Origin of the sequence: Streptomyces tauricus, from assembly GCF_014650955.1 — a bacterium.
GTDB lineage: Bacteria > Actinomycetota > Actinomycetes > Streptomycetales > Streptomycetaceae > Streptomyces > Streptomyces tauricus.
On sequence record NZ_BMVY01000015.1, the window covers coordinates 114,582 to 171,809 of the forward strand.

Here is a 57,228-nt window from a genome sequence, read left to right on the forward strand (position 1 = left end):
GCGAGGTTCCAGTTGATGACGTAGTCGATCAGACCGGCCGAGAAGCTGAAACCGTCATGCACCCCGAGCCCCCACGTCACCGCCATGGAGACACCGGTGAGCACCGCGTGGATCACGTACAGCAGCGGCGCGATGAACACGAACGAGTACTCGATCGGCTCCGTGATGCCCGTGACGAACGAGGTCAGCGCGATCGACAGCATCAGACCGCCGATCTCCTTGCGGCGATGCGGTTTCGCGCAGTGCGTCATGGCCAGGCACGCGGCCGGCAGCGCGAACATCATGATGGGGAAGAACCCCGACGTGAACTGGCCCGCGTCCGGATCACCCGCCAGGAACATGTTGATGTCCCCGTGCACGACCGACCCGTCCGGCTTGGTGAAACTGCCGAACTGGAACCAGATGGGCACGTTCAGGAACTGGTGCAGCCCGATCACCAGCAGCGCGCGGTTGGCGATACCGAAGACACCCGCACCCCACGCCCCCAGACTCACCAGCCAGTCGCTGAAGTCCTCCAGGCCCCGGCCGATCGGCGGCCACACCCACAGGCAGAGCGCGGCGAACGCGATCGCCACGAACGCCATGATGATCGGCACCAGCCGGCGGCCGTTGAAGAAACCCAGCCAGTCGACGAGCCTCGTGCGGTGGTAGCGCTGCCAGAAGTAGGCCGCCATCAGCCCGATGGCGATACCGCCGAACACACCCGGATTCTGATACGTGAAGACCGCCACCGTGCCGTCCTGCGCCTGGCAGCCCGCCGCCACCACCTTCGCCTGGTCCGCGCAGTCCTCCGGGAACTGCCGCAGCACGCTGTAGTAGACGAGGAAACCGGCCGTGGCCGCCAACGCCGTCGAACCGTCCGCCTTCTTCGCCATCCCGATGGCCACACCGATGCAGAACAGCAGCGGCAGACCGAGCGAACCGTCGAGCAGTGCGCCGCCCGCGCCCGCCATCACCTTCGAGACGTTCGTCCAGCCGAGCCCGTCGGCCCCGAACACGTCCGGCTGCCCCAGCCGGTTGAGGATGCCCGCCGCGGGCAGTACCGCGATGGGCAGTTGAAGGCTGCGGCCCATCTTCTGCAGACCCTGGAACAGATCGCTCCACCGGGAGCGCGCGGGCACGGCCGCGCTGTCGGCACTCATGGGTGTCCTCCTGCGTCCCAGGTTTGGCGGCCGCTGAAAACTGGTGTAGACCAGTCAGCGAGCGATGTGTGAACGGTTTCCGCTGTCGTGATCGCCATCATTCGGCAGGGGCGACGTGGCCGCTCGCGAAGATGGGCCAACTGTGGGTTACTGCGACAAAGCGCTGCGACAAAGCGGTTCGGATCAGGGAGAAGGACATGGCCAGCAAGGCTGAGAAGATCGTCGCCGGGCTCGGTGGCATCGACAACATCGAAGAGGTCGAGGGCTGCATCACCCGGCTGCGCACCGAGGTCGTCGACCCGAGCAAGGTCGACGAGGCCGCCCTGAAGGCCGCGGGCGCCCACGGCGTCGTCAAGATGGGCACCGCGATCCAGGTCGTCATCGGCACCGACGCCGACCCGATCGCCGCCGACATCGAAGACATGATGTAACTGCCGACGCGGTTGTCGACGCAGCTGCCGACGTAGCTGCCGACGTAGCTGTCGGGGCAGGCTTTTGAGCCTCACCCCTGAGGGGCCGCTTCCGTATACCGGGGCGGCCCCTCACCCGTATACGACTAGGCTCTTCGCCATGTCTCGCATCGACGGCCGCACGCCCGAACAGCTCCGCCCGATCACCATCGAACGCGGCTGGAGCAAGCACGCCGAGGGCTCCGTCCTCGTCTCCTTCGGCGACACGAAGGTCTTCTGCACCGCCTCCGTCACCGAAGGTGTCCCGCGCTGGCGCAAGGGCAGCGGCGAAGGCTGGGTGACCGCCGAATACTCCATGCTTCCCCGCGCCACCAACTCCCGCGGCGACCGCGAGTCCGTCCGCGGCAAGATCGGCGGCCGCACCCACGAGATCAGCCGGCTCATCGGCCGCTCCCTGCGCGCGGTCATCGACTACAAGGCACTCGGCGAGAACACCATCGTCCTGGACTGCGACGTCCTCCAGGCCGACGGAGGCACCCGCACCGCCGCCATCACCGGCGCCTACGTCGCCCTCGCCGACGCCGTCACCTGGGCCCAGGGCAAGAAGCTCATCAAGGCCAACCGGCAGCCCCTCACCGGCACGGTCAGCGCCGTCTCCGTCGGCATCGTCGGTGGCATCCCCCTCCTCGACCTCTGCTACGAGGAGGACGTCCGCGCCGATACCGACATGAACGTCGTCTGCACCGGCGACGGCCGCTTCGTCGAGGTCCAAGGCACCGCCGAGGCCGAGCCGTTCGACCGCGACGAACTCAACTCCATCCTCGATCTGGCCGTCCTGGGCTGCACGGAACTCGCTGTCGCCCAGCGCACGGCGCTTGATACGGTCCTCGAAAAGTAAAGGACGTACCAAGACGGCCGGACGTCGCGGGCAACCACGGCACCGGCCGTCGCGTCCCTACAGGTGCGGGCGAACGGCACACCACCGTCTCGCCCGACCAGCACCAAACGGGGGCCCTGGGGCCTACGAAACGGGGCCCTCGGGGGCCTGAAAACGGGAGGACCGTTCCATGGCCGCGAGCCGCCGCCGACCACGCCGTATCACCGCCGTCGCCGCAGCAGTGGCAGCCGTCGCGCTGACGGCCGGGCTCACCACCGGCTGCGACGCCGTCAACAAGGCGCTCGACTGCGTCCAGACCGCCGACACGATCGCCGACAGCGTCACCGACCTCCAGCAGGCCGTGGAGAACGCGGCGAACGACCCCACGCAGGCGGACGAGGCACTCGACTCGATCGACAAGAACCTCGACACCATCGGCGACAAGACCGACGACACCGACATCAACAAGGCCGTGGACGACCTCCAGGCGGCCGTCGGCAACGTCCGGGACTCCATCAACAACGGTGACTCGACCCCCGACATCAGCCCCGTCACCGACGCGGCGGGCGAACTGACCAAGGTCTGCACCCCGTAGCGACACCGGCCGGCCCCCGCGGGCGGCGAACGATCACGGGCGGCACGCGAACGAATGCGTCCACCTGACTAGGGTGAGCACCATGACCCGCCTGATCCTCGCCACCCGCAACCCCGGAAAGATCACCGAGCTGAGGGCGATCCTCGCCGCGGCAGATCTGTCCCACGACCTCGTCGGCGCGGACGCCTACCCGGACATCCCCGACGTCAAGGAAACCGGCGTCACCTTCGCCGAGAACGCGCTCCTCAAGGCCCACGCCCTCGCCCGGGCCACCGGACTCCCCGCCGTCGCCGACGACTCCGGCCTGTGCGTCGACGTACTCGGCGGCGCCCCCGGCATCTTCTCCGCCCGCTGGTCCGGCACCCACGGCGACGACCGCGCCAACCTCGACCTCCTCCTCGCCCAGCTCGGCGACATCGCCGACGGACACCGGGCCGCCCACTTCGCCTGCGCCGCCGCACTCGCCCTGCCCGACGGCACCGAGCGAGTGGTCGAAGGGCAGTTGCGGGGCACCCTGCGCCACGAACCCGCCGGCACCCACGGCTTCGGCTACGACCCGATCCTCCAGCCCGACGGCGACACCCGCACCTGCGCCGAACTGACCCCCGACGAGAAGAACGCGATCAGCCACCGGGGCAAGGCGTTCCGAGGACTCGTACCGGTCGTCAAGGAACTGCTGGGCTGAGCTACACCTCCCCGTACGCACGCATCGCTACCCGGGCGTCCAGATCGATGCCGTTCACGCCGGCCGGGGACGGAAGGCGCAGCGCCCTGTCGAGCACGGGGCCCAGCGGGCCGCAGCCCGAAGTCCCCGGCACGGCGAAGCGGTTGTCCGCCACTCCGAAGGTGACGACCAGCGGGTCCGGCGTGACGACCTTCGGCGGATCCGTCTCCAGGAGCACCAGACGGACCGGGTCCGCCGCGCTGCCTATGGAGCAACCGGGCGGCACCCCGGGCCCGGCTATCCGGAACGTCAGATCCAGCTCGCCGCGCCGTTCGTCGTTCGACTCGAAGTCGGAGTAACCGCCGTACCGAGGCGTGATCGACAGCGGCGTACCCCGAACTCGCAGGGGAGTGGCGGCCATCGCGCCGAACACCTGACGGAACTCGCCGTCCACCGTGCCCTCCGCGAACGTGATCGCCAGCGGCCGGTCGGCCGGCACCTCGACGTCGACCCGGCCGAGCGTGAGACGCCCGACGGCCGTCATCGCCTCGCAGCGCCACCTCGCCGGATCGGCGCCGGGGGGCAGCTCGGAGGGGGCGGGGCAGTCTTCAAAGCCGCGGTCTCGTGTGCCGGAGGTGGAGGCGGGGCCGGAGCCGTAGCCCGGGCCTGAGTGCGGGTCCGCCTGAGTAGGCGTCGCTGCTGTCGCTGCCGCGCCCGCCCCCGCCCCAGCGCCCACGGTCGCGGTCGCCGCGAGGACCCCGGCGGACAGTGCCATCGCGAGACGTCGTCGGGCACGAAACATGCAGACCCCCAGGTGAGTGACCGGATGAGCGGAAGGCTGCCGCCTGCCGCGCTGTGTCTCAAGGATTGCAGCCATTTCTCTGCAATGGAAGGTCTGCAGAGAAAATTCTGCAGAAGTATCTCTGCAGAGCTTTGGCTGTGCGGAACGGTAGGCTGCCCCCATGAGCGACGAAGGTGGGTCCCAGCCCGCACCCGCCCCTGAATCCGCCCCCACCCCCAAGTCCGAGGCCCCCGATGCGCCCGACGCCGAGCGGCGTACCGTCAGCGACCCCGCGGCGCTCAAAGCGCTCGCCCACCCGCTGCGGCTGAAGCTCCTCCGGCACCTCGCCGTCTCGGGCCCGGCGACCTCCACGACCCTCGCCGCCGCGCTCGGGGAGAACACCGGCACGCTCAGCTACCACCTGCGCCGCCTGGAGAGCGGCGGCTTCATCGAGGACGTACCGGACCGGCCCAACAGCCGTGAGCGCTGGTGGCGGGCGGTGCGCGGACTCGACGTACGCAGGCCGGCGCAGGACGAGATGACCGACGGCGAGCGGGCGGTCGCGGGAACCCTGGACCGTATGCGGCTGGACGAGGACATCGAGCTGGCCCGGCGGTTCACGGAGGGGCAGGGGGAGTCGGAGGGCTGGATGCGCGGCTCCCGCAGCCTCAGCCACCTCACGAAGGACGAGGTGACCGCGTTCCACGACGCCTACCTGGACCTGCTGACCCGCTTCGCCCGGGGCCCGGAGGACGCCCCACCGGACGCGAAACCGGTACTGCTGCGATGGTTCGCGCTGCCGGCGGAGTGAGGCGCTGAACAGCGGCTCGATTGCTTGCGGCGGCACTCGGCGTGCCCGGGCAGGAAAAAGGGCACGAAAAACGGCCTGCGTATCGATTCTTCGATTCGCAGGCCGTCACTGTGCGGCGGAAGGGATTCGAACCCTCAAGCCGTTTCACGGGCCACAGATCCTAAGTCTGCTGCGTCAGCCGTTGCGCCACCGCCGCCAGCGCAGCCATCGTACCGGTCACGCAGGTGCCGCTGCGTGCGGGTTTATGCCGCCGGATTCGTACCGCGCCGCCCCCTGCACCACGTACGGGTGATCGCATGGCAGTTGGGGCACAGCAGTCGCAGGTTCGAGGGGCGGTCGTCCCTCCAGTCCCCGTCGATGTGATCGACTTCCAGAGTCATCGGTCTGCCGAGCCACTCCGGAGCGGTGCCGCACCGGGCGCATCGCTCGGGTACGTCGATCTCGACAAGGGCCCGTCGGAGGTACTTCGTCGCTGTCCGGCGTTCACCGCCGTGTCTGACCAGTACGGCATCCGCCGGCTTGGCGGGGGTCGTGCCCGGTTTCCCCCGGCCGTGCCCCTGGCCCAGGAAGTGCGAGGTCGTGAGCTGCTCCTCGGCGATCCACCGCTGCAGCATGCGACGTTGGCCGCCGTTCTGCGGTCGGCCGAGGCGGCGAAGCACTTCGGCGAATGAGATCGACCCCGTCACGGCGGTGCGCAGATCGTCGGATGTGGGCCGGGCCCCGATGTACCGGACGCGCTCGTGTCGAACGCCGTTGCTCACGAAGCCGGGCCCCGGTCGCGGGTTTTGCCCCGGCCGCGATAAGTGTCCGTTGTGGAGTGGCAGTTGGGGCAGAGGAGACGCAGGTTCTCGGCCCGGTTGTTCCGCCAGTTGCCGTCGACGTGGTCGACCTCGAGCGGTAGCGGTTCTCCCAGCCACACCGCCTCGAGCCCGCACGAGCTGCATCGCTCGTCGACGCCCAGTTCCCGCAGGGCTCGCTTGAGCCGGCTGCCGGGTGTGCGCCTCGCATGCGCCGAGGCGTCCTCGACCAGGATCTCTGCGGCTGTCCTGCGGCGCTGGTTGTCACGCGTCTTCTCGGTGCGGGCCACCGGTTCGAAGTGCGTGGTGTCCAGGCCGTACGCCTTGATGCGCCGGGTGATGTTGGTGTGGTGGCCGCCCACGGAGTCGAGCCCGAGCCGCCGGACCACCTCGTTGACGCTCTTCGACGAAGCGACGACCGGTTCGAGGGTCTCCTTCGTCCACCTGGTGCCCTCACGTCGGAAGTGCGAGGTGTCCACCGCCAGTTTCTTCAAGCGTCCCCGGATGTAGTCACGTCTCGAACTCCTCGGATCCACCCCCAGCTTCCCCAGCGCCTCCGACAGCGTCCGTGACGAGCTCGCCGCCTCCTCCAGGCGGTCCTTGGTGTACGGGCTGACCGGCATGACCCCCTCCGTTCCGGCCGCGTGTTCGCCGCCTCGTACGGAGTAACGAATCGTTTATCGGATGGTCACGTCCGGAATGTGGAACGGCCCGTACCGGAGGAGCCGGTACGGGCCGTTCAGGGTTTTCGGGCGCGGACCTCAGATCTCCAGGTCCTTGATGATCTTGGCGACATGGCCGGTCGCGCGGACGTTGTACAGGGCCCGTTCCACCTTGCCCTCCTCGTCCACCACGATCGTGGAGCGGATGACGCCCATGTAGGTCTTGCCGTAGTTCTTCTTCTCGCCGAAGGCGCCGTACGCGTCCAGGACCGTCTTGTCCGGGTCGGCGACCAGGGTGACCTTCAGGTTCTCCTGGTCGCGGAACTTGGCGAGTTTCTCCGGCTTGTCGGGGGAGACGCCGATGACGTCGTAGCCGGCGCCCGCGAGCAGGTCCAGGTTGTCGGTGAAGTCGCAGGCCTGCTTGGTGCAGCCTGGAGTGAGCGCGGACGGGTAGAAGTACACGATGACCTTGCGGCCCTTGTGGTCGGCAAGGGACACCTCGTTGCCGTCGGCGTCGGGCAGGGTGAAGGCTGGGGCGGTGTCGCCGGGCTGGAGTCGCTCGCTCATCTCGGTTCGGTCTCCTTGCGAGGTGGTGGATACGGAACCGAGCGTAATGGGGGTGCCGGGCGGTGCGCGGAGGGCGAAGCTGACAGACTGTCGATCAGGTGCAGGGCCGACAGGAACCGGCCATGGACCGGCCACGGGAAGAAACGACCACGATTACGGAGGCAGCGCGTGTCGGACACGTCGAGCACGCCGGACACCAGGACTCCGGCGCAGATCGAGGCGGACATCAAACGCCGTCGCGAAACCCTCGCCGAGACGCTCGACGAGATCGGGGTGCGGGTGCACCCGAAGACCATCGTCGGGGATGCCAAGGCCAAGGTGGCGTCCAGCGTCGACCACACCCTCGGACGCGCCTACGTCGGCGTCAACCGCGTCGTCGACGATGTGCGGGGCCAGTTCGTCACGGAGGACGGGGCGCCGCGGCTGGACCGCATCGTGCCCGTGGCCCTCGTGGTGGTCGGCGTCGTCGGACTGCTCACCCTGGGCCCCAGGCGCTCCGGACGCCCCAGGCGCCGCAGGCGCTGAACGGGGCCGGACCCTTCCGCACCCCACCTGCGCACGACTGGACCCCAGCTGCGCACGACTGGACCCCACCTGCGTTCGACTGGACCCCAGCTGCGTACGACTGGCGCGAAGGCAGGTAAATTCGGACCGTGAGTGCCAAGAGGACTGAGCCCAGCAGCCAGCACGACAAGCTGCCCATCCGGATGCTGCACGACCGTGTGCTCGTGCGGCAGGACGCCGCCGAGGGTGAACGCCGGTCCGGTGGCGGCATTCTGATCCCCGCGACCGCGGCGGTGGGCCGGCGGCTCGCCTGGGCCGAGGTCGTGGCGGTCGGGCAGAACGTACGGACGGTGGAGCCGGGTGACCGGGTGCTGTACGACCCGGAGGACCGTGCCGAGGTCGAGGTGCGCGGCACCGCGTACGTGCTGATGCGCGAGCGGGATCTGCACGCCGTGGCCGCGGACCGGTTCGAGGGGTCGGAGGACTCCACCGGCCTGTACCTGTAGAGGAGCCGGGCGTCGAAGGGGCTGGTGACCGTTGTCACCAGCCCCTTTCCGCTGCCGCGGCCCTCTTTTCCGCGGCCCTTGCTACCTTGGAAGGACCCCGACGAGACGCGCCGTACCGGGACAGGCAAAGACGACGCACCCCTGTTGATTCCTGCACGGAGGTGCCTCATGGCCTGGGTCCTGCTTGTCGTCGCCGGTCTGCTCGAAGTCGGCTGGTCGGTCGGGATGAAGTACACCGAGGGGTTCACGCGGCTCGTGCCGAGCGTGCTCACCGGTGCCGGGATCGTCGCCAGCATGCTGCTGCTGTCGTACGCGGCGAAGACGCTGCCCATCGGTACCGCGTACGGCGTCTGGGTGGGCATCGGCGCGGCCGGGGCGGCGGTGTACGGCATGGCGGTGCTCGGTGAACCGACGACCGCCGCCCGGATCTTCTTCGTCTGTCTGCTGCTGGTGGCCGTGGTCGGCCTGAAGGCGACCTCCGGCCACTAGAGCCTGCCGCTAGCACCAGTCACTAGCACCTGCCCGACAACCCCCGGTCCGGGGTTACGGGAAGCCCCCGAACGTCGTCCCGGTGCTCCCGTCCGCGCCGTCCGTGGTTGTACCGCCGCCGTCGGTCGTCGCGCCGCCGTCCCCGGTCGTGCCGTCCGTGCCGCCGTCCGTGGTGGTGCCCCCGCCGTCCGTCGTCGTGCCGCCCGTGCCGGTGGTACCGCCGTCCGTGGTGGTGCCGCCGCCGTCGGTCGTCGTGCCGCCGGTGTCGGTGGTGCCCCCGTCGGTGGTGGTGCCGCCGTTGTCCTGGCCCTGGGTGTCCGGGGTCTCCTCGCCGCCCGTGGTCGTGCCGCCGTCGGTGGTGGTGCCGCCCGTGGCGGTCGCGTCCTCGTCCGGGTCGGCCGGCGGGAGTTCCTGCTCCTCGGCGCCGTCCTGGAGGTTCAGGTCGAAGTCCTGGACCTTCACGCCCTTCAGCGCGGCCTTCGTGTACTGGGCGAAGATCTGCGCCGGGTAGCCGCCGCCGTTGATACGTGCCTGCCCGAGAGCCCCGTACAGCGCCTTGTGCTCGCCCGTGTCGGGGTCCTGGCCCATCACGGCGACGACCGTGGCGAGGTTCGGGGTGTAGCCCGCGAACCAGGCCGCCTTGTCGTCCTCCGCGGTGCCCGTCTTGCCCGCCACGGGACGCCCGGCGGCCTGCGCGGCCGTACCGGTGCCGCCCTCGACGACGCTCTGCAGGATCGAGGTCGTCGTGTCGGCGGCCTCCCGGCTGACGGCCTGCTCGGTCGCCTCGTCCGGCAGCTTCACGTCCTCCGAGCCGTCCTTGGTGACCTTCTCGATCATCGTGTACGTGCCGTGCTTGCCGTGGTTGGCGAGGGTCGCGTACGCCTCCGCCATGTCGAGGACACTCGCGGTGGCCGTGCCGAGCGCGATGGACGGGGACGCGTTCAGGTCGGGGGTGTCGGCCGGGATGCCGAGGTCGACCGCGGTCTGCTCGACCTTCGCGGAGCCGACGTCCACCGCCATCTGCGCGTACACGGAGTTCACGGACTTGTCGGTGGCGGTACGGACCGGGATCTGGCCGTACGAGACCTGGTCCTCGTTCTCCGGGGCGTACGTGCCGCCGTCCCAGCCCTGTACAGGCCGCTTGTTCGTGCCGTCGTAGACGGTGTTCGGGGTGATCGTCCGGCCGTCCTGGGTGACCGAGTCGTTCTGCACGGCCGAGGTGAACACGAACGGCTTGAAGATCGAGCCGACCTGGTAGTCCCGGCGCGTGGCGTTGTTGTAGTACTGCTTCGTGTAGTCGATGCCGCCGTACATCGCGAGGACCTTGCCGGTCTTCGGGTCGATGGAGGCGCCGCCCGCGCGGACGTAGTTGTCGACCTTGCGGTTCTTCTTGTCGAGTTCGTCCATCACCTGGTCGTCGACGGCCTTCACGAAGGCGTCCTGCTTGGGCTTCTGCAGGGTGGTCGTGATGCGGTAGCCGCCCGCGTTCAGCGCGTCCTCGTCGAGGATCTTGTGGTCGGCGAGATAGTCGTTGACGGCCTTGACGATGTAGCCGCGCTGCCCCGACATCCCGGCCGCGATCACCGTCTCCTTGGGCGCGGGGAACTTGACGCCGGCCCGCTCCGACTCGCTGAGCCAGTCCTTCTTGACCATGCCGTCGAGAACGTAGTTCCAGCGGGCCAGCGCGGCCGGCTTGTTCTCGGGGTGCGCGACCACGTCGTACTCGCTCGGCGCGTTCAGGAGCGCCGCCAGGTAGGCGCCCTGCGCTGCCGACAGGCCCTTGGCGTCGACTCCGTAGTAGGCCTGCGCCGCGGCCTGGATGCCGTACGCGTTGCGGCCGAAGTAGCTGGTGTTGAGGTAGCCCTCGAGGATGTCGTCCTTGCTCTTCTCCCGGTCCAGCTTGATGGAGATGAAGAACTCCTTCACCTTCCGTGTGACCGTCTGCTCCTGCGCCAGGTAGTAGTTCTTCACGTACTGCTGGGTGATCGTCGAACCGGACTGCTTGCCCTTGCCGGTGGCGGTGTTCCAGCCGGCGCGGATCATCGCCTTCGGGTCGACCGCCGACTCCGTGTAGAAGTCACGGTCCTCGGCGGCGAGCACCGCGTGCTGCGCGTCCTTGGAGATCAGCGACAGGTCCACGTTCTCGCGGTTCACCTCGCCGTCGCGGGCGAGCTGGCTGCCGTCCGCGTACAGGTAGACGTTGCTCTGCTTGATCGCGGTCGCGTTCGCCGACGGGATCTTCACCAGGTAGTAACCGAGCGCGAACGCGCCGACGAGCAGCAGGACCACGCCGACGAACGTGCCGAGCACCATCCGCCAGGTCGGGATCAGCCGCTTCCAGCCGGTGCGCTTGGGCCGCTTGGCCTTCTTGGGCTTCTTCGATTCCCCCGCCTGCTCCCCGGGGTGCTCACCCGCCTGCTTCCCGGGTGTGGCTTCCGCGTCGGCGGACACGGCCGTCAACGCGACGGTCGCGTCGTCCCGTACGCCCGGAGTGTCCCGTACGCCCGAGGTGTCTCGTACACCCGGGGTGTCCGGGCCGTCTGTGCCGTCATGGCCGTTCGGCGTCCCGCCCGTCCCGCCCGTCGCGCCCCTCCCGCCCGTCGGAGCCGGGGAGGCCGGTGCCGTGTCCCGCGCCTTGCCGGGTGTATCCGGCTTGCCCCGCGCGTCCGGCGTGCCCGGCGCCTCCGGCCGGTCGGGCTTGCCGGGCTCGCCGGGCTTACCCGGCTTGCCCGGTGTGTCCGACGCGCCCGCCGAGGCGCTGTCGGGGTCTCTCGGTGCCCAGCCCTCGCTCGGCTGCTGCGGCTGCGGCTGGTCGTTCATCTTGTGCCGTGCTCCCGTTTCACGTCGTACGTCTGGTACGCCCTCGTACGCCTGCTGCGCCCTCCCTTGAAGACTGTCCCACCCGGCGAATCGTTCCCGGTGCGTGGCACGCGTCCCAGGAGAAAATGCCTGGCACGCGGTACCGGCCCGGGACTAGGCTCCAGCGCTTTGGCTCAGAACGGCTGGAGAGGCTTCGTGGTGCGGGCATGGAGGTTGTACGCGGCCGTCGCGGCGGGCGGGTTCCGGCGGTACGCGACCTATCGGGTGGCCACCGCCGCGGGCGTGTTCACCAACACCGTCTTCGGGCTGATCCTGGCGTACACGTACATCGCGCTGTGGGACGAGAGACCGGGTCTCGGCGGCTACGACCAGGCCCAGGCGGTGACGTACGTGTGGGTGGGCCAGGGGCTGCTGTCGGTGGTCGCGGTGATGGGCGGCGGCTTCGAGGACGAGCTGATCGAGAGAATCCGTACGGGTGACATCGCGATCGACCTCTACCGGCCCGCGGACCTCCAGGCGTGGTGGCTGGCGGCGGACGCGGGACGGGCCGCGTTCCAGCTGCTGGGGCGCGGTGTGGTGCCGATGGTGTTCGGCGGGCTGGTGTTCCAGCTCGCGCTGCCCGGGGACGCCGGGACCTGGCTGGCGTTCCTCGTCGCCGTGGTGCTCGGGGTGCTGGTGAGTTTCGCGATCCGCTATCTCGTGGCGCTGGCGGCGTTCTGGTTCATGGACGGGGCGGGCGTGCAGCAACTGGCCGTCCTCGCGGGACTGTTCTTCTCCGGGATGACCCTGCCGCTGAACGTCTTCCCGGGCGCGCTCGGCGAACTGGCCCGCGTGCTGCCCTGGTCGGCGCTCGTGCAGGCCCCGGCGGACGTGCTGCTCGGGGAGCGCACGGGCCTCGCGCTGCTGCGGACGTACGCCTTCCAGGCCGCCTGGGCCGTCGGGTTGCTCGCGGTGGGCCGTCTCGTCCAGTCGGCGGCGACGCGCCGGGTGGTGGTCCAGGGTGGCTGACCTGCGGGAGAAGCCCCGTGAACCCGGTGAACCCCGTGAGCCCCGTGCCGGGTTCGAACCGGTGGCCGGGTCGCGGCTGGTGGACGGGCTGCGGGCCTACCGGCTGATCGCCTGGATGTGGATCCGCTCGACGATGGCGTACCGCGCGTCCTTCGCGATGACCCTCTTCGGCAACTTCGCGGGGACCGTCCTCGACTTCGTCGCGATCCTGCTGATGTTCTCGCGGGTCGACCAGCTCGGCGGCTACTCGCTCGGCGAGGTGGCGTTCCTGTACGGGCTGTCCAGCGCGGCGTTCGGCCTCGCCGATCTGACGCTCGGCTCGATGGACCGGCTCGGGCAGCGGGTACGGGACGGCACACTCGACACCCTGCTCGTCCGCCCCGCGCCGGTGCTCGCGCAGGTCGCCGCGGACCGGTTCGCGCTGCGGCGCCTCGGCCGGATCACCCAGGGGCTGCTGGTCCTCGGGTACGCGCTCGTCGTGGTCGACATCGAGTGGACCCCGGCGAAGGTGCTGCTGATGCCGGTGATGATGGTCAGCGGGGCCGCCATCTTCGCGTCGGTGTTCGTGGCGGGCGGGGCCTTCCAGTTCGTGGCGCAGGACGCTTCCCAGGTGCAGAACTCGTTCACGTACGGCGGTACCACCCTTCTGCAGTACCCGCCGACCGTCTTCGCGAAGGACCTGGTGCGCGGGGTGACCTTCGTGCTGCCGCTGGCCTTCGTCAACTGGCTGCCCGCGCTGTACGTGCTCGGGCTGCCGTATCCGCTCGACCTGCCGCGGTGGACCGCGTTCGTGTCGCCACTCGTGGCCGTCGTCTGCTGCGGGCTCTCGGGACTCGCGTGGCGGGCGGGCCTTCGTTCGTACCGGAGCACGGGGAGCTAGCCGCACATGGAACGCCCACACATGGGAGACCCGCACATGGGACACCCACACACGGATCGCCCACACATGGATCAACCGCACATGGATCATCCACACGCGGATCACCCGCACATGGACACCGACTTCATCCGTCTCGACGGTGTGGAGAAGGTCTTCGACGTACGCAAGAAGACCGGCTTTCTGCGCAGTGAGCGGCGACAGGTGCGGGCGGTCGACTCGATCTCCTTCACCGTGTCGCGCGGCGAGATGGTCGGCTACATCGGGCCGAACGGCGCGGGGAAGTCCACCACCATCAAGATGCTCACCGGCATCCTCACGCCCAGCGGCGGGCGCCTGCGCGTCGCGGGCATCGACCCGTCCCGGGAACGCACCCGGCTCGCGCAGCGCATCGGCGTGGTGTTCGGCCAGCGGACCACCCTGTGGTGGGACCTCCCGCTGATCGACTCGTACCGGCTGATGCACCGGATGTACCGGATCCCGGACGCGCGGTACGCGGAGAACCTTGACCGGTGCGTCGAACTCCTCGAACTGGGCGAACTGCTGGACGTGCCCGTACGGCAGCTCTCGCTCGGGCAGCGGATGCGCGGGGACATCGCGGCGGCGCTGCTGCACGACCCCGAGGTGCTGTACCTGGACGAGCCGACGATCGGGCTCGACGTGATCAGCAAGGCGCGGGTACGGGAGTTCCTGCGGGACCTCAACGCGGAGCGCGGCACGACCGTGCTCCTGACGACCCACGACCTCTCCGACATCGAGCAGCTGTGCCGGCGCGTGATGGTCATCGACCACGGGCGTCTGATGTACGACGGTCCGCTGACCGGGCTGCACGAGATCGGCGAGAGCGAACGGACGCTCGTCGTGGACCTGGAACGCGAACTGCCGCCCATCGAGGTGGAGTCGGCGCGGGTGGTGAAGGTCGAGGGGCCCCGGCAGTGGCTCGCCTTTCCGGCGGCGCAGTCGGCGGCGCCGCTGGTGGCGCGGATCGCGGCGGAGTACCCGCTGGTCGACCTGTCGGTGCGGGAACCCGACATCGAGGCGGTCATCAGCCGCATGTACGCGGAGAAGGCAACCTCGTAGGCTTCTGTCCATGACGGACGAACTCCCGGCCGGCCCCTCCGGCGGATCTCCCGGCGGACTCCCCGAGTTGCGCGCCTCCGACGCCGATCGCGAGCGGGTCGCCGAGGTGCTGAGGGACGGCCTCGCCGAGGGCCGCCTGGACATGGCGGAGTTCGAGGAACGGCTGGAGGCCACGTACAAGGCGCGTACGTACGGGGAGTTGGAGCCGATCACGCGGGATCTGCCCGCCTCCGGGGTCACGGCTCCCGGTCCGGCTCCCGCCGTGTCGATGGTCAAACGGCCGGCGGGCGCGGCGGACACGGGGGACTGGGCGAGCCGGATCGTCGGCGGTGAGGGTACGTCCCGGTGGGGCGTCGCGGTCATGTCCGGGTTCGAGCGCAGGGGGCACTGGACCGTGCCGAAGCGGTTCAACTGCTTCGCGTTCTGGGGCGGTGGTGTCGTGGACCTGCGCGAGGCGAACTTCGCGGACGGCGAGGTCGTCGTCAACTGCTACGCCGTCATGGGCGGGTTGAACGTGGTGGTGCCGCCGGGGGTCGAGGTCGTCGTCCGCGGGATCGGGATCATGGGCGGGTTCGACCACGGTCAGGAGGGGGTGGCGGGGGCGCCGGGGGCTCCGCGGGTCGTCGTGACGGGGTTCGCGTTCTGGGGCGGGGTGGGGGTGGAGCGGAAGATCTCCAAGGCCGAGCGGCTCCGCCTGCGGGAGGAGCGGCGGCGGGAGAAGTTGGAGCGCCGGGCGGCGCGGCGGGACGGCCTGGAACCGGGCCGCGACTGAGGGGGGTACCCCTCGTGACCCCCTCCGCCCCTCGCCGAGACAAAAGATTGCGCCGTTCCCCGCGCCCCTAAAAGCGAAAAGACTGCGCCGTTCCCCGCGCCCCTTGGGGGCTGCGCCCCCCTCAAAGACAAAAGACTGCGCCGTTCCCCGCGCCCCTGTTCAGGGGCGCGGGGAACGGCGGAATTCCAGGTCGCCCTCCCCGCCCGGTAGGGCTAGAGCTGGGCCGGGGCCGCGCCCTTCAGGGTGTTCAGGTCGAAGATCTCCGCCATGCGCTTGTAGCCCTTGTCGCTCGGGTGGAGGTGGTCCCCCGAGTCGTAGTCGGACCGCAGCCGCCGCGGGTTGTACGGATCGCGGAGCGCCTTGTCGAAGTCGGCGTAGTCGTCGAAGACCTTGCCGGAGCGGATCTGCGCGTTGACGGCCTGCCGGGTGTCCTCCAGGTGCGGCCGGTACCCCCGATGCCCCTGGAACGGCATGAGCGTCGCACCGACGACCCGCAGCCCCCGCGCGTGCGCCAGCCGCTTCAGCTCCCGCAGCCCGGCGGTGATCCGGCTCGCGTCGGTCTGGTTGGGCGTCCGCAGGATGTCGTTGACGCCGAGGGCGACCACGACCGCCTTGACGTTGGTGCGGCCTAGGACGTCACGGTCGAAGCGGACCAGCCCGCTCGGGTTCTCGGCGGGCCGCCCCAGCCCGCTGGTCAGCACGCGGTTGCCGCTGATGCCCTGGTTGACCACGCTGTAGCGGGGCCCGTCCGAACCGGCCGCGTGCAGCCGCTCGCCGAGGACGTCCGTCCAGCGCCGGTTCTCGCCGACGGTCGAGGTCACCCCGTCGGTGAGCGAGTCGCCGATGACGACGACCGTGCCGTCCGACTCGTTGCTCAGCACGTCCAGCGCGGTCAGATACCGCCAGTAGGGCGTCTGCCCGGTGTACGCGGCACCGCTGACGTCCTCCGTGCGGTCGCCCTCCGCGGTGTACGAGATCTGCCGTGCCTGCGGGTGGTAGGTGACGGGCCCCGACGGGGTCGGCGAGTACGTCGTCACCAGCACGTCGCTGCCGTGCGGGACCAGCAGCCGTACGGCGTCGCTGACGACCTGCTGTCCTGCGGGCACCACCACCGAGGTACGGCCGCCGAAGGTGAGGCGCCGCATCGTGTCGGCGGCAGCGGCGGCGTCGTTCCCGGTGGCCGCGACGGCGACCGAGGCGTGCGTGATGCTGAGCGGCTGCTGCCCGTACAGGTTCGACAGGGTGATCCGGGCCGCGGTGCCGCCGACGCCGACGTGCACCACGTTGCGTACGGAACGGCCCGCCATGCCGTTCGCCTCGGTGCCCGGCTCGGAGCCGGCGGGGGACGCCGACCAGGCGCCCACCCAGGTGCCGACGGAGGCGGGGGCCGCAGAGTTGTGCGGGGTTCGGCCGCCGACCACGGGCGTGGTCTCCCCGCCGTCGTCGGCGGCGACTCCGACGTATATGGCGGTCGAAATGGCGACGATCACAGCGACGATCGCGGCCAGCAAGGCATAACCGTGACGCTTGGTCATGCGGTGCGTATCTCCTCGGAAAAGTGGGAGCCCGAGCTCCGGTGTGATGACCCCATGATGAGGCATGGCGCGGGAGGAACCCCACATGACCCCACATGACCCATGGGTTCCGGTGAAATCCCCCGCCCGGACAGACGCGGGGAACTCCTGTTCCGTTCCAGGAGTCGGTCAGGTTGGAACAATGCGTTATGGGGGACCGGGAACGGATGGAGCGGATGGAACGAACGAAAGAGGATGAAACAGGGGAAACAGGTCCGGAAGGGCAGTCTTCCCGGCGGAGCGGTGTGGCGAACCCCACGGGACGCGCGGGCTCCCTCGGGGCCACGGGCGCCGACCGCCCCGCGCCGAACCGGGCGATGAACTCGTTCAGCCCCGCCGACGAGGAGAAGTTCCGCGGTGTCCGCCGCATGAAGCTCATGGCGACCGGACTGCTGCTGTTCGTCGCCGTCGTCTACGTACTCGCCAAGTGGGCCGGGAACTCCGGCGCGGGCGCCTGGACGGGTTACGTGGCCGCCGCCGCCGAGGCCGGCATGGTCGGCGCGCTCGCCGACTGGTTCGCCGTGACCGCACTGTTCCGGCGGCCGATGGGCCTGCCCATCCCGCACACCGCGATCATCCCGACCAAGAAGGACCAGCTCGGCGTCTCCCTGGGCGAGTTCGTCGGGGAGAACTTCCTCTCGGAGGACGTCGTACGGCAGCGGCTGCGCTCTGTCGGCATCGGCAGCCGTCTCGGTACCTGGCTGGCCCTGCCCGAGCACGCCGACCGGGTGACCGAGGAGCTGGCCACCGCGCTCAGGGGAGCCCTCGCGGTGCTCCGCGACTCGGACGTGCAGGCCGTCGTCGGCGAGGCCATCAACCGGCGGGCCGACGCCCAGGAGATCGCCCCCGGCATAGGGAAGACGCTGGAGAAGGTCGTCGCGGACGGCGGCCACCGGCGGGTCGTCGACCTGATCTGCGTACGCGCCCACGACTGGCTCGTCCTGCACAACGACCAGGTCATGGACGCCGTACAGGGCGGCGCGCCCGGCTGGACCCCGCGGTTCGTCGACAAGCGGGTCGGCGAGCGCGTCTACAAGGAGCTGCTGCGGTTCGTCACCGAGATGCGCGACATGCCCGCGCATCCGGCCCGGGGCGCCCTCGACCGGTTCCTCACCGACTTCGCCTCCGACCTGCAGTCCGACACGGACACGCGGGCGCGGGTGGAGAACCTCAAGCGCGAGGTCCTCGGCCGGGGCGAGGTCCAGGACCTGATCGCCTCCGCCTGGTCCTCCGTACGGCAGATGATCGTGTCCGCGGCGGAGGACGAGCGCAGCGAGCTGCGGTTGCGTGTGCGGGCGTCGCTGCTGTCGCTGGGGACGCGGATGGCCACGGACGCGCGGCTGCAGGCGAAGGTCGACGGGTGGGTGGAGGGGGCCGCGGTGTACGTCGTGACGACGTACCGGGACGAGATCACCTCGCTCATCACGGAGACCGTCGCGGGGTGGGACGCGGAGCACACCTCGCGGAAGATCGAGGCGCACATCGGACGGGACCTGCAGTTCATCCGAATCAACGGAACGGTCGTCGGCTCCCTGGCAGGCCTCCTGATCTACACGGTCTCGAAGGCCCTAGGAGCGTGAGCAGCAGCTACCCGCGCCCTTTCTAGGGGCGCGGGGAACGGCGCAGTCTTTTGTCGTGAGGGGGACGGAGCCCTCTCAGGGGCGCGGGGAACGGCGCAGTCTTTCGTCGTGAGGAGGGCAGAGCCCTCCAGGGGCGCGGGGAACGGCGCAATCTCTTGCCTTGAGGGGGACCGAGCCCTTCAGGGGCGCGGGGAACGGCGCAAAGCGTGAAGAGTGCCAGGTGAGAGCCCGCCAGATCTGGGCACTCGGGGAGATGTTCCCGAGCCGCAGGAGGGGTGCCATGGCCGTCACCGACGCCGGGTCAGCCGAGACCGGAGCCGTCACCACCGCCGTGCCCGCCCGCCTGGACCGGCTGCCCTGGTCCCGCTGGCACTGGACCATCGTCATCGGCCTCGGCACGGTCTGGATCCTGGACGGCCTGGAAGTCACCGTCGTCGGCAACATCGCCGGCCGCCTCTCCGAGGAGGGCAGCGGACTGCCCATCTCGGCCGCGCAGGTCACCGGTATCGCCGCCGCAATGTACGTGGCCGGAGCCTGTTCGGGCGCCCTGTTCTTCGGCCGGCTCACGGACAAGTTCGGCCGCCGCAAGCTGTTCATGGTCACCCTCGCGGTCTATCTCGCGGCCACCGCCATGACGGCGCTCTCCTTCTCCACCTGGTGGTTCCTCCTCTTCCGCTTCCTCACCGGCTTCGGCATCGGCGGCGAGTACGCGGCCATCAACTCGGCGATCGACGAACTGATCCCCTCGAAGTACCGTGGCCGTGTCGACCTGATCATCAACGGCAGCTTCTGGCTGGGCGCGATCGCCGGCTCGCTCCTGTCGATCGTCGCGCTGAACACGGACCTGTTCGCGATGAACGTCGGCTGGCGGCTGACCTTCCTCCTCGGCGTCGTCCTCGGCCTGGTGATCCTGCTCGTACGCCGCAACGTCCCCGAGAGCCCGCGCTGGCTGTTCATCCACGGCAAGGGGGAGGAGGCGGAACGCCTGGTCACCGAGGCCGAGCGGCAGATCGAGGAGGAGACAGGGCGCGACCTCCCACCGCCCGCCGGTGAGATCACCATCCACCAGCGCAAGAGCATCGGCTTCGGCATGATCGCCCGTACGGTCTTCACGACGTACCGCAAGCGCGCGGTCCTCGGGCTCTCCCTCTTCATCGGGCAGGCGTTCCTCTACAACGCGATCACCTTCGGCTTCGGCGCGATCCTCACCAAGTTCTTCGACGTGCCGACCGGCAGCACCGGTTACTACTTCGCCGTCATCGCGGCCGGCAACTTCCTCGGCCCGCTGCTCCTCGGCAAGCTCTTCGACACCGTGGGCCGCCGGATCATGATCTCGTCCACGTATCTGCTCTCCGGCATCCTGCTCTTCGGCACGGCCTGGCTCTTCGACCAGGGCTCGCTGAACGCGACCACGCTGACCGCCTGCTGGTGCGTGGTCCTGTTCTTCGCCTCCGCGGGCGCGTCCAGCGCGTATCTGACGGTCTCCGAGATCTTCCCGATGGAGACCCGCGCGATGGCCATCGCCTTCTTCTACGCCATCGGCACCGCGGCCGGCGGCATCAGCGGCCCGCTGATCTTCTCCGAGCTGACCAGCACGGGTGTCGTCGGCGACACGGTCCTCGCCTTCCAGATCGGCGCCGGCCTGATGTGCGCGGCGGGCCTCGTCGCGGCGGTGCTCGCGGTGAAGGCGGAGGGCCGCTCCCTGGAGGACATCGCCAGCCCGCTGTCGACGGCGAAAACCCCGTAACCTGCGGCGTCCGGCCGTCCAGGGACACGTCCAGGGGCTGTTGTACGACTCCGGGGCCGCGCTGCGACTCAGAGGAACGGGCGGGAACTGAGTACGCGTACTCTGTCGGCCCTGTGTACGACAGAGGGACCTTTGTTCCCATGACCGAGAAGCTGCTGGGCCCGCTGTCGAAGCGCCCCTGGACGGAACGCTGGTCGACCCGCCTGCTGGGTGCCGCCCTGTCCTCGGCGGCGTACCTCCTCTGCCTCCCCTGGGATCTGCGCGACCACCCCGCGTCACCCGGTTCGCCCACGGAGGCGACGCCGGTGACCGTCCTCGGAGTGACGGCCCTGGCCGTGCTGCTGCTCCTGCTGGCCGCCTACTTCGGCCACCGCGACGCCCTCGCCTGGCCCCTGCTGCTGGTGGCGGTGCCTCCGGCGGCGCTCATGTACGTCTCGTTCCACACGCACCCCGAGTCGCCCGAGTCGCCGGAGTCACCCGGGGTGCCCGGGTGGCCCTGGCAGCTGATCTGGGCGTTCTCCACCCTCGTGATCGCGGCGGGCGTCCTCGTCGCGACGTCCGTGGGCCGACGGTTCAGGGAGGACTCGGAGGAGTCGCTGGACGGGTTGGTGTTCGCCCACCAGCGGGTCTGATCGTCAGGCGCCCGTCGTGGACCCGGGCCGCACGATCATGAGGATCGTGACGGTGGCCCACAGCAGGTTGAAGATGCCGGTGAACATGGCGAGTCGCACGGTGACGCGGGGGTTCACGGCAACGTCGACAGCGGTGGTGGCCGTGCCCGCCTCCACCGCTTCCACCGCTTCGACGATCTCCTCCTGGCGCGGCAGTACCAGCGCCAGCAGGACGGCCGCCGCGATCCCGGTCAGGACCATGGAGACGATCAGCCAGGTGTCGTGGAGCACGCCCATGCTGAGAGCCGTGGCCATCCCGAGTACGGGAACGGCGATGCCCAGGGCCGCGTACACCCGGCAGATCCGGTGCAGCAGGCGCACGGTCTCCGTGGCCCGCGGGTTGTCCGGATCGGCGAGGGCCCGCCGGGCGCTGGGCGGGAACATGCTGGCCGCGACGGTGACGGGCCCGACGGCGACGATCGCGGCGAGGACGTGGAGGACGAGGAGAAACTTGGTCACGAGGGGACGGTAGGCGGCGTACCGGATCACCTGGAAGTGGCGGTATCGCCAGCCTTCAACGGATTCTCGCCAAGCCAAGCGGAGTGGCCGTTGCCGCGCGACCGGCCTTCTACAGCCGATACCCCGCTTGGCGGAAATCAGTTGCCCGCCTACGCTCTTGCCATGCACACCGTGGCCGTACTGGCGCTCGACGGGGTCATCCCGTTCGATCTCTCCGCTCCGATCGACACCTTCAACTGGGCCCGGCTGCCCGACGGCCGCGCGCCCTACCGGATCAAGGTCTGCTCGCCGAGCGAGGAGGTGAGCGCGGGGGCGTTCACCGTGCGGGCGCCGTACGGCCTCGATGCGCTGGCCGAGGCGGACACGATCATCGTGCCCGGCACCACGGACCCGACCACCCCGCTGCCGCCCGGGATGGCCGAGGCCCTGCGCGCGGCGGCCGCGAACGGCACGCGCATCGCCTCGATCTGCGTCGGCGCGTTCATCTTCGCCGCCACCGGACTGCTCGACGGACAGCGGGCGACCACGCACTGGATCGCCGCCGCGGACCTGGCGGCCATGCATCCGGCGGTGACGGTCGACCCCAACGTCCTCTACGTCGACAACGGCCAGTTCCTCACCTCGGCGGGCGCCGCCGCGGCGATGGACATGTGCCTGCACATGATCCGCAAGGACTACGGCTCGGCCGTCGCCGCCCACGCGGCCCGGATGTCCGTCATGCCGCTCGAACGGGAGGGCGGGCAGGCCCAGTTCATCGTCCACACCCAGCCCCCGGCCCCGGCGGGCACGACGATGGAGCCCCTGCTCAACTGGCTGGAGGAGAACGCCGGCCGCGACCTGACACTGGACGACATCGCGGCCCGGGCCGGTACCAGCGCCCGTACGCTCAACCGCCGTTTCCGCGAGCAGACCGGTACGACACCGCTGCAGTGGCTGCACCGGGCGCGGGTGCGGCAGGCCCAGCACCTCCTGGAGAACACGTCCCATCCCGTCGAACGGATCGCGGCGCAGGCGGGGTTCGGCTCGCCGACCGCCTTCCGGGACCGGTTCAAGAGGGTGGTGGGGACGAGCCCGCAGGCGTACCGGAGGGCGTTCCGGGGAGCGCCGGACGGCGCGGACCCCGACCACCGGCTTCACCCGGCTGAGAGCGCCGGTCGAGCCGGCTGAGGCGGGGCAGGGCCTCGGCCAGCCGTCCAGCGGGGCCGGGTGTCAGCCCCGCCGTCCAGCGGGGCCGGGTGTCAGCCCCGCCGGTCGGCCACGGCCCACGACGCCAGGGCGACGGCCCCGGCCGCCCCGAACACCGCGGGCCACGCCCCGACCTTCTTGGCGAGCGGATGGGATCCGGCGAAGGCGGCGACGTACGCGGCGGTCAGCGCCCCGGCGGCCCGCCCGCCGGCCTGCTGCCGCCACTGCTGGGCGGCAGCTGCCCCGGCGGCGGCGAGCACGACCCCGCCGAGCTGCCGCTTCCTGGTCCAGCGGGCGACCCCGTACCCGCCGATGAGCCCACTCGCGGCCACCACCGCGGCCGGTACCTTCGCCATCACTGCCTCCTGCTCCTGCTTCTGCTCCTGCCGCCACGTCCGATGGCCAGCCGGGCCGAGCCTAGCCCGCAGGGCCCGCCGCCCCGCCGACAGGCCCTAGCGGGCGCCCGGCACCGCCTCTCCCGACAGCGGCAGCCCCAGCCCCGCCACCGCGCGGGCGACGAGGCGGGCCATCTCGACGGCGCCGCGCTCCTGGAAGTGGGTGTTGTCCTGCACTCCGTCGGGGAAGTTCGGGTACTGCCCCGCGGTCAGCCACAGGAAGATCCCCTTGGAGGCCTCGACACCGATCCCGTCGAGGTAGGCGCGGCTGGCCGCCGAGAGGTCGACCAGCGGAGCGCCCTCCTCCTGCGCGACCGCCTTCGCGGCGTCCACGTACGCGGGGAAGGAGACGTTGAACTTCCCGGTGGTCGCGTTGTAGGAGCGCCGGGACACGGGCGTCACGACGACCGGCGTCGCGCCGCGCGCCCGGGTGGCCCGGATGTAGTCGTTGCGCAGGTACTCCTTGTAGTCGGCGGGGGAGGTGTACCGCTCGGGGTTGCTCACGGTGGCGTCGTTGTGCCCGAACTGCACGAAGAGGTAGTCGCCCGCCTTGATCACCTGGTGGATCGCGGCGAGCCGCCCCTGCTCGATGAAGGAACGCGAACTGCGCCCGCCGATGGCACGGTTGGCGACGGTGATGTTCGAGGTGAAGTACGAGGACAGCTTCTGGCCCCAGCCGGCCTGGGGGTAGTAGCCGGAGCTGTAGGTCTGCGCAGTGGAGTCACTGGCGATGTAGAGGGTGCCGGTCGCCGCCGCGGCGGCACTCGCGGTCCCGGGCAGCCCCAGGACCCCGAGGACCCCAGCCCCGGCCGCGCCCGCGGCACCCCCCAGAAACCGTCGCCGACTGCTTACGTGGTTGCTGTTGCTGTTGCTGTTGCTGTTGCTCGTGCCATGGCTGCCGCTGTGGCTCATCTGACCTTCCCTTTGCGGGAGATGGGGGGATGTCAGAGAGGGGTGGCAGCAGCGGAGGGAAAGGTTGCCGCCGCCGGCCGCCGCTCACTGCTGTGCGTCCGCCAGCCAGGTCCGCCACACACGACGGCTGTTGGGCACCTCGGGCCGGTCCAGGAGCCACAGCACGTACCCGGCGTGCAACCGGGCCCACGGGTTCTCGGATCGCCGGGCCGCCTCAAGCCGCACGCGCAGCGGAGGCCCGTCGACGACCCGGGCGATCCGCACGTACTCACGGTCCTTGCAGCGGTAGGCCCGCCGCACGACGATCTCCACCAGGTCGATCAGCTTGGCCCGGGCCACCGCGTTGCGCCCGACGGAGTCCACGGCAAGATCCCGGATGAGCCCCTCCTTCGTCCCCCACTCCTTGGCGGCGAGGGTCCACTCGTCCGGAAACCGGGCCTCCCATTCAAGGAAGAGCAGGGCGTAGGGCAGCCCGGGCCACTCGACGATGTCCTCGTAGTCCAGGCGGTGCCACACACCGTCGGGCAGCGAACGACTCCCGATCCGCAGGCGCTCCTCCCAGGCCACCCGCAGGGCCGGAACGTCGTACGGATCCTCCACACCCTGTTCCTGCAGCGCCATCAACGTACTGTTGAAGTGCGCCACGGCCTCCGCCGTCGCCTCTCTGGCGGAGGCCAAGTGATCAAGTGCGACGGCCCGTTCGGCCGGATCCTTGGAGATCAGTCCGTACGCCCAGGACAGCCGCTCGTCCCAAGCCTGGGCGTCGTCCATGTCCGCTTCGCGCTCTCTCCCATACCCCATGGGACAGATCATCCCCGAGTACCCCGCGCCCTGCCCCTCCGGGCACCGGTACCGAGAGGGAACGGAAGAGAAAGCCGCCGAATCAGAGGATGTTCGCCCCCGCAGCCGACGCAGAACACCACCCGAAGACGGACGGCGTCGCCCGCGACCAAGACCAGAGAGCCACCTCACCGGCCAGGGTGGCCCGTACCTTCTTGCGCTCGCCAGTGCTGTCCACTCATCGAAAGCCGGGGAGCCGACCCGGCGTGCCGACGAGACGCGACTGCGCCCGGGAACCCCGCCCCACAGCCCAACCAACCCGCCCGCATCCCACCCAGCGGGCCCCCGCTTTTCCGGGCCGCGCGCTCGCTTCTCACCCGTGCCGGAGCGGGCCGAGTCAAGGGTGAAGCGCAGCGCAATCGCCGTAGGCGACGGCCGAAGGCCGCCCTTTACACGGCCCGCGGAGGCACGACACTGCCGAGAAGCGCGCGGCCCAGGAGCCACTCCGGAAGCGGGTCCCACCGAAAGTCACCTACGGCCACCCCGAACTCAGGGGCGGCCGTAGGCGTGGGGGTCAGTGGCCGGCAGGAACAGTGGCGCTCTGTTCCCTCAACTCAGCCAATCGCCGCTGATACAGAGGCCCGGCAGCGAATGCCCCTCGTGCCTCACTCGGAGTGGACAACTCCATGAGGTGATGAGCTACGGCCTTGAGGTGCGCGGACCAGGCCAACACATGCTGTTGAGCGGTCCGCCCGCATTCCTGCGGTTCGCCGGGAAGGCACAACGGAAGCTGGGGCCCCAACTTGTTCGCCGCATGCCGGACGTAACGCGCAATCGAGGCCCATTCCTCGTCGGTCCGCTGTACGGCGTTGTTGCCGCCCTCCCGGCCCCACGGCCCGAAGTCGTCCCCGTGGTCGTCCATGTGCGGGCTCCTGATCATCGCAACGGATTGGCCGGTACGCCGATCGTAGCGACGACGTCCGCTTCCCTGGGGTCACAGTGGCCGACTGAGGGAACACACGGACCACACGGGCCGCACATGGGCAAGAACTGAGGCGGAGTACAGGACTGTGCACCTTCCCCGTGGACGGCAGTGATGTCCGAGAGAACTGCCGTCATTCGTTCTCCACCCCAAATCTCGAGGAGGGGAGCACTCAGCACGTTTCCGATGGTGAGGAACCGGCCCAGGACACACGGCCACACGTCACCGGTCGGACCGATCGCGCATTTCTCGTGAGCACAGTGACCGCACAGGTCGCTGATCGTCGGGGCGGCTCCCTTACTCGCCCGTCCGAATGCCCGGGTCTTGTCACCGCCCACCATGTCCACGCCGAGCACCGTCAGGTCTCTTGCCGCCTCACGGACGCGTTGGCCTTCCCGGACCGCAACGACTCCGCCACGAAGAGGGATGTCGAGGCTCAGCGCCTTTTCCACGTTCGCCCGCGTCCGCCTGTGCGAACCCCTGAGCCGGGTCACCGAGTCGTGCTCCTCCGCTGTGTCGGAGTAGTACGACGTGGCGAGTTCGACCCCGCATTCCTTGAACGTCTCCCAAAGCTCATCCCGGATGTGCGTCATGTTGGAGAACACCTCGACGGACAGTCCTGAGTCATGAGCGTGCCGAATCAAAGCCGGAAGGCCCGGATACAGGGTCGGTTCGCCTCCGATGAACTGAACGTCGAGTGCTCCGATGTCCGCGAGTTGGTCAATGACGTGCGACCAGTCCTGAACGCTCAGGGTGCCATGCGTCCCTTTGGGCGAAGAGTCCGCATAGCAGTGATCGCAGAACTCATTGCACAGTCCCGTGACCTCCAACCATGCAAACTTGAGTGCATTTTGGGCAGCGCTCATTACAGGACTCCTTGCAGGGGTCGTCTCGTGATTCAGGAGGTCGGGGCGACGGCGGCAGGTGGGCGGTCCGGTGACATCGGCAGCCGGGCCCACAGTGCGAAGGATCCTGTTGCGGCCCTCACCCCGGCATCTCGTCGGCTCGGCTCTGGAGCAAGCGTCTTCCATGCGTCGATCAGCGACTAGTGGCCCCGTGTAGGCCGGCTGTCGGCCAGAATCGGCACATGGGCAGCAGCATCGGGGCCAACATCCGGCACCTGCGCGAACAGCGAGGGTGGAGTCAGGCACGGCTGGCGCGTGAGGTCTGTCAGGCAGCGCGGGTATGCGGCGAACCGGTCGGACGGCAGGAGGTCAGCCGGTGGGAGACCGGCAAGCGCACGCCTCGCGAATGGCTGCCGTTCCTCGCCACCGCGCTGGGCGTGAACGTGGACGCTCTCGGCGCCGTTCAGAAACCGACTGAGCCTGCTGTACCGACTCTCGCCGAATTCCTGCCTGAAGGGGACCCTCTGAGCCCGTTGGAATGCAGCACGGGGCGACGCATCGGAATGGGCACCGTGAACGAGTTGCAACAGCGGGTGCACGGGCTCAGGCTTGCTGATGATGTGCTAGCGGGGGGAGATTTGATCCGGCCCGCACTCAGAGACTTGAGACGTACGGTGAAGCTGTACCGGGAAAGCTCACACACCGGTGAGGTAGGGCGACAACTCCTACGCCAAATCGGCGAGTTGGCACAGATCGCGGGATGGATCGCCGGCGATGCCGGGCAGCACGAGGAGGCAGAGCGGATCTACCGGCTGGGGATCAGCGCCGCGCACCAAGCCGAAGACCACACACTTGCGGGGAATCTCGCCGGATCACTCGCCTACCAGATGAGCAACACAGGGCGGGAGACCGAAGGGCTGGCGCTGGCCCGTGCTGCCCTGAACGACGCAGGCACCGAAGCACCCCCGAAAGCTCGTGCACTGTACCTGGACCGTGTGGCATGGGCCCACACGAAGTCCGGAAGCGCAGCCGACGAACAAAAAGCCATGCGCGCGTTGGGAGAGGCCGAACAGGCGCTCAGCGAGGACGACGACGGAATCGAGTCACCCGCCTACCTGTACTGGGTGGACGCCGGTGAACTCAAGGTGATGGAATCACGCGTCTACACAGAGCTTCACCGGCCCTTACGTGCTGTGCCGCTGCTCCGGAAAGTCCTTGACGGCTACGACGCGACACACGCCCGGGAGATGGCTCTGTACTTGTCCTGGCTTGCCGTCGCCCTGGCTGACGCCAACGAACCGGAAGAGGCGGCAGCCGTGGCCGAGCGTGTCATCTCCCTGGGTTCCGACACATCGTCAAAGAGAGTGGTGGAACGGCTGCGCGTCATTCTCGGTCGGTTGCGGGATTTCGCGGACGTGCCCGCAGTCGCCGCCCTGTTGGCCGAGCACCAGAGGGCTACAAATCCCGTATGAAGGCACGCCAAGCGTGAAAACGCACGGAGAGTACGGGTCCTTCGGCATTCTTGGAGTCGCGTACGAGGGCTTTGTCGACGGCGTGGGCGCACTCGACACACTCACCACCCGCGCCGTTGCTGTAAGAGGACCTGATCCACGACGAGGGGGCCTCGGTAGCGGGCCGCACAATCTTCATCCTGCGTATTCCTTCAGAACGGACTTGATCAGCTGGACAGAGCGTTGCGGGCTCAGGGCGGCGGCCCTCAATCCGTCGAAGGCCCTGGTGTACTCCCGCACATGATGCTCCCCTTCGAGGTAGACGGCATCGGTGATGCCGTCCCGGTACACGATGTCCGGGTCCTCCTGGTCGGGAAAACCGAGCATGGTGAACGATCCCGTGACCGGATAGGTACCTGAATCGAACGGCAGGACCTGCAGAGTGACACTCGGCAACTCGGCGGACTCCAGGACACGTTCGAGTTGCTCACGCATCAGCGACCTCTCTCCGATGACATTGCGGAGAGACCCCTCGTTCACGACGAACCACGCGTCCGGAGCCGCCGGCCGCGTCAGCATGGCCTGGCGCTCCATGCGTACGTGTACCGCCCGGTCGATGTCCTGGGCGGACAGATGCGCTCCCGCCTTGTGCAGTTCACAGGCGTAGGACGGGGTCTGCATGAGTCCCGGGAGCAACTCGCACTGGTACTGACGGAACGTGGAGGCCTCCTGCTCCAGGCCGATGTAGATGGAGAACCACTGGGGCACCCCCGATCCGTGCTCCTGCCACCAGCCGCGCGTCTTGGCCTGCCGCGCCAGAGACTTCAGGAACTCCCTCAGCTCGTCGCCGGTCTCGTAGTAGCGGCACAGCGCATCGATGTCGGACGGCTGGACCCTGCCGCTTCCCGTCTCCATCCGGTTGACCTTGGAGCCGCTCCAGTCCAGCGCCGCACCGACCTGCGCGCAGGTGAGGGCATGGGCTTCGCGCAGCTTCTTCAACTCGATCGAGAGTCGACGACGACGTGCCGTCGGTGAACCGGCCACTTCAACCTTCTTCCGGATAGCGGACGTTCAGTCTCCCGCCAAGGTGACCGCCTGCCAATCACTCAGAAGTGGGAATCCCGCCGTGCACATTGCATTTCGGGATGTGATCACGCCATTCTTCCAAGGGAGCAACTCCCCGTGAACACTCGTGACGCTCTGCTGTCCATGTGAAGTCGGGGAGTCGACATGCGACGAGAGAGGTCTTCGTGATTCGGGAAGCCTGTGTGTCACCTGGCCGGTGGAAGCTGCGGTTCCTGGCGGAAGCCGAGGAGGTGGCAGCTCTACGTTCCGCCTTACGGGTCCACCTCGGACGCTGGGATCTGGAAGAACTCATCGAGACGGCCCAACTCTGTGTCAGTGAACTCGTCTCCAACGTGATCACCCACGTCGGTCCTGGCACCCCCGCCGAATTGATCGTGAGCAAGGAGAGAGCAGGCTTGCGCATCGAGGTCCATGACCCCGACACCCGTGCGCTGCCCACACTCCGCAACGAAGGCGTCGACTCCGAATCGGGACGGGGCATGGACCTCATCACCGCTGTGACCGACCGCTGGGGCGTCCAACTCCTCGCCGACAAGAAGGTGACCTGGTGCGAGCTGACGATGACGCCGGTCGACCAGGACCACCCGGTAGCGGCTCCCGGCGTCACTCGGGCCGAAGCACTGTTGGACCTCTACGCAGTGGTGACGCGAGCGGACGAGCCAGGATCGAGTCGACTGGGCACAGCCCTGGCCGAGGAGGCGGTGATCGATGTCATCACGGATTTCCTGCACTGGCTCCGGGCGCACGGCTCCGACGAGGAAGAGGTTCTGGACCGTGCGCAGCGGCGCTTCGAGAACCGGTCCGCGATGAGCGTGGTGAATTGAGCGAAGTCCCTGTTCGGCTCCGTTCCGGAACCGTCCTCGACCTTGGAACGTGTGCGGTGCGGGACACCGGCGTGGGCCGGTGTCCCGCGATCCATCGAGTGTCAGGGGTGCAGCAGGTCCGCGAAGAAGCCCAGGTCCGGTTCTTCCGGGGTGCCGACGAGCAGCGCGCGGTCCAACAGGATGTTGTTGTGCTCGCAGCTCGTCTCCGGGAGCATCACGCAGGCGTGGCAGGCGGCGAGGTTGGTACTGCCGGTGCCGGTGCCCTCGGACTCGATGCACAGGGGATCGGCGGAGCACCACTGCGCGCGGTGCACGGCCGAGCGCAGTGCCTGGGCCAGCCGCGTCGGCTCTCCCTGGGCGACGACACCACCGAGGCTGCCCGCAGAGTCGCTGGTGGCCGTGTATATCAACAGACCGGCCATCGTCTCGTCCGCGTACAGGCGCTCGCGCAGGGAAGCGGCCGGATAGCCGGCGTCCAGACTCCACTCGTTGATCAGTGCGTGGGCCAAGGTGTGCAGCAGCACCATGCGAGGCTCCGCGGGCGAATCGGGGACCTGCGCGGGGTCGGAGGCCCGCTCCCGCAGCAGCCGCTCGTGGTTGGCGCGGATGCGGTCGACGCGGGTAACCACCGCTGTGGAGGCGGCCCACCTCTCCAGGCGGTCGTCGTCCAGGCGCAGGAAGACGCCCTCACCGTGGACCTCCATGGCGGGCAGCCAGATGGTGGGCCGCAGGGACAGCGCCGACTCGTGCACCTCGACGTTCGAGTCGGGGGCGGTGACGCGCGAGAAGGCTTTGAGCGCGCGGACCTCACGCAGACGCTTGACGAGCATCGGCGTCGTCACGCCGGTGGGGAGGAGCGGGGCCGAGTTGCCGGACGGAGGCTCGCACACGAACTGCTGGCGTCGGTCCTGGTCGGCCTCGGCGTTCCCGGCGCAGAGACGTTCGTACTCCTGCCGGCGTAGGGCGAGGTAGCGGTGGTTCTGCCCGATGGAAGACCCGTCCGGATCGGGGTCCTCCTGGTCCTCCGCCTCGATCAGGGCGAGAACGGCGTCCGTGGGGATGTCCTCGTTCGGGAACGCTCCCTTGAGGTAGATCTCCAACTTCGAGGGATCGGCGGCGTACTCGCGCAGAGTGTCCCATCGCCCGGCAAGACGATCGGCGAGGCCGTCGCTCCAGGGCGGGATCGACAGCGCGGACTTCAGGACCGGGGACCACACGGCCGACGAACCACGCTGGAGCGTGCGCGGCGGTTGGTCACACGTCTCGGCGGGCGCATCCTTCAACCACGGGCGCCGTCCCGAGCAGGGAACCTTGAGATCGGCGAGCGCGGAGCGGCGGAACGCGCCCTCCATCGAGACCTCGGGTACGCCGCAGGTGCACGAGATGAGGACGGAACGCAGCGAGGCGGTACGCCCGGAGGTACGCAGACGCAGCTCGCCGCCGCAGTGGCCGGACGCGCCGTCCGCCCGATTGCCCCGATGAGCCCACTTCCAGTACGGGAAGTCGTCGAGGTGACCGTGCTCGCACGCCACGACGAAGCGGGAGGGGACGAGATCCTCCTCGCAGTCGGTGCAGATGTTCTTGCCGGGCGGTGGGTTGAAGCCGCGCACGTGCTGGAGCGCGTCGCAGCGGGGGCAGGAGTGCCACAGCGGGAAGCGGCGTACCCGGATGCCGTCCTTGCTGTCGTCGTTCGAGGCGGGGGGCAGCCGGAAGTGCTGTACGCCGAGGACACGCGCCAACCGGTGCTCATGGATGATCGGCGCCTCGTCCAGGAGCCACGACTCATGGGCACCGTCGAGGCCGGCCACGACGAACGACTCGTTGTCGACGGCGATCAACGAACCGACACCGTAAGTGGTGATCGTCTGGGCCCGGCGCACGGCTCCCCGCCGAGGGAGGTTGTGCCGGGGGGTTGTGGCGCCGGCGCCGCGACGGCGACGGGCGGGGGGCGGGGTCATCGGGAAGCCTCCATGAAAAGGGCGGACTCGGCGTCGACGTCGCGCAGACTCCAAAGGGTCGACCAGGCCTCGGCGTCCTCCGACTCGTCGTCGTACGCCTTGAGGAGGGACGGTGTCCTGTTCCCGCGCACGGGTTCGTAGAGGAGGCCGCCGAAGCGCCTGGCCTCCTCCACCCACCAGTTCACGAATTCGTCGTAGGCGGCGGAGGTCGCGTCGTACTCCTCCTCGTCGACTCCCTGTACCCGAGCCATGAGGATCGGCTTGATCTCGTGACGGAGGGTGTCGATGTAGTCGGCGATGCGGCCCGCGCCGTCGTTCGGCCGCGCGGCGGGGATCAGGATGCGGGCCAACGCCACCACGACGGCGTGCAGACCACGGGCACGCGCCCGGGAGGAGAACGGGGTCACGGACGTCGACTCCACCTCGCGGTACAGGGCCGAGTGGAAGTGCAGGAAGTTCTCGTAGTGGGACCGGTCGCGGGAGCGCGTCGAGTTGAGCATGACGGCGACCAGGCCGGGGTGGGAACGCCCGACCCGGCTGGTGGCCTGGATGTACTCGGCGGTCGTCTGCGGCTGACCCATGAGGGCCATCAGGCCGAGCCGGTCCACGTCCACGCCGACCGAGATCATGTTCGTGGCCAGCAGGACGTCCACGGCGTCCGGGTCGGGATAGCGCCGCTCGATCTGCTTGAGTCGGGCCGGGATCGCGCTGGCGTCGATGCGGCTGGTCAGTTCCGCGTACCCGTCCGTGCTGCGCGGAGCTTCGAGCCCGTCCCGCTCGGCCAGGAGGCCCAGGTACGACACCACGTCGTCGTGAACCTGGAGTTCGGCCGCGGACAGCAGACGCAGGCTGTTGAAGTAACCGACCAGGGTCCAGTAGGCGTCGCGCACCTCGTCGGTGGTGTCGGTGCGCATCGCCTGGTGCAGGAGAGTGGCGTAGGTACGGATCAGCAGGGTCGACTGGCTGGTGCCGGGGGCAAGGAGTCCGACGTAGCGCCGGCTGGCCTTCTCCTCACGCGGCGTCTCGACGGCGAACCACGAGTCCCGCGAGTCGAGACCTGCCGGCGGGAACTGCCGCACCTCACGGTCGAACAGAGCCTTGCCCTGTTCCCCGGCCCGACGGATCGTCGCCGTGGACGCGATCACCTTCGGCTGGTCGGCGAGGGCGTCGACGGCGGTCTCGTACAGACCCGTGAGCGTGCCGAGCGGGCCGGAGATGAGGTGCAGCTCATCCTGCACGATCAACTCGGGAGGCGGCGTGCCGTCGGAGCGGTCACGGTTGAAGAGCGCGGCGGTGCGCTCGCGCCACGGCATCGAAGCGAACTTGTCGACGGTGGCGATGACGAGCGTCGGCCGGGCGTCGTACACCGCGTCGTCCACCAGATGCACGGGCAGACCGGAGGCGGAGGCGAAGTCACAGCCGTCGCCGGGACAGCGTACGTACATGCGCCGATCGTCTTCGTCGACCTCGTAGTCGTCGGCGTCCATGGCGGTCCCGCACCACGGGCAGTAGTGGAGCTGGGCCGGGTTCTCCTTCTGCAGGGTCTTGCCGGCGCGCAACTCGTCGAGCTTCCCGGCCGCGACCTTCAGCTTGTTGGGCGTGGCGGACCTGCCGACCCACATGCCGATCGAGATCTGCTCGGACCCCAGCGTCGCGGGAACCTCGCGACGCATCAGTTCCATGGCGCAGATGAGGATCGTGGCGCGTTCGAACTGCTGAAGGGTGAGCAGCCGCAGCGTGTAGCGCATGAGGACGGTGACGCCGCCACCACTCTCCTTACCCTCCTTACTCTCCTTACCGCGGATGCGACGCAGGAAGGTGGTGAAGGCGATCAGACCCAGATACGCCTCGGTCTTGCCACCACCCGTCGGGAACCAGAGGAGGTCCGAGATCTGTCGGTCCTCGTGATCCGTGTCCTCGATGCCGGTCAGGCACAGCAGGACGAACGCGATCTGGAAGGGGCGCCAGCGGCCGGACGTGACGTCGGGGTCGCCCTGTCGACCGCCCCGTACCCAGTCGGTACGCGCCCGCTGCTGCGCCATGGCCCGGTTGGCGAGACGGAAGGCATGCATCACGTCGGGTTCGGAGCGCAACAGCTCGATGCCCCGGCGGATACGGCCCAGCGCCTCGCGGCAGGCCCGGATCTGCTCGCGGGCGGCGTTCTCGTGCGAGGTGCCGATCAGCTGGGAGACTTCCGCGTCCTTCCGGGCTATCCACTGTTCGTAACCGTCGGCCAACCCCTTGAGGGCGACCAGCACATCGGCGTCCGGGCGGGTGGCGAGATCGTGCATACGGAGTGCTGAGGCGTCGATCTCCGGGTTGGAGTCGGTCAGCAGCACCTCGTGCGTGGGCAGGAACTCGGTACGGACTTCAGGGACCGCGGCCCGTTCTATGTCGGTGATCCCGACCTGCGACGCATTCCAGTCCCAGGCGGCCGAGCAGCCGTGCCCGACGGCGAACGTCGGAGCGTGCCGGTGCAGGAGCCGACTGGTCTCCAGTTCCTCGTCGACCGCGCTGAGGGCGGCGGGGCGCTCGACGAAGGCGGAGGACCCGTCGGTGGCGGTGACGACCAATCGGGGCTGAAAGAGGGCGTAGGCGTCCTGCAGCTCGCGCTCGCCCACCTTGTTGCAGTTGATCAGGGTGACCGTGACGGTGACGGTTCCGGAGGCGCTGGGCCTGCGGACCAGCACGTCCAGCTTCACGCCGTCGGCCAACTCCGGCTTCGGGTCCAACCGCCCGGGGCGGGTGACGTCGACCGGCACCTCCGGCAGGTCGAGCACCCGACGCCGCCAGTGCTCGCGCTGGTCGACGGTGGTCCGCGACTCGGCCCGCTTGGGCGCCACCTTGCGACCCTCGGGGTCGACGGGGTCGTACATGGCGGCCCGTGCCGTCACCACGATCGTGTCCGTCTCCGTCGGATCCACTGCGAACGTCAGACCCATGCTGGAGGGCCTGCGGTCCCCGGCCGACGGCAGCTCGACCGCCGGGGCCGACTCGTCCGCGCTGTCGTGGCTCAGGACCGGGGCGACGTCGAGTCCGTCCTGCTCGGCCTCGTCCTCCTCGACCTCTCGCCGCGCGGCCGCGCCGGCGGGCTGCGGATACAGCACGCCGACGGGGTAGACGGTGATCGGTGCGTCCTGGGTGAGGACTTCTTCCCGGTCCTCACCGACGGCGTCGTCGGCGGGACCGAGCAGGTCACGGCGCAACCTCTCGACGAGGGCCTCGCGGGCCCGGTAGTGGGCGTCGTGACGTCCGGTCGTGCTGTCGGTCATGCCTTCTCGTCTCCCTGGTCCGCGCCCGAAGCGCGCCGATAACTGCCCAGTCCGTCGAGTCGGGGGACCATCCACACCCCGTGGTCGCCGAGCCCGGCGCGGATGCCCGCGGCGGCGCTGCCCGCGACCGTCTCCAAGCAGCCGACCCGCAGCCCGGTGATCTCGACGGGCCAACTCACCTCCCAGTTCCGGGAGATCTTCTCCACCGCGTACAGATCCCTGCGGAAGCTCTCCGACACCTCGCCGATCTCATGGCCGCGGTGGTGGAGCCCGTAGGGCGGGCTCTGGTCCGGGCCCATCGGCATCTCGTGGCGCAGCCGCAAGGTGATCTCGTTCCCGGGACGTACGTGTTCGAGCAGGTACTCCTGCACGGACAGTGCGGTGGCGCCCGGCATGTCCGCACCCGGCGGCTCCTCCCGGGACACGTCCCGATCGGCCGCGGCGATGCCGTACCGCTGGTGAGCCTTCCACCCGCCCTTGTAGAAGCGGTCCGTACGGCGTTCCCTGCGGATCCGGGCGGTGTCCGGCGGGCGTACGTGGCAGAGGTCCGCGCGGGGCCGGGTCATCGCGACGTACAGCGCGCGTGCCTCCGCGGCCGGGTCCAGCACGGTGTGCTGCTTGCGCAGCTCGGCCAGGGTGGGCGGGGTCAGCAGGATCACCCGGTCGTACTCCAGGCCCTTGGCCCGGTGGACGGTCGAGACGACGAGCCGGGACGACTCCGGAGGCGCGAGCTCGTCGGGGAACCGGCCGTCGGCCACCGCTCGACGCACTCCGTCCAGTTCCAGGAACCCGCGCGGCCCCCGCGCCACACCGCGCAGGGAACGCCACACCTGAGCCGGGTCGGTGTCGTCCGGCAGCGGGATGTCGGCGACGATCTCCAGGAAACGTGCCTCGGCCAGGGTGGGCGCACCGGCGCGACGGAGCAGCTCGGCCACCCAGAACGGCACGGGGCGGTCACGCAACGACCGCTTGAGGCTGTGGTCGACGCCGTGGGAGGCGAACAGTTCGGACACCGCCAGGGCTTGGCGGTTGTCCCGGGTGAGGATCGCGCAGGTGTCGGGGTAGACCTGCAGGGCCGTCAGGGTCGACGTGTCGTCGAGGAAGCCCAGGTCGGGGAGGACCGAAAGCCGGCCGCACAGCTCCCGGTAGAGACGTTCGCCCTCCTTGTCCGCGTCGGCCGGGCCGAGCCGCTGGATCTCGGGACCCAGCGACAGGGCGGTCCGCGCATCGGGTGTCTCGGCACGGAAGTTCTCGGTCAGGTGCAGCTCGACCAGGTCGTCGGGGTAGGAGTTGCGCAGCCAGGTCAGGAAGTAGTCGACCTCGGCGGCCCGGGCCTCCGGGTCGTCGATCTGGAAGCCGTAGATCGACTGCGCGGAGTCCCCGACGACGGTGAACCCGCACGAGTCCTGGAACTGGTCGAGCAGGGTCTCGACCATGTTCCGGCGGTCGCCGACGAGGTCCTGCACCTCGTCGATCACCACATGGGAGGGCCCTCCCGTCTCGCCGGCCTCGACCGCTCCCTTCTCGATGGCCCGCGTCGCCTCCCTGATCCGTTCGTCGAAGGTGCGACGCCCCCACTCCTCGTCCGGGTACGCCTGGGCCAGCAGGGCGTACGCCCAGGAGTCGAAGGTCTGGACGCGCACCCGTCGGGCTCGGTGCCCGTGTGTGGCGATGCGATGACGCAACTCGCGCACGGCGGCCCGGGAGAAGCTGAGTACGAGGATCTCCCCGGCTTCCAGCGCTTCCTCCTCGTGACCGACCAGGGCGTCGAGACGCCGGACCAGGGTGTGGGTCTTGCCCGACCCGGCGCCGGCCGTCACCAGGACGCGCGCGTCCCAGGGCCGGTCGACGACGGCCCGCTGCTCGTCGGTGAGCGCCGGGCTGTCGGCGTAGGCGTCGATCACTTCTTGCTCCAGAGGTGCTCGAACTGCGTGAAGGCCAGGGCCTTGCCGTAGTTGGTGATGTTGTCGCGGACGTTGAGAATCAGGCAGGTGTCCTTGCCGCCGTTGCGGGGGCCACGCAGACCGCGCCCGATCATCTGCTGGTACACGTTCGGGCTGTAGGTGGGGCGGGCGACGACGACGGCCCGCGTCGCCGGGGCGTCGAAGCCCTGGGTGAGGACGCCGTAGTTGGTGAGCACCCGGGTCCGACCACTGCGGAACGCGTCGATCCGGCGGCGGCGGTCGGAGGTGGAGGTGGCCGAGTCCACGGCTGCCGCGCCGATGCCCTGGTCGTTGAGCTTGGCCGCCAGGAACTTCGCATGGCTGACGGAGGTCGCGAAGACGAGTACCGGCCAGTCGTCCGGCATGGTCCTGATCTCGGCGATGATCCGGTCGTTGCGGTCATGGTCCTCCGCGAGCCGCTGCTCGGCCGCCTTGGACAGGATGCTCAGCTGCTCGGCGCGCTGCTGCTCGTCCGGGGAGAGCTCGATGGTGCCGCCGGTGAGTTCCCGGTGCTCGACGCGGGCGAGCATGCCGAGTTCCTGGAGTTCAGCGTACGGATCACCTGTCGTGAAGACTCCGTCGTCCAGACGCGTGCTGCCGAACCGTCGGACGAGACGCTCGGTCTCCTCGACATTGGTGTTACGGAACGGGGTGGCCGTCAGACCGAGCAGGTGCCGGTCGGTGCGAGACGCCGTGAGACCCAGGTGGGACAGGATCTCGGTGTACTGAGGGGCGATGGCCATGTGGGCCTCGTCGACGATGACGAGCGCGGCTCGGCGCAGCCAGGCGTAGGCGTCGGTGTCGAGGCAGACCCGCAGCTTGGCGTCCGTGGCCACCACGAGGTGCGGTCTGTCGGTGACCGGTCCCGCCTCGTTCGTGGTCCAGAGCCGGCTGATCACGAGCGGTGTCGCCGCGCCGACCTTCTCCCATACGAACTTCCAGCTCTGCACCGCCTGTTCGCACAGTTCCTCGCTCTGGGCGATCCACAGGATCGGGCCGTCCAACTTCTCCACCTGCTTGACCCAACGGATCACCGCTTCCGCCGTCACGCGCGTCTTGCCCGCGCCGGTGGGCAGGGACAGCATTCCGCGCTGTGGGGCGATACGGTCCAGCATGGCGAACACGTTGGTCGCCAGCCGCTCCTGGTAGTCGTGGAGGCGGGGGAACTGGGTGGGACCGGACACCTCGATCCGGGGCTCCAGGGAAGGTGCCCTGACGCCGGCGAAGGAGTCGGGGAAGTCGAGGTCGGAGACGAAGGCGACCGCTCGGGAGCTGCCGGAGAACGACGACGGGGTGTTGGTCGGATAGTTGGCCTGGAGATCCCGGACGTGGACCTGAAGTATGCCGTCGCCATGGGCGTTGAACGCCAACTGCGCGATACGGGAGCCGGAGGGCTCCGCCCCACCGAGAGCGGCCTTCTCACTGTCCAACAGTCCGGCGGGCAGCCCGGCGCGCAGGGCGTCGGCACCGATGAGCAGCTCCAGCTTGGTCACCACGTTCTCGGCGCCGCGCACCGCCTTCAGCGTCTCCTGGACCTTACGGTTCTGCTCCTGCTGCTCCTGCGCGTCGAGCACCTGACGGCAACCCGCCTCACGGAGATTCAGGCGCAGTTCGCGGTCCACCGCGACAAGCGCCTCCAGATCGGTGACGGGCTCCAGGACCAGGACGGTCGTGCCGTCCAGCGCGCTCATCAACGGGGTGGCCTTCATACCGTTGGGGGTACGCAGGACCTCTTCCAGCTCGGAGCAACGCAGCAGGGAGTACTCGTTGGCGGCCTTGCCCACCCTCTGTCGGAGCGTCGGGTAGGCATCGCGCAGCGGGATCGGCTCACCGGCGGCCACGTGCCGGGTCTCCTTGCTGATGACGTCGGCGTACGGCAACATGCCCCACGTCTTGACGAGCAGTGCCGCGTCCCCGGGGGAGGCGGTGAGCAGGGCGGGGACCTGCTCGGCGCGCAGCGCCTTGTACTCGGCCGGCGTGGTGGCCACGGCGATCTCGCCGTCCTCGCGGGTGCTCCACTCGGCGCCGACGCGACACCGGGTGAGGGAGTCCTCGGGGAAGGCGACCTCCAGACGGGTCAGCATCACGTACATGTTGCCGACGAAGGCGTCGTCCTCGCTCTCCTTCAGCTGCTCCAGGAGCTGGTCCCAGTGCTTGGCCGGTACCTTGTCGAGGCTGACGGGAAGCCCCAGCTTGCGGGCCTTCTCGGAGCTGATCGCGGCGACCGGCAGCAGGTCACGATAGGCATCGAGCTGCGGACCGACGGCATCGGTGAGCGGCTTGAGACCCTGGGAGGTCCTCAACCGGCCGTGGCGACGCAGCATCCAGCGCAGGGGTGAGGCGATGGGCTGTCGTGTGTTGACCTGGGCGCCGAACTGGCGCGTCCAACGGTCGATCACCGAGTCGTCGGACAACGCCGCCACGAACGCGGCCTTCGCCTCGTCCGACATCAGTGGGAGCAGATGGAGAGGACCGCCCACAGCGGCGCCTTCGAGCTTCATGCGGTTGGGCTGCGGCCGGGCAGCACGATTGTCCAGCTGCCCCAGGGAAAGCTCGTAGGCCCACTCGCGGTACTCCCGCTCGTACCAGTCCTCACCCTCCGGTCGGTAGCCGCCCGTCGGTCGGTCGCGTAGACCGACCTCGCGGAAGAAGCCGGCGTCGTCCGAGTGGAAGCGCATGTCGACCGTGAGGGACGGGTCGGACTCGGCGGTCACGACCGGACCGGGGAGCATCGTGCTCCGCATCGGACGGTACGTACCGTCGGCCACCCGGACGTGGAGCGTGGCGAGGGGCGTCGCCACCCGGGAGCGGACCTCGTTGGAGACGTGGCTGCCTCCCGCGCTGTGGAACAGCTCCCAGAAGTGGTTCCAGTCCCGGGGCGCGTAGTTGTCGAATCCCTGGTCCAGGACGCCGACGAAGCGACCGCGCGCGTCCGCCTCCTGGATTCCGATGGAGTTCAGGGCCATCGACAAGGAGTCGTCGTCGGACAGTTCGGCGTGGACGTACACCAGGTCGTCCTTCAGCCCGTCCTGAATCGACCGCCGGAAGACCTTGCCCGCGACCGGCGCGACGAGACCGTGTTCCTCGGTGAGTACGACGCGTGCCCTGCGGGCTTCGACGGCGTACGGGGACTCCACCTCGATCATGGCAGCGACGATCCGGATCGCGGCGGCGGAGGCCCCCGGGGTCCCGTCCGAGACGAGCGCCTCCAGCCACTCCTTCACCGTGGAACGGTTCAGTTCGGCGGCTTCCAGGATGTGCTTGACCTTGCCCGCGCGGAGGTTGTCGGCCTCGGCCGAGGGGTGCAGCCAGTTCGTGGGACGGCCGGTGTAGGCGTTCCACATCCCCAGCCACCGAACCTGGTCCTTGGGGGTGGCCTTGCCCAGATCCGGAGGAAAGCTGAGGTCACGAGGGGTCTGCAGAACACCGTCCTGGTCCGGCAGGGAGGGACGCTGCGCCGTCGCCGCCCAGATGTGTCGGGTCAGGTAACGGTCCGCCCAACTGACGGTCTCCGACTCACGGGCACGTCCGGGCAGCAGTCGAAGGTAGACGGCGGGGTCCTCGGCGGGCGCCAGCTTCGGCAGGGAATCGACGACGAGACGTGCCCCGACCTGGATCAGCTCCTCGTTGAACGGGGACGAGTCCAGCAGGTTCTGCCGGTCCTCGTTGGTCTTCCAGGCCCCGTTGAGGTATCCGCTCAAGGTGATGTCGTACTTGGTGGGGAAGAACGACCAGAACTTGCCGCGGCCCCGAGGGGACGTCAGCAGGCCGGTCGCCTCGTCCTTGGTGTACGCCGGAACCGCCCACGAGACGTCGATGGCGATTCGGTCGTGCATCTCGCCGGCGCTGAGACGAGCCCGCTCCGTGGGCTGATGGGTGTGCGTGAAGACGTTCCATCGATGGGCCGTCACGGGGCTGCCGGTGCGCTGCTCGTGGACGGTACGGAGATGACCGTCCTGTTCCGTCCTGAGCACTCGTCGGACCACCGGACGAAGCCGCCGATCCTCGAGGGTCACCTCGCCCACGTGCGGGGAGAACAACTGGAACCCGGCCGGGAAGCTCTCGCGTACCGGGCTGGTGCCGTTTCCTTCCTTGCGTGGGGAGGGAGGGACGGCGTGCATGTCGTAGGCCAGCTTCTCGTCGGCCTTGGGGAGCAGCGGCAGACGGACCACCGTGGTCGCCCACCCCATCAGCTCGTCGAGCGTCTGATCCCTGCTCCGTTCAGCCGCCTCGTCGAGAGGACGCGCCATACGCAGTACCGGCGCCTCGAAGTTCTCACCGAGACGCTCGACCCCGGGCACGCCTCTGATCTGCTCGTACGCCCAGTCACGGTCGAACCCGAAGCACCCCGTACGACTGAAGAACTCCGGCGCGTCCGACACGACGAGCACGGATTTCACGCCGACGCCGAATCGTCCGATCTGGCCGCCCCTCTTTCGGGACATACTCATCCGCAGAATGGTCTCGGCACCCTCGGGGGTGACCGGAGTTCCCTGGTTCGCGCAATAGAGGTGCGCATCCGTCAGGACGACGTGCACCTTTCCACCGGGCTCGTCGGCGATCTCGTCGGCGGCATTCTGGACGAGCTCGAAGAGCTGCCGGTCACCGTAACCACCCTGGGTGATCCGTCTCTCCCCGTTCGCGTGTTCCGGAATGAGCCCGGGGTCGACGCGATAGGTCTCCAGGACTCGGGCGGACTGTTCGACGACGGTCTTGATCACGGGCGTTTCGATGTCGGCCACGGGCGGGACTCCGTTCGGGAACGACGAGCACGAGGAAGGGCGGGAACCGGTCACCTGCAGAGCTGGTCAGGCGTGGTGCGGGACGGTGGGGGCGCTGGTGGGTGGAGTGCCGCCGCTCGTGGGGTCAGCGGTGACGGTGAAGGCAGGGACGCAATGTCCGAGCCGACGGTTCCGGTTTCTCTGTGACTCAGAGGAAGGGAACGTTTCTTCGATGTCGCGTCGAATGCGCAGGGGCCCCATCGGGCGGAGTGAGGGCGCGAAAAAGGGAATGGCTGGTCACGGGGACCCATTCGTTCGTGGCGAAAGAGACTACTCGTACAGGACGGTAGGGGCGCACGAATGGGGGGAGGCCTGGTGACCTACGGCGCACTGAAACCAAATGCGAAAAAGGGGTCACGTGGCGGTGGGCCACGTTTCCTGACGGAAGGTTAGCGAATCCTGTTCGAGTGACGCAAGGGGGGTGTTGTGGAATTCGGGTCCTCCCTTGTCGCAGGGGGTGTAGGGGTAAAAGGGATTTAAGGTGTATAGGGTGACGAGCAAGGGTGAAGGGATCTGATCTCTGATGGCAACATTCCGAGAGCCGGGAGGTGCTCGTCAAGTATCGTTTGACAGGTCGCCGTCGCGTCAATCGCCCGTGCCGTGGGCCGGACGGTGACCTGAGAGGGGGAAGCGTGGAGGTCGGAGAAGACTTCGGGCCTTGGCTGGCCCGTCAGCTCCAGCTGACGAGGATGAAGCAGACGGAGCTGGCCGAGGCGGTGGGAGTGACCCGTGCCGCTGTCTCCGCGTGGATCACCGGTCGGGCCGAGCCCCGGACCGAGACGATCAACAAGATTGCCGAAGCGCTCAAGTTGGACGTGGGTACGCTCCACACCCGCACCACCGACACCCTGGCCGGCCTCCCGATCACTTGGTACCACCGCCCCGGACACGCCGACGGCGGAAGGGAGTTCGGCAATGCTGCGGCCTTCGCCTTCGAGGCCGATCTGGAGGTCCTGGCCCGCGAGGCGACCCAGAACAGCCTGGACGAGCGTCGCAGGGAGAGCGAACAGCCGGTCCGTGTCCGCTACACCCTGAACGAGCTGACCGGCGAGACCCTGGCCCGATTCCGTACGGCCATCCGCTGGGACGACCTCTTCCCGCACTACGAGAGTGCCGCCGCGCAGGACCAGAAGGTCGGCCGTGTCATCAGCGCGGGGCTCCGTGAGATGTACGACCGCGACCGTCTGGTGCTGCTCCGGGTCGACGACTACAACGCGAGCGGTCTGACGGGCGACGACTACGCCGACGGTCGCTTCGCCGCTGTCGTGCGGCGCCAACTCGACAGCCGCAAGTCCGACTCGGGCGCCGGTGGCTCCTACGGCTTGGGCAAGGCCACCCTGTGGGCGACCAGCCGGCTCGGCCTCGTCCTCATCAACTCCACCCTCGCCGAGCCTCACGAGGGACGCACCGATCGACGGCTGATCGGGCGCCTCGACCTGCCGTGGCGCGAGGTGGACGGCAAGCCGTACGCCGGCCCCGCCTGGCTCGGTCGCCCCGACGCCGAGTCGGACAACGTGGACGTGGTGCGTTCCTGGTGGGCGGACGAGGAGACGGCCAAGAGCTTGCACCTCGATCGTGAGAGCGACGACCCCGGCACCTCTTTCCTCATCGTCGGGGCGCACGACGTCGCGAGCCTCGCGGGGGCCCGGCCCGACAGTGACCCGAGCGACGACGAGGACAGCCTGGAGCGCATGCACAAGCGGCTGGTCCAGGCGCTCGGCCGTAACTTCTGGGCGGCGATGACGACGGGCGGGGACCGGCAGCCGCTACTGGAGGCGTCGGTCCGGACCCAGCGCAACGGCGAGGAGTTTCTCAAGGAGGAGCGGGTCGACCCGGTGATCTACCAACCGGCGCGCTCGCGGGCCCTGCAGGCGTTCCTCGCGGGGAACACGGTGGAGCGGATCACCGAGGTCGGTCAGGTGGCCGCCGTCACGGTGCCGTTGAAGGTGCCGGACATCGCGGGACGCCCCGGCTCGGGCGGCGAACACCGAGCCGTGCTGCTCGTCACCGATGCCTCGGACCCCGACGGGAAGCCGAACCAGGTGACAGCGATGCGCGGCAACCGGATGACGGTCAGGACCAGCAGGGTCCCCGACCTTCCCCTGGGGACCGACCCGTTCCAGGCGGTCCTCCTCGCGGGGCGTGCCGCGGGCGAGGACTCTCCCTTCGCCGCGGAGGCCGAGGAGTTCCTGCGTACGTCGGAGCCACCCGAGCACAACAAGTGGAGCCAGACGGAGGAGTTGCGTATGCGCTACTCGCCGTCGGCCCACCGCCGGATCGCGGCGCTGACGACGGCGACGAACAAGGCCGTGAAGGAACTGGTCGCCGTCCCGAAGGAGAAGAAGGACAGCACCGGCACCGGCAAGGTACGCAAGCGGCTGAAGGTCTCCGGCAAGGCTGCAGCCAAGGGCAACACGGCCGTGGCGCTGCCTAGGCTCGACGATCTCGATGCCACGGTCGACGCCGACGGAGCGTGGCAGGTCACCGCCGAGGTGAAGGTGCCCACGGGCGGTGAGACCTGGCACATGAGCCCGGTCGCGAAGTTGGATGTCCGGTCCGGTCCGCGACCGGTGGTGCGGTGGTCCGAACTCGTCGCGGTCAGCAACTGTGAAGTGGTGGACGGCGTCCTGCACTTCGCGCCCGGCGCGCGCCGCGCCTCCTTCCGGGGAGTCACCGACGTGTCCACGCACCCCGTACGGGCCGCGCTGACCGGTCTCGTCGTCGAGCTCCACACGGGCAGGGGAGACAGCGCATGAGGGCTTATCCGTACGCCCGCCCGTCCGGTCCCGTGACCCTGCGAGTCACGGCCGTACGGCTGAACGGTCCCGACGAGGCACGGGAGGATCTGGACACCAAGGGTTACTCGGTCGTCGAGCAGGTCGTGGCTCTGGGACGTGCCGAACGCCCGGACTGGGAGACGGCCCGGCTCAAGCTGTCGGCGACCGTGCCGGCCCGGGAGATCGAGACCAAAGGACATTGGTCGGACCTGACCGTGGTCGCCGTCCTGACGGAGAAGGCCACCAACGCCCGAACCGTCGCCCGGTTGGAGCCGGAAGGATCGGACAAGCGGGAGTGGACGGGAACCGTCACGCTCGCCCGACCCGACCACCTGGACAGGGCGACGCTCTCCGTCCACGTGGTGGCCACGGTCGACGGCGTACCGGGTCGGATCATCGCCTCCTCCGAGCGGGACTGGATGGTCGACGTGACAGCCGACGTGCCGCTGCGGGACAGGCAGTTGGACGTCGTGACGGTCAGCTTCGCGCGCGCGGCCGAGTGGCTGCGACCCTTCCGGGACGCGCCCTGGATGGTGGACACCTCGGGACGGATGCCGACCGTCCGTCTGAACACCGACTTCGAGGGCCTCACCGCATTGGTGCAGGGAGCGGGCACCAAGGTCGAGAGCTTGGTGGGCGAGATGTTGCTCTCCCAGCTCTGCACCGACGTGTGGACCGCCGTGTTCCACACCGCCATCGGCGACCTGGAGATCGAGGACGACGGCACGCCGCTCCTCCCGCCCGACTGGCGGGGCGAGGTGCTGCGCGAGATGTTGCCCGACGTCGTGCCCGGGCGCTCCGTCGAGGACGCGCTGCGCGAGGTGCACGCCCGACGTACCGGGGACGGGACCTGGGCCGAACTCCAGCCGCGTATCCACTACGCCGCCACGCGCCGCGCCGAGGTACCCAAGGCGTTGGGCGAGACCGTCCGTGGCATCGAACGACTCGACCAGGAGGCCACCGCGTGACCGCAAGACCCGAGCACCTGCCGGAGCGGCTGGCGTTGCTCGCCGACATGCAGGCCGCCACGTACATCACCGAGGGCCTGCTCACGGGCCGCGAGGACGTGCCGTCGATCGCGTTGAACAAGGCCACGGAAGAACTGCCCGTCGACGACGCCCGGTTCCGCCTGCGACCGGTGCGGGACCTGATCGACGACGTCATGCACAAGTTCCGCGACGACGAGCGGCCCCCGACCGCGGCGGACGCCTGGCTGGCACCCCGCCTGCACGCCACGCTCAGGTTGACCCGGAGGGAGGCGGCGGACGCGCGGTTGTGGTCGTATCTGGCGCTCGGGGTGGCACCTGACTATGTCGTCCGGCGCCATCTGCCGGCGACGCCGAGGAAGGACGGCGGCGCGCCGAGCGTCGCCCGGGCCAGGTTCCGTGGCGTCCACTACACGCAGGCGTTCGCTCGGCTGTGGTGGACGGCGGAACTGTTCCGGAACGGCCCTGACTACGCACCCGTCGTGGTTGCGTGCGGGAATCAGGACATGCTCAACACTGCACTACGGATGGACGTCGTCGACCACCGTCCCACCGCCCTAGCTCTTGTCCGTCTCATCGAACGCGGGGTGATACGCACGGGCCGCGAGGCCAACGCGCTGGCCTCCGCGGTCAACGCGTCGGCAGCCACGCTGATGTACGACGTGGTCGCGCAGGACTCCGAGCGGGACGCGGAGCCTCTGCGTGACTGGATCGCGGCAGCGGAGGGAGCCTCCCCGGTCAGTCGGAACGCGTTGCCCGAGGGCCCGCAGGAGGAGCGTGCGCCTGAGAACTCGGTGGTGGTGCTGACCGACTACTTCGAAGGGCTCTACGCGGATGCTCCGGTGCGGGGCAGGGAGTTGGCATCTGACCCACCCGCGGGGTGAGCGCGGTGATTCCTCAACCAGCCTCGACGGTCGCATCACCGTGCTGGGACGGCGGCTTCCATTCCTGCAGGGCGGTGAACAAGGAATTGTCCGGCTTCCCCAGGCCTAGCGCGGTACTCAGGATGTGAACGGCGAGCCGTGGTGGGATCGCGTTACCGATCTGCTGGGCGCCGTCGGTCGATCGCCAGGGATACGCGGCCGGGAACGATTGCAGCAAGCCCGCTTCTCGGAGGGACAGTCGCTCCAATTCCTCGCCGATCTCCTTCCGACCGTCTCTGGTCTCCTTGAGGTGAAAGACGCGATTGCGCCGGACCTTCCCGGTGACCGTTGCCGCCGGCTCCTCCGAAGTGCGGCGACCGCGTTTCTTGGGGTCACCGCCGGACCCGTAATTGGAGACCACCACGAAGTCGGACGGACGATCGGGAAGGACGTCCTGCATCGCCGTCCACCCCTTCACGTCGTGCGTGAAGAGCGTGGACGGGGCGTCCGCTGCCTGCTCATCCTGTGTCGGAAGCCGTTCGACGCCGGGCCGGTAGAGCTGATGGGTCCGTTCGGGGAACGGCACCTTGCTGTCCACGCTGTCCGGGGCGTATCGAGCTATGAGCACCGCGCGCCGACGGGTCTGGGCAACGCCGTAGCACTCGGCTTGGAGGACGTGGGCGTCTGCGGCGTATCCGAGTGTCCTGAGGAGCTCGGCGTAATGTTTCCAAACCGGTAGAACTGTCGGTACTTGTTCCAATACCACGACTTCGTACGGCTTTCGACGCTTGAGTTTCGCTTCCATGATCCAGCGCAAAGGCTGCAGCACGAGTCCGGTACGCGGGTCCGGAGCTTCGCCGGTGTCGTCCCTCACCTGCGTGGTCTCTTTCTGCACGTCTTCCCAGACGGCGTCGAAAGCCTCAGAGGTCCGCGGACTCGCCAGACGTGTCGCCAAACGCTTCACGTCTTCCAGCGCCTTATGACCTTCACGATTTCCGGCGACAGAAAACGTCTGGCACGGCGGGCCACCGGTGAGGACGTTCGCGTCCACCACCTGGGGGTCGCAGGGGCCGATCTCCGCTACATCCCGTTGCTCGGTGTGCTTGATCCCCGCCGCATCGCGCGTCGCACGTGTCGCGGCATCCCACTCCACCCCGATGCACTCCAATTCCATGATCGAAGCCGCGATGTCGAGTCCACCCGGCCCTGCGAAAAGGTCCACGATGCGGACGTGCGCAGGGTCGAGTGGTGGGAGAGGTGCGTGGGTCATGAGGTCGAAGTGTAGCCGGCGTTGAAGATCGTCTTCTGTCGTAGTCAGGGTCATCCGGCTTGAACTGTCAGACACCCAGCGCGGTGCGGATCGCCCGTCCCAACGCCCTGCCCACCGGTGGTGGCGACGCGTGGCCGATCTGGCGGTAGCGCTTCGTCTTCCCACCGGCGAAGACCCAGTCCTTCGGGAAGGACTGGAGGATCGCTGCCTGCTCGACCGTGATCTTCTTCAAGGGGGACATGGACGTGTCCGACTCCTGGACCCCGTCCGGCCCCGGTACCTCATCGGCCAGTGCGTTGCCGTTGATCCCCATACGGGCCCACGCCTTCTTGCTGCCGGTCAGGCCCAGGTCGGCTCCGCCCCGGTTGTCCGATCCACCCACCAGGGTCGGCGCGACCTTGTCCGCCCGAGCCGACCACTCGTCGGCGCCCCGCCACCCCCGCGCGGACATCGACGTGTGCAGGGCCTTACCCACGGACACGTGAGTGACCACCGTCGGCGCGGGAGCGACGAATCCGTCGGCGTACCGTTCCTTGAGAGCTACGAGCACGCCTTGCTTGCGGTCCTGCGGGACGCCGAAGTCGTAGGCGTTGAGTACGAACCAGTGGGATGCGTAGCCGAGGTGCTTCAGTTCGCCCTCGATGAAGGAGCGGATCTCCAGGAAGTCGTCCGCCTCGATGAGCCCTGGGACGTTCTCGAGCAGGACGGCCCGAGGCTGGACGGCGTGCGCCAAGTAGATCGCTGCCTCCAGCAGACGGCGCTCGTCCCCGGTGTCCTCGCGCCTGGCGGTCGCGGACGACTTCACGCGTGGGAGGCCGGCGGAAAGGAGATCCACGTCATAGGTGCGCTGATGGTCCACCGGGTCGAAGTCCAGAAGATCTGTCTGCAGCACGTTCCAGGACGGACGGTTCAGCCGCAGCGTTTCGCACGCGTCCGGTTTCTGGTCCAGCAGAAGGACCGGCTCGAAGCCGGCCTGTTCCAGACCCAGAGCGAGGCCCCCGCCGCCCGAGCAGATGTCCACGAAAGTAGGAACGGTCATAACTCCCCCTGATCGTCACGCCGTCGATTCGTCCCGCACCGTTTCGCCACCGCCGCCACCCGCTCCGCCACGTCCCCCGGCACCTCGTGCTCCCAGAACCGCAGTACCGTCCACCCCGAGGCCACCAGATGCCGCGTCGTCTCCGCGTCCCGGGCCATGTTGCGGTCCAGTTTCTCGCGCCACCACTCCGCGTTCGCCCTCGGCTGGGTCGCGTGCTGCGGGCAGCCGTGCCAGAAGCAGCCGTCCATGAAGACGGCGACCTTGGAGCGGGTGAAGGCGATGTCGATCGTGCGCCGGGACATCCCCGGGACCCGGACGTTGAGGCGGTACCGATGGCCCGCGGCATGGAGCAGCTTCCGCACGGCCACCTCGGGTGCGGTGTCCCGTCTCGCCTGTCGACTCATCCTCGCGGAGACGGCGGGTGAGGACGGTTTCGCGGTGTTCATGGACGTTTCCCATGCTCAGATGTCCTGGTGATCGACGATCGCGTGGTCGCTCGTCCCGTTGTCCCGGGCCCGGAAGCGCAGCAGGCCGCGTCCCGCCCGTGCGGAGCCACCCGGTGCGACCAGGGTAAAGGCCATGACCAGACGATGGGGGTCGACCGAGCCGTCGGAGGAGAGCACGGGATCGGACTCCACGACCGGGTACAGCACGACGGCGCCGCGTCGGGGACGGACGAGCGCCTCCACGGTCTCGTTGCCGTGAGGTGTCCTGCCGGAACCGGCGATGCGTAGGACGGAGGGCCGGTGCTTGGGCTCGCTGATCGCACCGAACAAATCGTTCCTGCGCCGTGTACGACGGGCCAGCGACAGCGATCGCGACCCCAGGATGCGCCCTTCGGTACGGCGGCCCGACGTCTGCTGCGGAGCGATCACGACCCAGTCGTCGATGGGGGCGTTGAGGTTGCCCGCCTCGATGAGGGACTCCAGATGAGGCGAGAACTGACGCGGCTCCGACCAGCGTAGCTCGCACAACACCTTGAGGAGGGTGTCGTGGTCGACGGTGGAGACGAGCGCCTCGTACTCCGTCCCGCCGCGGGCGAGGGTGACCGGCGGCGCGTCGAGGCGGTCGATGACCGGCTTCCACGTCTCCACGTTGTGCCGCAGGTCCGCCGTCGCGGTGGCGGCCGGATAAGCCGTGAGCTCCACCCACTCACCCGGCGACCGGATCTCCACCAGCTCTGCGTTGTACATCTTGTTCCGCGCCGCCGGCTTGAGCCACGGTAGGTGCTGGGAGACCAGGGGCGGCACCTGCGAAGGCGTGATCTGCGGACGTCCGTCCACCAGTTGCGCGTACCGTGCCAGTTGCCCGCGGAACAGTTCCTCGTCCCGGCACACCGCCTCGAACGCCTCGTACAGGTCCGCCGTCCCGCTGCGGCCGTACGTCTCCTCGCGGCCGATGTAGAGGCGGACGAGGTCGCGGTAGCCGGGGCGGAAGCCGAACCAGCGGCCCATCTGCATCAGGGTGTCCGCCTGCTGGGTGGTGCGGCGGTAGTAGGTGACTGTCAGGCCCTCCACCGTGAAGCCACGCGACAGCTTCATGCCGCCCACCAGGATCTTCCAGACGTTCGGCGTGCGGTCGAAGTCCAGGTCGAGCTGCTCGAAGTAGCGGTCCGAGTCGCCGTTCACGACGATGACGGGGCGGCTTCCCGAACCGATGAGCTGGCGGGCACGGCTGACGTGCGGGCGCAGTTCCTCGTACGAGGCCGGCGAGGGCAGGCCAGCCGCGCGGGCCTCGCTGACCTTCGCGTGGTCCGACTCCCACAGTGCGGCGAGTCGCGTGTGGCCCGCTGTGGACGCGTAACCCGCCTCGTGCCACATGGAGTTGATGCGCAGCGCGAGCTCCGCGTGGTCGTCCTTCTTCACCGACTCGTGCACCAGCATCGTGTGGTGGCGGAACGGGCCTTCCGGCACGCCGTGTGCCGCCCGGTACAGCTTCAGCGCGCCGGACAGGACGAACGCGTCCATCGCTTCCTGGAGCCGGTCGCCCGTCGAGTCGTAGATGCTGCGGACGTGCGCCTCCTCCTGCGAGTTGGCGTACGTCCGCTCCTCCGGCGGCACCGTCGAGTCCAGGTCGTGGAAGTCCTGAACGCCCATGTAACCGGCGGGCCGTGGGAGGGAGATCAGGAAGTCCGACGGGAAGATGTCGTCGCCGTCGCTCGGGTCCACGAAGACGTTGGCGAACGGGGTCGCCGTGTAGCCGACGTACTGGGCGCGCGGCAGCAGGCCGAGGAGCTGGGATATGAGCTTGTTGATCGCGGTGCGCTCGGTGCGGTCCTGCTCCCACTTCTTCGGGTTCGACGTGTTCACGGACGCCTGGTCGGACTCGTCGTCGATGATCAGGGCGGGCAGCTCGCCGAGGATGCCGTGGATCTGCTTGAGGTCCTTGACCAGCTTCTCCAGGACGCTCTTGTTCTTCTTGACCACCATCACGCGGGCCGCCGCGTGGTGCAGGTTCGACGGGTCGTGCAGCGGGCGTGTCGGTTCGCGCTTCTCGAACTCCAGGGCGCGGATGCCCTGCGCGAGGCTCTTGTAGTCGTTGTCGCGCGTGGTGAGGCGTTCGATGTCGAAGGCGCCGCGGGTGGAGGGGCGCCCGCCGTGCCGGACGAACTGCGGCCATTCCTCGTCGTCGCCCACGTAGTCCACGCCGACCAGGCTGTCCACGTCGTCGGGGTCCGCGCCGCGCAGGATGTTCTCCTGCCCGATCAGCTCCATGTCGAGGCGGCGCTGCGTCTGCGCGCGCAGCATGTTGAGGGTGCCGCCGAGGACGATGACCAGGCGGTATCCCGCGTCGACGGCCTTCGCGGCCACACCGGTGAAGTTCGCGGTCTTGCCGGACTGCACGTAACCGACGACCAGGCCCTTGGCTTGGCGCGCGGCAGTCTGCTCCGGGTCGGTGAGGCGCTCGACCACCGCGCGGCTCGCCTCGTCGAGACCGGCGACCGCCTCCGGCGCCCAGCCCTTGGCGCGCAGCTTGCGCTCGTACGCCCGCCAGTAGAACGAGCGGGCCTCCGCACGCTCCGGGGTGTACCAGGGGGTGAACTCCCGGGTGATGATCGTCGCGCCGGGCACCTCGGACACCCGTACCAGCTCGTCGAGCACCTTGCGCAGGTCCTCGCCGAGCCGCAGCCGGTCGTACGCGGCCGCGCGCCGCTCCGGGGTACGCGGCGGGACGCCGGGGGCCCAGGAGGCGGACTCGGCGAAGTCCCAGTCGTTGAGGTGACGGCTCCACAGGGCGAGGAGCTCCTCGTCGCCGGTGGTGAGCCGGGCACGGAACGTCTCCTCGGTCAGGTCGGCGTCGGGGTGGTCCTCGTCGGCGGCCAGCGCCGCCCACTTGGCGAAGTACTTCGGGCCGCTCGTCATGCCGGACAGGGCGGAGGTGTGGATGGCGAGGAGGGTGTCGTCGCGCACGGAGGTCCTTAGACGATCGGGGTGGCGGTCACGGCGGGCGGTGGCGGAGGAGGGAGGGTCAGGAGACGCCGCGTTCGCGGCGCTCGCGCTGGACCTGTACCGACGCCAGCAGGATCGTGTTCCAGTAGTCGACGCGGTCCTGGCGTGCCTTCTCCCAGCGGCCGAGGCCGAAGCAGTCCTCGAGGAGGAGATAGAGGAGCGTCTTCGTGACGGGGGCGTCGTTCGAGCCGCCGCGCCGGCCGTCGTTGAAGTCCTCCCGGAAGGACCTGTTGAGGAGGACGGCGTTCGCCTCGCGGTCGAGGTCGAAGAAGCGGTCGTCCGGCAGCGGCGCCCAGGTGAACGCGATCGGCTCCTCGGCCGGCTTCTGCGGCAGCTCCTCCTTGACGACCCGCTTCACCTTCGGATCGACGCCCTTGCCGGGCGGGGTCACCGGCTTGCGGACGATCTCGGTGCGCTTCGTGCCGTCGCGGTACGCCGCCTCCGCGTCCAGGATGTAGGCGTGGAAGGTGTGGCCCGCCGCGTCCACCGCCTTCTCCACGCCGAGCGTGAAGGCGGGGGTCACGGTGACGCCCTCCTTCTTCACGTCGAGGCTGAAGACACCGTTCGGCGTGGCCGGCAGGTCCACCTCCACGCGGGCCAGGACGAGGTGGCCCTCCGGGCTGCGGAGGCCGTTCCAGCCGCCCGCCTGCACGAGCCGGTCGTTGCGGTAGAAGTAGAAGCCCTGTCGCTCGGCCAGGGCGCCGATCTGCCGGAAGCCCGCCTGCTTGGACTTGGCGGCCCAGATGTGCGCGGTGAGCGTCACGTCGCCGACGCCCTCGACCGGGGCCGTGAACGAACGGGGGTAACCCGCCCGCCCCGGCACCTTGTAGCCGAACGGGTCGAGGGGCTCGACACTGATGTGGTCCAGCTCCTCCCACTGCCCGCCGTCGCCGACGTCCCACACGGCGATGTCCAACTTCAGGCCCTTGCGCAGGAACCGGTGGAAGTAGAGGCCGAGATGGGTCTCCAGACGGGATATCGCCTTCGACAGGTACTGGTCGCTCTGTCCGCGCGCGACCGTCTCGAAGGTCCGCACCCGGTCCCAGCGGACCACCGTGCCCTGCCACTCGATGACGCCGTCGTAGCGGTCGACGAGGTCCTGCGCGTAGCGGGGGTCGACGGTGTCGCAGCGGAAGCCGTCCTCGATGCCCTCGGCCGTGAGGCGGCGGCCCGCGGCGCGGGTGCGCCGGGTGCGGCTGACGACGGTGAGCGAGGAGGCGTGGGAGAGGGAGGCGGCCTTCAGGCCCGTGCCGTACATGCCGAGGGAGTCGTCGTCGTAGTCACGGCGCTTGCCGACCGTCATCGCGTCGTCCAGACCGGCGTCGTCCATGCCGCGGCCGTTGTCGATGATCAGAAGCGTCAGGATGCGCTCGGCGTCCCGCAGGAAGTGCACCACCATCTCGTCGGCGCCCGCGTCGAGGGAGTTGTCGATCAGGTCGGCGACGGCGACCTCGAAGCCGTACCCCTGGTTGGTGAGCGCCTTGCCGTAACCGGCGTCCGGGGGCAGGCGCGTACTGCCGGTGGTGGGGACGTCGTACTGCCAGGCTGCGCTTGATTCGTAGGGCATGGGCTTCCTCGTGCACACAGGTCGGAGCCTGCGTGGGGGAGGAGCGGCCCGACATCCCGATCAATAGTGTGACGGTACTGCAAAGGTCGGACACCGGTACCGTCGGTGCCGAAATGAGGACGGAGAGTTTCCTGTGCCCCCTGCCCGGGCGCCGGGGGCTCCGGCCTGAGCCCTCGGCGCCGGGGACGGGCGGACAGCTGAAGTCCGCCTACAGACCCGCCCCATGACAAGCCTCGTAGGCCCGCCCCGACCCACACCAACACCCCGCCCCCCGCTCCGGCGGCCAAGTCACAGCCCGCCCCCGGGCCGCCAGCGTCGTCGCGTACTGCGGTAGTAGCGACGCGTCGCCGGGTGAAGCCAGTTCTGACGCCGCGAAGGCCTCGTACGACGGGACCGTGCCCGTCACGATGCCCAGGTTCGGGGTGCCGGACGTCGACAGTTCTCGTAGCGAGGCCTCTATCGTCGACAGGTGTTCCTCGTGGGACGGGTACTCCGCCGACAAGGACGGGTACGCCGTCAGGAGTTCGGTCAGTTCGTCCGCCGGCCAGTGCAGGACCGCCACCGGGAACGGGCGGGACAACGCCTCGCGGAACGTGCCCAGTTCGGCGCGCAGCCGGGAGATCTCCGCCTGCAGTTCCGCCGGGTTGTCCGAGCCCAGCGACCACACGCGCTTCGGGTCGTGCAGCTCGTCCAGTGAGACCGGGGAGGTGTTGATCGCGTCCGCGAGGGAGTCCCAGTCGTCGTGGGGCAGGCCCAGCATGCGGCGTACGCGATGGCGTCCGAAGAGGACCGGGTGGGTCGCGTACGGAGGCTCCGCGACATCCGTCAGGAGGTGGACCGCCGCCTCCGTGAACGTCTCCTGCGCCGCTTCCAGCTCGTCGTGGGCCTCCAGGGCCTCCGCCACGATCACCCAGGGCGCCGGGTCGCGGGGGGCCGCCGCGCGGACTCCGGTGATGATCGCCCCGGCCTCCGCCTCGTGGCCGTACTCCCAGAGGTTGGCCGCCTTCAGGGCCCGTACCAGGAACGGGTTCTCCAGCGGGGTCGTGCTGGAGAGCAGGCGGTCGTAGAGAGAGGTGGCTCGCGGGCGGTCGTCGGCCAGTTCGAGGTGGGCCGCCGCCTGCACGAGCAGGTGTTCGGCGTCCTCGGGATACAGGCCGGCTGTCCGCTCCAGGCGTGCTGCTTCGGCGTTGTGGTCGACGTACTCGGCAGACGTGTCGGGGCGCATGAGTGACACCGTACTGCCGACGGCCGACAGAGGTGAGGTATGTGCAGGCCAGGGGTCGGATCGGCGCGCAGTGTTCAGCGATGTGTTCAGTGGTGTGTTCCGTCGCATGTGTAGGCGGGCGTTCGTGGGGATGGCGAGTTGGGGGCGCAGCCCCTATCGTGCGGCCCCGGCACCGGCCGCCCGGCCCCGGTCCTGTCCCCACCCCGGAGAGGAGGCGCGCGCGTGCGGGTTCCCGTCGTCCATCAGCAGGGTCGGCGGCGGCGTGCGCGGTACGCCCGGCTCCTCTGGAACACCGCCGAAGTCGTCGTGACCCTCGGTGTCGTCCTCCTGCTGCTCGTCGTCCACCAGCTGTGGTGGACCAACCGGCAGGCCAAGGAAGCCGCCGAGCGCAAGGTCCAGGCCCTGGAACAGCAGTGGGAGGACGAGGGGGAGGGGGATGCAGAGGGGGGTGGGGAGCCGCTTGTGCGGGGTTCCGGTTCCGGATTCGGTTCCGGAGCTGGAACCGGTGGAGGGCTGCCCGGGGGCGGGGGCCGGCCCCGTTACGACCAGGCTTTCGCCGTTCTCGGCATTCCACGGCTCGGGCTCCGCGTGCCCGTCGCGGAAGGTGTCGGCGCGTCGGGTGTGCTCGACAAGGGGTACGTCGGGCATTACCCGGACACCGCTCAGCCCGGCCGCGTCGGGAACTTCGCTCTCGCCGGGCACCGGAACACCCATGGCGAGCCCTTCCGGTACCTCGACCGGCTCCGGCGCGGGGACCGGGTCGAGGTGGAGACCCGGGCCGCCGTCTATACGTACGTCGTCGACCGGACGCTGCCGCGGACCTCGCCCGGCGACGGTGGGACGATCCGGGCGATACCTCGCAGTACGGTCAGGCCCGCGTACGGGTACACCGAGCCCGCGCACTATCTGACGCTCACCACCTGCACGCCCCAGTACACCTCCACGTACCGGCTGGTCGTCTGGGGGAAGCTTCGCTCCGTGCGGCCTCGGTAGCCTCCGGCTGCGGCAGGGCGGCCAGGGCGGAGTCCGTGTGGAGTCCGGCAGGGAGTCCGTACGGAGTCCGTCTGGGGCTGCCGGGGCGGATCCTGTATAACGGCAGGAGGTCATGGAGCGTGGCGTATCCGCGCGATAGCGGGGTCGAGGGGAGGGGGCAGTCGGTGACACGGACCTGGGCGCAGGTGAAGCCCGCCGTTCTGCTGCTCGTACTCCTTCTGCAGGTGGCGTTCCTGGACACCGGCAGCCTCTCCGGAGCCGTCGCCGTCACGTTCGCGGCGACCGCCGCGGCCGGGTCCGCGCTCGCCGCCTGTTCCCTGATCTCCTCGCGCCTCGCGCCCTCCGTGCCTCGGACCCGGGTCCGTACGGCCATGCGCGACCGTGAGCAGCGCACGGCGTTCCTGCCGCAGCGCGATCCCGACGCCCGGGGGCGCAGGCGTCCCCGAGCGCCCGGCCGGTCCCTCCCGACGGCCGCGTAGGGACTCCGCAGCAACAGGAACAGCACAACGGCAACAGCACAACGGCAACAGCAACGGCAACGGCAGCAGCGGCTTTCTCGCTTTCTGCTTTCTGCTCTTTGCTCCTGCTCCTGCCTTCCTGCCTTCGCAGTGTCCCTCGCGGGTCGTCATGCCGACGTACGTCACGTCTCATCCCCTCGGTACGACGAGACCCACGGAGGGCTCACCCATGTCCGCGATCTCATCCCTGTTCGCCACCTTCATGTCCGCCTTCGCGAGCCTCGTGGAGGGGCTCGCCGAGCTGCTCGGCCCGCTCTTCCACGACTCGGCGACGGCCGCCGCGATCGTCCTGTTCACCGCGTTCGTACGGCTCCTCGTGCACCCTCTGTCGCGGGCCTCGGCGCGTGGGCAGCGGGCGCGGGCGGCGTTGCAGCCGCGGATCGCCGAGCTGCGCAAGAAGCACGGCAAGAACCCAGAGAAGCTGCAGAAGGCGGTGCTGGAACTGCACGCCGCGGAGAAGGTGTCCCCCTTGTCCGGGTGCCTGCCGAGCCTCTTCCAGCTGCCGGCCTTCTTCCTCCTCTACCACCTGTTCTCCAACTCCCGGATCGGCGACGAGGCGAACTCCCTGCTCGCCCACAAGCTGTTCGCGGCGCCGCTGGGGGACCGGTGGGCGGACGCGCTGGGCGACGGCGGGGTCTTCGGGGCGCAGGGGCTGGTGTACGTGGGACTGTTCGTGATCGTCGCCGCCGTCGCCACGTTCAACTACCGGCGTACGAAGCGGATGATGGCGGCCG

At 69.2% G+C, this 57,228-nt stretch carries 48 protein-coding genes, 1 tRNA gene and 1 riboswitch (2 of these 50 running past the window's edge); of the genes, 24 read left to right on the top strand and 25 right to left on the bottom strand.

The features are described from left to right. A protein-coding gene (locus IE278_RS23135) for a PTS transporter subunit EIIC (protein ID WP_189775151.1) crosses the window boundary here: on the bottom strand, window positions 1–1,142 show its 5' portion. The gene continues 145 nt to the left of window position 1, outside the view; 1,142 of the gene's 1,287 nt are visible here — the first part of the coding sequence; it begins with the start codon at window positions 1,140–1,142; its stop codon lies beyond the left edge, outside the window. 131 nt (window positions 1,143–1,273) lie between these two features. Between IE278_RS23135 and IE278_RS23140 the strand changes: the two genes are divergently transcribed. From IE278_RS23140 to rdgB, 4 genes are all read left to right on the top strand, one after another. Beyond that, a complete protein-coding gene (locus tag IE278_RS23140) occupies window positions 1,274–1,573 on the top strand; it encodes a PTS sugar transporter subunit IIB (RefSeq protein ID WP_107015989.1) in 300 nt (99 codons plus the stop codon). A 139-nt stretch (window positions 1,574–1,712) separates the two neighbouring features. Continuing rightward, window positions 1,713–2,450: a ribonuclease PH gene (gene rph, locus IE278_RS23145; RefSeq protein ID WP_189775152.1), complete on the top strand. Its 738-nt coding sequence runs from the start codon at window positions 1,713–1,715 to the stop codon at window positions 2,448–2,450. Between the two features lie 169 nt (window positions 2,451–2,619). Further along, window positions 2,620–3,024, top strand: coding sequence for a hypothetical protein (locus tag IE278_RS23150; protein ID WP_189775153.1), 405 nt, complete (start codon window positions 2,620–2,622; stop codon window positions 3,022–3,024). Window positions 3,025–3,106: 82 nt separating this feature from the next. Continuing rightward, entirely contained in the window at window positions 3,107–3,709 is a 603-nt protein-coding gene (gene rdgB / locus IE278_RS23155) for an RdgB/HAM1 family non-canonical purine NTP pyrophosphatase (RefSeq protein WP_189775154.1), read from the top strand. 1 nt (window position 3,710) lies between these two features. On the opposite strand, the gene IE278_RS23160 is transcribed toward rdgB, so the two are convergent. Then, the gene (locus IE278_RS23160; RefSeq protein WP_246570539.1) at window positions 3,711–4,232 is read right to left on the bottom strand and encodes a hypothetical protein; all 522 of its coding nucleotides are present in this window, start codon (window positions 4,230–4,232) and stop codon (window positions 3,711–3,713) included. A 418-nt stretch (window positions 4,233–4,650) separates the two neighbouring features. On the opposite strand from IE278_RS23160, the gene IE278_RS23165 reads away from it, so the two are divergent. Then, window positions 4,651–5,280, top strand: coding sequence for an ArsR/SmtB family transcription factor (locus tag IE278_RS23165; protein ID WP_189775156.1), 630 nt, complete (start codon window positions 4,651–4,653; stop codon window positions 5,278–5,280). Between the two features lie 111 nt (window positions 5,281–5,391). On the opposite strand, the gene IE278_RS23170 is transcribed toward IE278_RS23165, so the two are convergent. From IE278_RS23170 to bcp, 4 genes are all read right to left on the bottom strand, one after another. Then, window positions 5,392–5,476 (bottom strand) — tRNA-Leu (locus tag IE278_RS23170). A gap of 46 nt (window positions 5,477–5,522) precedes the next feature. Then, on the bottom strand, window positions 5,523–5,894 hold the full coding sequence (locus tag IE278_RS43220; protein ID WP_373312058.1) for an HNH endonuclease signature motif containing protein: 372 nt from the start codon (window positions 5,892–5,894) through the stop codon (window positions 5,523–5,525). 143 nt (window positions 5,895–6,037) lie between these two features. Next, on the bottom strand, window positions 6,038–6,700 hold the full coding sequence (locus tag IE278_RS23180) for an HNH endonuclease signature motif containing protein (protein WP_189775157.1): 663 nt from the start codon (window positions 6,698–6,700) through the stop codon (window positions 6,038–6,040). 138 nt (window positions 6,701–6,838) lie between these two features. Beyond that, complete coding sequence (gene bcp / locus IE278_RS23185) at window positions 6,839–7,306, bottom strand: thioredoxin-dependent thiol peroxidase (protein ID WP_189775158.1); 468 nt, start codon at window positions 7,304–7,306, stop codon at window positions 6,839–6,841. Between the two features lie 168 nt (window positions 7,307–7,474). Here bcp and IE278_RS23190 point away from each other — a divergent pair, with 168 nt between their 5' ends. From IE278_RS23190 to IE278_RS23200, 3 genes are all read left to right on the top strand, one after another. Then, on the top strand, window positions 7,475–7,831 hold the full coding sequence (locus tag IE278_RS23190; protein ID WP_189775159.1) for a DUF3618 domain-containing protein: 357 nt from the start codon (window positions 7,475–7,477) through the stop codon (window positions 7,829–7,831). A 128-nt stretch (window positions 7,832–7,959) separates the two neighbouring features. Continuing rightward, window positions 7,960–8,316 (top strand): GroES family chaperonin, encoded by a 357-nt coding sequence (locus IE278_RS23195; RefSeq protein WP_107015997.1) that lies wholly within the window; start codon window positions 7,960–7,962, stop codon window positions 8,314–8,316. 71 nt (window positions 8,317–8,387) lie between these two features. Next, window positions 8,388–8,456, top strand: a riboswitch (guanidine-III (ykkC-III) riboswitch). A 28-nt stretch (window positions 8,457–8,484) separates the two neighbouring features. After that, window positions 8,485–8,805, top strand: a complete 321-nt coding sequence (locus IE278_RS23200; RefSeq protein WP_189775160.1) for a DMT family transporter — start codon at window positions 8,485–8,487, stop codon at window positions 8,803–8,805. Window positions 8,806–8,859: 54 nt separating this feature from the next. Here IE278_RS23200 and IE278_RS23205 read toward each other — a convergent pair whose 3' ends face one another. Beyond that, window positions 8,860–11,625 (bottom strand): transglycosylase domain-containing protein, encoded by a 2,766-nt coding sequence (locus IE278_RS23205; RefSeq protein WP_373312059.1) that lies wholly within the window; start codon window positions 11,623–11,625, stop codon window positions 8,860–8,862. A 198-nt stretch (window positions 11,626–11,823) separates the two neighbouring features. Between IE278_RS23205 and IE278_RS23210 the strand changes: the two genes are divergently transcribed. The 4 genes from IE278_RS23210 (at window position 11,824) to IE278_RS23225 (ending at window position 15,362) form a co-directional block, all read left to right on the top strand. Next, window positions 11,824–12,633 (top strand): ABC transporter permease, encoded by an 810-nt coding sequence (locus tag IE278_RS23210; RefSeq protein WP_189775214.1) that lies wholly within the window; start codon window positions 11,824–11,826, stop codon window positions 12,631–12,633. A 61-nt stretch (window positions 12,634–12,694) separates the two neighbouring features. Next, window positions 12,695–13,513 carry an ABC transporter permease gene (locus tag IE278_RS23215; RefSeq protein ID WP_246570543.1) on the top strand — a complete coding sequence of 273 codons (819 nt, stop codon included), beginning with the start codon at window positions 12,695–12,697 and terminating at the stop codon, window positions 13,511–13,513. A 111-nt stretch (window positions 13,514–13,624) separates the two neighbouring features. Further along, on the top strand, window positions 13,625–14,590 hold the full coding sequence (locus IE278_RS23220; protein ID WP_189775213.1) for an ABC transporter ATP-binding protein: 966 nt from the start codon (window positions 13,625–13,627) through the stop codon (window positions 14,588–14,590). Window positions 14,591–14,600: 10 nt separating this feature from the next. Next, window positions 14,601–15,362: a DUF1707 SHOCT-like domain-containing protein gene (locus IE278_RS23225; protein ID WP_189775161.1), complete on the top strand. Its 762-nt coding sequence runs from the start codon at window positions 14,601–14,603 to the stop codon at window positions 15,360–15,362. A gap of 212 nt (window positions 15,363–15,574) precedes the next feature. On the opposite strand, the gene IE278_RS23230 is transcribed toward IE278_RS23225, so the two are convergent. Further along, window positions 15,575–16,897 (bottom strand): SGNH/GDSL hydrolase family protein, encoded by a 1,323-nt coding sequence (locus tag IE278_RS23230; protein WP_189775162.1) that lies wholly within the window; start codon window positions 16,895–16,897, stop codon window positions 15,575–15,577. A gap of 215 nt (window positions 16,898–17,112) precedes the next feature. Between IE278_RS23230 and IE278_RS23235 the strand changes: the two genes are divergently transcribed. From IE278_RS23235 to IE278_RS23245, 3 genes are all read left to right on the top strand, one after another. Continuing rightward, window positions 17,113–18,516 carry a DUF445 domain-containing protein gene (locus IE278_RS23235; protein ID WP_373312060.1) on the top strand — a complete coding sequence of 468 codons (1,404 nt, stop codon included), beginning with the start codon at window positions 17,113–17,115 and terminating at the stop codon, window positions 18,514–18,516. A gap of 280 nt (window positions 18,517–18,796) precedes the next feature. Further along, window positions 18,797–20,263: an MFS transporter gene (locus tag IE278_RS23240; protein ID WP_189775163.1), complete on the top strand. Its 1,467-nt coding sequence runs from the start codon at window positions 18,797–18,799 to the stop codon at window positions 20,261–20,263. Between the two features lie 140 nt (window positions 20,264–20,403). Further along, a complete protein-coding gene (locus tag IE278_RS23245; RefSeq protein ID WP_189775164.1) occupies window positions 20,404–20,895 on the top strand; it encodes a hypothetical protein in 492 nt (163 codons plus the stop codon). Between the two features lie 3 nt (window positions 20,896–20,898). On the opposite strand, the gene IE278_RS23250 is transcribed toward IE278_RS23245, so the two are convergent. Further along, entirely contained in the window at window positions 20,899–21,393 is a 495-nt protein-coding gene (locus tag IE278_RS23250) for a DUF2269 family protein (protein WP_189775165.1), read from the bottom strand. A gap of 162 nt (window positions 21,394–21,555) precedes the next feature. Between IE278_RS23250 and IE278_RS23255 the strand changes: the two genes are divergently transcribed. Next, entirely contained in the window at window positions 21,556–22,560 is a 1,005-nt protein-coding gene (locus IE278_RS23255) for a GlxA family transcriptional regulator (protein WP_189775166.1), read from the top strand. A gap of 71 nt (window positions 22,561–22,631) precedes the next feature. Here IE278_RS23255 and IE278_RS23260 read toward each other — a convergent pair whose 3' ends face one another. From IE278_RS23260 to IE278_RS23275, 4 genes are all read right to left on the bottom strand, one after another. After that, the gene (locus IE278_RS23260) at window positions 22,632–22,934 is read right to left on the bottom strand and encodes a hypothetical protein (protein ID WP_189775167.1); all 303 of its coding nucleotides are present in this window, start codon (window positions 22,932–22,934) and stop codon (window positions 22,632–22,634) included. A gap of 96 nt (window positions 22,935–23,030) precedes the next feature. Further along, the gene (locus IE278_RS23265; protein ID WP_189775168.1) at window positions 23,031–23,885 is read right to left on the bottom strand and encodes a rhamnogalacturonan acetylesterase; all 855 of its coding nucleotides are present in this window, start codon (window positions 23,883–23,885) and stop codon (window positions 23,031–23,033) included. Window positions 23,886–23,969: 84 nt separating this feature from the next. After that, window positions 23,970–24,686, bottom strand: a complete 717-nt coding sequence (locus IE278_RS23270) for a hypothetical protein (RefSeq protein ID WP_189775169.1) — start codon at window positions 24,684–24,686, stop codon at window positions 23,970–23,972. A gap of 915 nt (window positions 24,687–25,601) precedes the next feature. After that, complete coding sequence (locus IE278_RS23275) at window positions 25,602–26,513, bottom strand: radical SAM/SPASM domain-containing protein (protein ID WP_189775170.1); 912 nt, start codon at window positions 26,511–26,513, stop codon at window positions 25,602–25,604. 221 nt (window positions 26,514–26,734) lie between these two features. On the opposite strand from IE278_RS23275, the gene IE278_RS23280 reads away from it, so the two are divergent. After that, window positions 26,735–27,964 carry a helix-turn-helix transcriptional regulator gene (locus IE278_RS23280; protein ID WP_189775171.1) on the top strand — a complete coding sequence of 410 codons (1,230 nt, stop codon included), beginning with the start codon at window positions 26,735–26,737 and terminating at the stop codon, window positions 27,962–27,964. Here IE278_RS23280 and IE278_RS23285 read toward each other — a convergent pair. Then, window positions 27,948–28,142 (bottom strand): DUF397 domain-containing protein, encoded by a 195-nt coding sequence (locus IE278_RS23285; protein ID WP_189775172.1) that lies wholly within the window; start codon window positions 28,140–28,142, stop codon window positions 27,948–27,950. The genes IE278_RS23280 and IE278_RS23285 overlap by 17 nt on opposite strands. Beyond that, the gene (locus IE278_RS23290) at window positions 28,139–28,987 is read right to left on the bottom strand and encodes a helix-turn-helix domain-containing protein (RefSeq protein WP_189775173.1); all 849 of its coding nucleotides are present in this window, start codon (window positions 28,985–28,987) and stop codon (window positions 28,139–28,141) included. The genes IE278_RS23285 and IE278_RS23290 overlap by 4 nt, the downstream gene beginning before the upstream one ends. 224 nt (window positions 28,988–29,211) lie before the next feature. Here IE278_RS23290 and IE278_RS23295 point away from each other — a divergent pair, with 224 nt between their 5' ends. Next, entirely contained in the window at window positions 29,212–29,853 is a 642-nt protein-coding gene (locus IE278_RS23295) for an ATP-binding protein (protein WP_246570540.1), read from the top strand. A 101-nt stretch (window positions 29,854–29,954) separates the two neighbouring features. Here IE278_RS23295 and drmB read toward each other — a convergent pair whose 3' ends face one another. Genes drmB through IE278_RS23315 form a run of 4 tightly spaced genes read right to left on the bottom strand, consistent with a single transcriptional unit; the run spans window position 29,955 to window position 41,768 of the window. After that, window positions 29,955–31,811, bottom strand: a complete 1,857-nt coding sequence (gene drmB / locus IE278_RS23300) for an MrfA Zn-binding domain-containing protein (protein ID WP_189775175.1) — start codon at window positions 31,809–31,811, stop codon at window positions 29,955–29,957. Further along, on the bottom strand, window positions 31,808–35,083 hold the full coding sequence (locus IE278_RS23305; RefSeq protein WP_189775176.1) for a helicase-related protein: 3,276 nt from the start codon (window positions 35,081–35,083) through the stop codon (window positions 31,808–31,810). Before IE278_RS23305 ends, drmB begins: the two co-directional genes overlap by 4 nt. After that, window positions 35,080–36,987, bottom strand: coding sequence for a UvrD-helicase domain-containing protein (locus tag IE278_RS23310; protein WP_189775177.1), 1,908 nt, complete (start codon window positions 36,985–36,987; stop codon window positions 35,080–35,082). The genes IE278_RS23305 and IE278_RS23310 overlap by 4 nt, the downstream gene beginning before the upstream one ends. Further along, window positions 36,984–41,768: a DEAD/DEAH box helicase gene (locus tag IE278_RS23315; RefSeq protein ID WP_189775178.1), complete on the bottom strand. Its 4,785-nt coding sequence runs from the start codon at window positions 41,766–41,768 to the stop codon at window positions 36,984–36,986. The genes IE278_RS23310 and IE278_RS23315 overlap by 4 nt, the downstream gene beginning before the upstream one ends. A 671-nt stretch (window positions 41,769–42,439) precedes the next feature. On the opposite strand from IE278_RS23315, the gene IE278_RS23320 reads away from it, so the two are divergent. The 3 genes from IE278_RS23320 to IE278_RS23330 are packed head-to-tail and all read left to right on the top strand — an operon-like array spanning window position 42,440 to window position 46,454. Continuing rightward, window positions 42,440–44,563, top strand: coding sequence for a helix-turn-helix domain-containing protein (locus IE278_RS23320; RefSeq protein ID WP_220451688.1), 2,124 nt, complete (start codon window positions 42,440–42,442; stop codon window positions 44,561–44,563). Beyond that, complete coding sequence (locus tag IE278_RS23325) at window positions 44,560–45,552, top strand: hypothetical protein (protein WP_189775179.1); 993 nt, start codon at window positions 44,560–44,562, stop codon at window positions 45,550–45,552. Before IE278_RS23320 ends, IE278_RS23325 begins: the two co-directional genes overlap by 4 nt. Then, a complete protein-coding gene (locus IE278_RS23330) occupies window positions 45,549–46,454 on the top strand; it encodes a DUF6339 family protein (protein WP_189775180.1) in 906 nt (301 codons plus the stop codon). The genes IE278_RS23325 and IE278_RS23330 overlap by 4 nt, the downstream gene beginning before the upstream one ends. 13 nt (window positions 46,455–46,467) lie before the next feature. On the opposite strand, the gene IE278_RS23335 is transcribed toward IE278_RS23330, so the two are convergent. The 6 genes from IE278_RS23335 to IE278_RS23360 all read right to left on the bottom strand — a co-directional run bounded on the left by IE278_RS23335 (window position 46,468) and on the right by IE278_RS23360 (window position 54,983). After that, complete coding sequence (locus tag IE278_RS23335; RefSeq protein ID WP_189775181.1) at window positions 46,468–47,703, bottom strand: DNA cytosine methyltransferase; 1,236 nt, start codon at window positions 47,701–47,703, stop codon at window positions 46,468–46,470. A 67-nt stretch (window positions 47,704–47,770) separates the two neighbouring features. Then, entirely contained in the window at window positions 47,771–48,742 is a 972-nt protein-coding gene (locus IE278_RS23340; RefSeq protein ID WP_189775182.1) for a DNA cytosine methyltransferase, read from the bottom strand. Continuing rightward, window positions 48,739–49,188 carry a very short patch repair endonuclease gene (locus IE278_RS23345; RefSeq protein ID WP_189775183.1) on the bottom strand — a complete coding sequence of 150 codons (450 nt, stop codon included), beginning with the start codon at window positions 49,186–49,188 and terminating at the stop codon, window positions 48,739–48,741. Before IE278_RS23345 ends, IE278_RS23340 begins: the two co-directional genes overlap by 4 nt. A 15-nt stretch (window positions 49,189–49,203) precedes the next feature. Continuing rightward, window positions 49,204–52,104, bottom strand: a complete 2,901-nt coding sequence (locus tag IE278_RS23350; protein WP_189775218.1) for a Z1 domain-containing protein — start codon at window positions 52,102–52,104, stop codon at window positions 49,204–49,206. Between the two features lie 106 nt (window positions 52,105–52,210). After that, on the bottom strand, window positions 52,211–53,758 hold the full coding sequence (locus IE278_RS23355; RefSeq protein ID WP_189775184.1) for an ATP-binding protein: 1,548 nt from the start codon (window positions 53,756–53,758) through the stop codon (window positions 52,211–52,213). A gap of 208 nt (window positions 53,759–53,966) precedes the next feature. After that, a complete protein-coding gene (locus IE278_RS23360; protein WP_189775185.1) occupies window positions 53,967–54,983 on the bottom strand; it encodes an SEC-C domain-containing protein in 1,017 nt (338 codons plus the stop codon). 222 nt (window positions 54,984–55,205) lie between these two features. Between IE278_RS23360 and IE278_RS23365 the strand changes: the two genes are divergently transcribed. From IE278_RS23365 to IE278_RS23375, 3 genes are all read left to right on the top strand, one after another. Beyond that, complete coding sequence (locus IE278_RS23365) at window positions 55,206–55,976, top strand: class E sortase (RefSeq protein WP_189775186.1); 771 nt, start codon at window positions 55,206–55,208, stop codon at window positions 55,974–55,976. 164 nt (window positions 55,977–56,140) lie between these two features. Next, window positions 56,141–56,455 carry a DUF6412 domain-containing protein gene (locus IE278_RS23370; RefSeq protein ID WP_189775187.1) on the top strand — a complete coding sequence of 105 codons (315 nt, stop codon included), beginning with the start codon at window positions 56,141–56,143 and terminating at the stop codon, window positions 56,453–56,455. Window positions 56,456–56,696: 241 nt separating this feature from the next. Then, window positions 56,697–57,228, top strand: the 5' portion of a protein-coding gene (locus IE278_RS23375; RefSeq protein ID WP_189775219.1) for a YidC/Oxa1 family membrane protein insertase. Its footprint extends 248 nt past the window's final position; the window shows 532 of its 780 coding nt (coding positions 1–532); its start codon is at window positions 56,697–56,699; the stop codon falls past the right edge of the window.

Excerpts from the sequence above, each read along its gene's own strand:
- IE278_RS23140 (WP_107015989.1), top strand. The coding sequence starts at position 1,274 with ATGGGCCAACTGTGGGTTACTGCGACAAAGCGCTGCGACAAAGCGGTT.
- rph (WP_189775152.1), top strand. The coding sequence starts at position 1,713 with ATGTCTCGCATCGACGGCCGCACGCCCGAACAGCTCCGCCCGATCACC.
- IE278_RS23150 (WP_189775153.1), top strand. The coding sequence starts at position 2,620 with ATGGCCGCGAGCCGCCGCCGACCACGCCGTATCACCGCCGTCGCCGCA.
- rdgB (WP_189775154.1), top strand. The coding sequence starts at position 3,107 with ATGACCCGCCTGATCCTCGCCACCCGCAACCCCGGAAAGATCACCGAG.
- IE278_RS23160 (WP_246570539.1), bottom strand. The coding sequence starts at position 4,232 with ATGACGGCCGTCGGGCGTCTCACGCTCGGCCGGGTCGACGTCGAGGTG.
- IE278_RS23165 (WP_189775156.1), top strand. The coding sequence starts at position 4,651 with ATGAGCGACGAAGGTGGGTCCCAGCCCGCACCCGCCCCTGAATCCGCC.
- IE278_RS43220 (WP_373312058.1), bottom strand. The coding sequence starts at position 5,894 with ATGCTGCAGCGGTGGATCGCCGAGGAGCAGCTCACGACCTCGCACTTC.
- IE278_RS23180 (WP_189775157.1), bottom strand. The coding sequence starts at position 6,700 with ATGCCGGTCAGCCCGTACACCAAGGACCGCCTGGAGGAGGCGGCGAGC.
- bcp (WP_189775158.1), bottom strand. The coding sequence starts at position 7,306 with ATGAGCGAGCGACTCCAGCCCGGCGACACCGCCCCAGCCTTCACCCTG.
- IE278_RS23200 (WP_189775160.1), top strand. The coding sequence starts at position 8,485 with ATGGCCTGGGTCCTGCTTGTCGTCGCCGGTCTGCTCGAAGTCGGCTGG.
- IE278_RS23205 (WP_373312059.1), bottom strand. The coding sequence starts at position 11,625 with ATGAACGACCAGCCGCAGCCGCAGCAGCCGAGCGAGGGCTGGGCACCG.
- IE278_RS23220 (WP_189775213.1), top strand. The coding sequence starts at position 13,625 with ATGGACACCGACTTCATCCGTCTCGACGGTGTGGAGAAGGTCTTCGAC.
- IE278_RS23225 (WP_189775161.1), top strand. The coding sequence starts at position 14,601 with ATGACGGACGAACTCCCGGCCGGCCCCTCCGGCGGATCTCCCGGCGGA.
- IE278_RS23230 (WP_189775162.1), bottom strand. The coding sequence starts at position 16,897 with ATGACCAAGCGTCACGGTTATGCCTTGCTGGCCGCGATCGTCGCTGTG.
- IE278_RS23235 (WP_373312060.1), top strand. The coding sequence starts at position 17,113 with ATGGAACGAACGAAAGAGGATGAAACAGGGGAAACAGGTCCGGAAGGG.
- IE278_RS23240 (WP_189775163.1), top strand. The coding sequence starts at position 18,797 with ATGGCCGTCACCGACGCCGGGTCAGCCGAGACCGGAGCCGTCACCACC.
- IE278_RS23245 (WP_189775164.1), top strand. The coding sequence starts at position 20,404 with ATGACCGAGAAGCTGCTGGGCCCGCTGTCGAAGCGCCCCTGGACGGAA.
- IE278_RS23255 (WP_189775166.1), top strand. The coding sequence starts at position 21,556 with ATGCACACCGTGGCCGTACTGGCGCTCGACGGGGTCATCCCGTTCGAT.
- IE278_RS23260 (WP_189775167.1), bottom strand. The coding sequence starts at position 22,934 with ATGGCGAAGGTACCGGCCGCGGTGGTGGCCGCGAGTGGGCTCATCGGC.
- IE278_RS23265 (WP_189775168.1), bottom strand. The coding sequence starts at position 23,885 with ATGAGCCACAGCGGCAGCCATGGCACGAGCAACAGCAACAGCAACAGC.
- IE278_RS23270 (WP_189775169.1), bottom strand. The coding sequence starts at position 24,686 with ATGGGGTATGGGAGAGAGCGCGAAGCGGACATGGACGACGCCCAGGCT.
- IE278_RS23275 (WP_189775170.1), bottom strand. The coding sequence starts at position 26,513 with ATGAGCGCTGCCCAAAATGCACTCAAGTTTGCATGGTTGGAGGTCACG.
- IE278_RS23280 (WP_189775171.1), top strand. The coding sequence starts at position 26,735 with ATGGGCAGCAGCATCGGGGCCAACATCCGGCACCTGCGCGAACAGCGA.
- IE278_RS23285 (WP_189775172.1), bottom strand. The coding sequence starts at position 28,142 with ATGAAGATTGTGCGGCCCGCTACCGAGGCCCCCTCGTCGTGGATCAGG.
- drmB (WP_189775175.1), bottom strand. The coding sequence starts at position 31,811 with ATGACCCCGCCCCCCGCCCGTCGCCGTCGCGGCGCCGGCGCCACAACC.
- IE278_RS23305 (WP_189775176.1), bottom strand. The coding sequence starts at position 35,083 with ATGACCGACAGCACGACCGGACGTCACGACGCCCACTACCGGGCCCGC.
- IE278_RS23325 (WP_189775179.1), top strand. The coding sequence starts at position 44,560 with ATGAGGGCTTATCCGTACGCCCGCCCGTCCGGTCCCGTGACCCTGCGA.
- IE278_RS23335 (WP_189775181.1), bottom strand. The coding sequence starts at position 47,703 with ATGACCCACGCACCTCTCCCACCACTCGACCCTGCGCACGTCCGCATC.
- IE278_RS23340 (WP_189775182.1), bottom strand. The coding sequence starts at position 48,742 with ATGACCGTTCCTACTTTCGTGGACATCTGCTCGGGCGGCGGGGGCCTC.
- IE278_RS23345 (WP_189775183.1), bottom strand. The coding sequence starts at position 49,188 with ATGAACACCGCGAAACCGTCCTCACCCGCCGTCTCCGCGAGGATGAGT.
- IE278_RS23350 (WP_189775218.1), bottom strand. The coding sequence starts at position 52,104 with ATGACGAGCGGCCCGAAGTACTTCGCCAAGTGGGCGGCGCTGGCCGCC.
- IE278_RS23355 (WP_189775184.1), bottom strand. The coding sequence starts at position 53,758 with ATGCCCTACGAATCAAGCGCAGCCTGGCAGTACGACGTCCCCACCACC.
- IE278_RS23360 (WP_189775185.1), bottom strand. The coding sequence starts at position 54,983 with ATGCGCCCCGACACGTCTGCCGAGTACGTCGACCACAACGCCGAAGCA.